Origin of the sequence: Streptomyces sp. NRRL S-495, assembly GCF_000966955.1 — a bacterium.
GTDB classification, from domain to species: domain Bacteria; phylum Actinomycetota; class Actinomycetes; order Streptomycetales; family Streptomycetaceae; genus Kitasatospora; species Kitasatospora purpeofusca.
On sequence record NZ_JZWY01000086.1, the window covers coordinates 1 to 47,778 of the forward strand.

The window sequence follows — 47,778 nt, forward strand, 5'->3', positions numbered from 1 at the left end:
ACCCGTCACCCCGACCCCACCGCCCCCACGCGCCCCACCACCCCTCCGACCTCCCGGAACACCCCACCGGAGGCAGCCCGTAACCGATCACCCCCACACTCGTTCGCACACACGGGGGACGGGCACACACGAGCCCGAAGGGGGAGCACCATGCCTGCCGAGTACACCCGTGACCTGCTCGCGGAGAAGGCCTCGGCCGCCGCATCGCTCGACGAGATGCTCGTCGCGCTGGGCAGGGAGCCGAACAAGGACCGCCGCAAGTACCTGCGGCGGAAGCTGACCGAGTTCGCCGTCGACACCTCGCACTTCCACCCCGGGGGAAGCGTCTACACCCGGGAGCTCCTCCAGGAGGCGGTCGACGCCTCGCACAGCATCGCCGGGACCGTACGCCACCTCCAGCTGCGACAGGCCGGTGGCACCCAGGCGCACATCGGGCGCCGGATCAAGGCCCTCGGCATAGACACCTCGCACTTCACCGGGCAGGCCCACAACCGCGGCAAGCACTCGACCAGACGGCTCCCGCCCAACGAGATACTGGTCCAGCGTCCCCCGGAGGCGAAGCGCCTGCCCGGCCACCGCATCCGCGCCGCACTGGCCGAACTCGGCCGACCGGAACTCTGCGAGGGATGCGGCACCGGCCCCGAGTGGCGGGGACGCCCGTTGACCTTGGAAGTGGACCACATCAACGGGGACTGGTCCGACAACCGGCCGGACAACCTCCGGCTGCTCTGCCCGAACTGCCACGCCATCACCGCCACGTACTGCCGACGGAAGAGCCCCCGGCCGTAACCGGCCGATCGGAAGGTGCCGACGGTTCCGCGAGCCCAGTACCATGATGGCCAGCAGGACAGGCGGCCGTGGCGCAGAGGCGACGCAGACGGTTTAGGTCCGTTGGCCCGTGAGGGCTTGAGGGTTCGAATCCCTTCGGCCGCACCAGGTATCGGCATCAAATCGAAGGCCCGCCCCGAATCGATCTTCGGGGCGGGCCTTCGTCGTTCACGGGGTTCCGGATCAGCCGATCAGGTCCTTCACGACCGGGGCGAGGGCGCGGAAGGCCTGGCCGCGGTGACTGATGGCGTTCTTCTCGGCGGGGGTCAGTTCGGCGCAGGTGCGGGTCTCGCCGAGGGGCTGGAGGATCGGGTCGTAGCCGAAGCCGCCGTCGCCCGCCGGGGCGGTGCGCAGGGTGCCGAGCAGGCGGCCCTCGACGACGCGCTCGGTGCCGTCCGGCAGGGCGAGGGCGGCGGCGCAGAAGAAGTGGGCGCCGCGGTGCTCGGGGGCGATGTCGGAGAGCTGGGCGAGCAGCAGGTCGAGGTTGGCGCGGTCGTCGCCGTGCTTGCCGGACCAGCGGGCGGAGAGGATGCCGGGGGCGCCGCCCAGGACGTCGACGCAGAGGCCGGAGTCGTCGGCGACGGCGGGCAGTCCGGTGGCGCGGGCCAGGGCGTGTGCCTTGAGCAGGGCGTTCTCGGCGAAGGTGATGCCGGTCTCGGGGACGTCGGGGATCTCCGGGTAGGCGTCGGCGCCGACCAGTTCGACGTCCAGGCCGGCGTCGCCGAGGATGTCGCGGAGTTCGGCGACCTTGTGCTGGTTGCGGGTGGCGAGGATGAGTCGGGTGGTCATGGATCCACCCTAAACGGACAGGGGCCGTGAGCCCTCGTCAGCCGGTGCAGACCTTGGTGAGGTTGGAGGCGGCGTTGCCGAGCGGCTTGAAGTCCGGGACCTGCTTGTTGTTGACGGCCTGCTGGACCTTGTCGACCTGGGTGTTGAGGTCGTTGATGGCCTGGACGACGTCGGTGTCCTTGGAGTTCTTGCCGAGCTGGTCGAGGTCGTTCTTGAGCTTCTGCAGCGCCTGCCCGGCGGCGGCCGAGTCGTTGCTCGCGTTGCTGTAGGCGTTGCTGACCTCGTTGATGTCCCCGGTGATCTTGACGGCGGTGTTGCCGCAGTCGAGTGCCTTCTGGGCTGCGGAGCAACTGACCGCGCTGAGGGGGAGGATGGCGATCAGGCCGGCCACGGCGAGCATGGTGGGGCGGGCAATGCTCTGGGGCATCCGGTCCTCCTGGGTGCGCGGGTATCCGGAAGGGAAGGACGCGCGCTGAGGGGTGCGCGGTTCCCGGAACGGGGTGCTGCGGGAACCGTACGGGCTCCGGACCCGGCGTGTACAGCGGCCTGGTCCGGAGCCCGGGGGATTTCGCGGAACCGAAATGGAACCGGTATGCGGGGCGTGCCGGCGTCAGCTCTCCAGCTCGCCGAGGACCTTGCGCTGGACCTCGTCGAGCTCGGCGCAGCCGATGGTGCCGAGGTCCAGCAGCTGGTCGAGCAGGGCGCGGTCGAAGGGGGCGCCTTCGGCGGTGCCCTGGACCTCGACGAAGCGGCCGTCGGAGGTGCAGACGATGTTCATGTCGGTCTCGGCGCGGACGTCCTCCTCGTAGCGGAGGTCGAGCATGGGGGTGCCGTCGATGATGCCGACGCTGACGGCGCTGACCCCGCCGGTGATCGGCTTGCCCTTGGCGCGGAGGAGCTTGCGCTCGCGGGCCCAGCCGACGGCGTCGACGAGGGCGACGTAGGCGCCGGTGATGGCGGCGGTGCGGGTGCCGCCGTCGGCCTGGAGGACGTCGCAGTCGAGGACGATGGTGTTCTCGGCGAGGGCGCGGTGGTCGACGACGGCGCGCAGCGAGCGGCCGATGAGGCGGCTGATCTCGTGGGTGCGGCCGCCGAGGCGGCCCTTGACGGATTCGCGGTCGCCGCGGGTGTTGGTGGCGCGCGGGAGCATGGAGTACTCGGCGGTGACCCAGCCTTCGCCGCTGCCCTTGCGCCAGCGGGGGACGCCCTCGGTGACGCTGGCGGTGCACAGCACCTTGGTGTCGCCGTAGGAGATGAGGACGGAGCCTTCGGCGTGCTTGCTCCAGCCCCGTTCGATGGTGACGGGGCGGAGCTGGTCGGGGGTGCGGCCGTCGATGCGTGACATAGGCACCGAGCGTAGTCGGTTGTGGGGGGCGTCCCGGCGTGCCTCGGCCCGCCGACCGGAGGGGTCGGCGGGCCGGGTGGCGCGGGGGCCGAGGTGGCGCGGGGCCGGGGTGGCGCGGGCGCGGAGGCCGGGGCCGGGTGGCGCGGGACGCCGGGTGGAGCGAGCCGGTGGGCTCAGCTCACATCATGTCCTCGATCTCGCCGGCGATCGGGTCGGCGTCGGTGCCGATGACGACCTGGATCGCGGTGCCCATCTTGACGACGCCGTGGGCGCCGGCGGCCTTCAGCGCGGCCTCGTCGACGAGGGAGGCGTCCTTGACCTCGGTGCGAAGGCGGGTGATGCAGCCCTCGACCTCTTCGATGTTGTCGATGCCGCCGAGACCGGCGACGATCTTCTCAGCCTTGCTGGCCATTGCTTTCTCCCTCTGTCTCGGCTCGTCGGCTGCTCTGCCGGGTGCCGTCCTGCGCGGTGACCTCGGTCGCGGGTGACGCGTGGTCAGTGGTCGGTCGTGCCGTGGCGTGCTGTCGGAGCAGCGCGACCAGCATGACGTGATCCGGACCGATATGTCACGTTAGTCCACTTTTGGCCCACTTCGACGCGCATACCCCTGGTCGGCACCCGAGGATGACGAGCAGCGGGGCCGGTCTCCCGGTGCGCGGACTGCGTCCCAAAGTGGTCTACACCAATATATGTGTACCCCGATGAACGCAGGAAGGGCCCCGGGTGTTCCCGGTCCCCGCCCGAGGTCCCGCCGGGGACCACCGGACGGCAACCGCACTCGGAGGGCGAAGGATGAGTTCGGCAGGCGCCGCGGCGTCGCAGAGCACGTGGTGGCACACCTTCTACGGCGGACTCCAGAAGATGGGCCGCTCGCTCCAGCTGCCGGTGGCGGTGCTCCCGGCCGCCGGCATCCTCAACCGGCTCGGGCAGCCCGACGTCTTCGGCAAGGACGGCCTGGGCTGGGACGACGTCGCCAAGGTCTTCGCCGCGGCGGGCGGTGCGCTGCTGGACTCCTCGCTCGGTCTGCCGATGCTGTTCTGCGTCGGTGTCGCGATCGGCATGGCCAAGAAGGCCGACGGCTCGACCGCGCTCGCCGCGGTGGTCGGCTTCCTCGTCTTCTACCGGGTGCTGCACGCCTTCCCCGAGCACTGCCAGCCGCCGACGGTGCTGGTCAGCGACCAGTGCGTGGACTACACCTCGGCGAAGGCGGCCGCCGCGACGTACCAGAACCCCGGGGTGCTGGGCGGCATCCTGATCGGCCTGATGACGGCCTGGCTCTGGGTGCGCTTCCACCGCACCCGGCTGGTCGACTGGCTGGGCTTCTTCAACGGCCGCCGCCTGGTGCCGATGATCACCGCCCTGGTCGGGATGGTCCTGGCCTGCCTGGCGCTGTGGGTCTGGCCGCCGATCGGGCGGGCCCTGAACGACTTCAGCCAGACCCTGGCCGACCTGGGGTCGGTCGGCGCGGGCATCTTCGGCGTGGCCAACCGGGCCCTGCTGCTGATCGGCATGCACCAGCTGCTGAACACCTTCGTCTGGTTCCAGTTCGGCGAGTTCACCAAGCCGGACGGCACGATCGTGCACGGCGACATCCCGCGCTTCCTGGGCGGGGACCCGACGGCCGGCCAGTTCCAGTCCGGCTTCTTCCCGATCATGATGTTCGCGCTGCCGGCGTGCGCGCTGGCCATCGCGCACGCGGCCAAGCCGCACCGGCGCAAGGAGATCTACGGCCTGATGGTCTCGCTGGGCCTGACCTCCTTCGTGACCGGCGTCACCGAGCCGATCGAGTACTCCTTCGCCTACATCGCCCCGGTGCTGTACGCGGTGCACGCCCTGCTGACCGGTGTCTCGATGGCGGTCACCTGGGGGCTGGGGGTGCACGACGGCTTCAGCTTCTCGGCCGGTCTGATCGACTACGCGATCAACTGGAGCCTCGCCACCAAGCCCTGGCTGATCATCGTCATCGGCCTCTGCTTCGCCGCCGTGTACTACGCGCTCTTCCGCTTCATCATCGTGAAATTCGACCTGAAAACTCCGGGGCGGGAGGACGAGAGCGAGGTCGAGGACGTGACCAAGGCATAAACCGAGCGTCACCGCCGCCAATCCGAAAAGGCCCCCGGACCCTTGGTCCGGGGGCCTTCGGCATATCCGGCCCGGGCCGATGGTCCCGGTGCGGAACGCCGGACCGTCACCGGTGACGAGCCATCGGTGACCTGCCGGGGAGTCCCGGGGGCCGTCGGCTTTTTGTTGCGCAATTAGCCAAAATACCAATCACGGCGGGTAATCAAGATCGTTGATCCGCAAGTAGGTTTCGATTTCATAGCGCTTCCCATCAGCACCGCTTTCGAGGGTTCCCCGCCCCCTCCACCCGTGCTACAAAACTGGTCTACACCACGTGTGGTGTAGACCAGTTCGCGGTTCGGCCCCCTGTGCCCTCCCCCCGACCGACCCGCCCTTGCCGTAAGGAATCCACCCCCATGAGTCAGTCTGCGCAGGCACCGGCGCCCGCCACGGCTCCGGCCACGCCCAGTCCCGCCAAGAAGTTCGGCCAGAACCTGCTCCAGGGCCTGCAGAAGATCGGCCGCAGCCTCCAGCTGCCCATCGCCGTCCTCCCCGCCGCCGGTCTGCTGATGCGACTGGGCCAGGACGACGTCTTCGGCAAGGACGGCCTCGGCTGGGACAAGGTCGCCGCGGTGTTCGCCGCCGCGGGCAACGGCGTCTTCGACAACCTGCCGCTGCTCTTCGCGGTCGGCATCGCCATCGGCTTCGCCAAGAAGGCCGACGGCTCGACCGCCCTGGCCGCCCTGGTCGGCTTCCTGGTCTACAAGAACGTGCTCACCGCGTTCCCGATCGCCGAGGGCCACATCGCCGACGGCAAGTGGGTCCCCGCCACCTACCAGAACCCCGGTGTGCTCGGCGGCATCGTGATCGGCCTGCTCAGCGCCGTGCTGTGGCAGAAGTACCACCGCACCAAGCTGGTCGACTGGCTCGGCTTCTTCAACGGCCGCCGCCTGGTCCCGATCATGATGGCCTTCGTCGGCACCGCCGTCGGTGTGTTCTTCGCCCTGACCTGGGGCCCCATCGGTGACGCGATCAAGAGCCTGAACGACACCCTCATCGGTGCGGGCGCCGTCGGCGCCGGCGCGTTCGGCCTGGTCAACCGCGGTCTGCTGCCGGTCGGCATGCACCAGTTCGTCAACTCCTACGCCTGGTTCCAGACCGGTGACTTCACCAAGCCCGACGGCACCGTCGTGCACGGCGACCTGACCCGCTTCTTCGCCGGCGACCCGACCGCCGGACAGTTCATGTCGGGCTTCTTCCCGATCATGATGTTCGCCCTCCCGGCCGCCGCCTTCGCGATCGCCCACACCGCCAAGCCGCACCGCCGCAAGGCCGTCACCGGCATGATGCTGTCGCTGGCCCTGACCTCCTTCGTGACCGGTGTCACCGAGCCGATCGAGTTCTCCTTCGTCTTCATCGCCCCGGTGCTGTACGTCATCCACGCGCTGCTGACCGCCGTCTCGATGGCCGTCACCTGGGCGCTCGGCGTGCACGACGGCTTCACCTTCTCCGGCGGTCTGATCGACTACGCGCTTGCCTGGAGCAAGGCCACCGACCCGTGGATGATCATCCCGCTCGGCCTGGCGTTCGCCGCGCTGTACTACTTCCTCTTCCGCTTCGCGATCGTGAAGTTCGACCTCAAGACCCCCGGCCGCGAGGACGAGGACGAGATCGAGGACGTCACCAAGGCCTGACCGCCCGACGCCCGGAACCACCCGCACGCCGCTCACGGCCCCGCCCCGCCACCCGCTCCCCCGGGTGGCGGGGCGGGGCCGTTCCGCATGCCCGGGGCGGGCTTCCCACGTACCTGGAAGCGGCTAACCGGGTGTCCACGGAGGTGGCCACCCGCTGGGACGACGGTTGACGAACCGGCGAGGGCGCTGGTCAACTGGGGCGGTGAACGCCTCCCACCCGCTGGTGACCCGCAGCCACATCGACTTCGGTCGCGTGTGGTCCGCGGCGTGTCGCGGCTGACCCGAGCGCTCCCCGCGCCGACGCCCGGCTGACCTCCCGCCGCGCCCGGCCGTTCCTCCCCTCCCCCGCGCCCGCCCGTGCCCCGGGCGCGCGGCCCCGTGCCCGTCCGCACCGCCCGTCCCCGTACCCGCCCCGGCCGCCCCACCGCGTCCGGGCCGCTGGGCACGGGTCGCGGGCCGGTCCGCGACCGCCGCACGCACCGCTTCCGTACGAGGAAAGTCAAGGCCACCCATGCCCCGCCAACTGCACCTTTCCGCCGCCCTCGACAGCCCCGGCCGGTTCGACGCCGCCCACTTCACCGACCTCGCCCGGCTCGCCGAACGGGCCGCCCTCGACTTCGTCACCCTCGACGACTCCTACACCCCCGAACCCGGCCGGCTCGACGCGCTGGCGACCTTCGCCCGGCTCGCCCCGGTCACCAGCGGCCTCGGACTGGTCCCGACCGTCACCACCACCCACACCGAGCCCTTCCACACCTCGATCGCGGTCAACACCCTGGACTGGGTCAGCGAGGGCCGGGCCGGCTGGCTGGTCGGGGTCTCCGACACCGAGGCCGAGGCCAGGGCCTTCGGCCGCCGGGGCACCGCCCCCGCCGAGGAGCTCTGGGCCGAGGCCGCCGACGCCGCCGACGCCGCCTCCCGGCTCTGGGACAGCTGGGAGGACGACGCGGAGATCCGCGACGCCGCCACCGGCCGCTTCGTCGACCGCGCCAAACTGCACCACATCGACTTCGAGGGCCCGTACTTCTCGGTCCGGGGGCCGTCCATCACCCCCCGCCCGCCGCAGGGCCGCCCGGTGATCGCGGTCACCGTCGCCGCCGCCGACCTCGCACCGGACGCCGGCCCCGGCGGCCGCGCCCGGGTCGCCACCGCCGCCCGCCACGCGGACGTCGTCCTGCTCGACGCCCCCGACCGGGCCACCCGGCTGACCGCCGCCACCGAGCTGCGGCTGCGCGGCGGCGAGGCGCTGCGGATCCTGGCCCGGATCCCGGTCGCGCTCACCACCGCCGCCGCGACCGCCGCCCTGCTCACCGAGGCCACCGAGGGCGGCGGCGGGGTCGACGGCTTCCACCTGGTGCCCGCCGATCCCGCCCGCGACCTCGCGGTGCTCGCCGACCACGTGGTGCCGGCCCTGCGCGAGCGCGGCCTGTTCCGCACCGGCTACACCGGCCGCACCCTGCGCGACCGGCTCGGGCTGGCCCGGCCCGCCAGCCGCTACGCGTCCGCCGCCACCAGCAGCGCCGCCAGCACCACCACCACCGACATATCCGCCGCCGGAACGCCCGCCACCGCCGGTACGCCCACCCGCCCCGCCGCGACCGCCGAGGTGACCCGATGACGGACCGTCCGCTCAAGCAGATCCACCTCGCCGCGCACTTCCCCGGCGTCAACAACACCACGGTGTGGACCGATCCGGCCGCCGGCAGCCAGATCGCCTTCGAGTCCTTCCGCCACCTCGCCGCCACCGCCGAGCGCGGCCGGTTCGACTTCCTCTTCCTCGCCGAGGGCCTGCGGCTGCGCGAGGTCAAGGGCCGGATCCACGACCTGGACGTGCTGGGCCGCCCCGAGTCGATCACCGTGCTGGCCGCGCTCGCCGCCGTCACCACCCGTCTGGGGCTGGCCGCGACCGTCAACGCCACCTTCAACGAGCCGTACGAACTGGCCCGCCGCTTCGCCTCGCTGGACCACCTCTCCGGCGGCCGCGCCGCCTGGAACGTGGTCACCTCCTCGGACGCCTTCACCGGTGAGAACTTCCGCCGCGGCGGCTACCTCGACCGCGCCGACCGCTACACCCGGGCCGCCGAATTCGTGCAGCTGGCCCGGGAGTTCTGGGACGCGGCGGGCGCCGGCACGGTCCGCCACCAGGGTCCGCAGTTCGACGTCGAGGGCACCCTCTCGGTGCCCCGGCCGCCGCAGGGCCACCCGGTGGTGATCCAGGCCGGGGACTCCGACGAGGGCCGCGAGTTCGCCGCCGCCACCGCCGACGTGGTCTTCAGCCGGCACTCCACCCTGGCCGCCGGACAGGCCTTCCACGCCGACGTCAAGCGGCGGCTGGCCGCGTACGGGCGCAAGCCCGACGAGCTGAAGATCATGCCCGGGGTGACCTGGGTGCTGGGCGACACCGAGGAGGAGGCGGTCGAACGGGCCGCCGCGATCCGCCGCGCCCAAGTGAGTCCGGCCACCGCCATCGCCTACCTGGAACAGGTCTGGGGCGTCGACCTCTCCGGCCACGACGTGGACGGCCCGCTGCCGGACGTCGACCCGGTGCGCGGCTCCGGGCTGGTCCAGGGGCGGACCTCGCTCGGCGATCCGCTGGAGATCGCCGCCGAGTGGCGGGCGGTGGCCGCCGCGAAGGGGCTCAGCAGCCGCGAGCTGGTGATCGAGGTGACCGGCCGGCAGTCCTTCATCGGTACCCCGCGGAGCGTGGCCGAGCAGATCGACCGCCATGTGCAGAGCGACGCCGCGGACGGCTTCATCCTCGTCCCCCACCTCACCCCGGGCGGGCTGGACGAGTTCGTGGACCGGGTGGTGCCGCTGCTCCAGGAGCGCGGGGTGTTCCGCACCGAGTACACCGGGACGACCCTGCGCGACCACCTCGGCCTGCCGGTCCCCGGCCGCCGCTGAGCCCGTCGGGGCCGCCGTCGGGCCACCGTCGGGGGTCGCTGCCGGGGCAGGTCCCCGGCGGCGGCCCGGCCGGGGGGCTCAGATCTCGTAGACCGCCCCGGCCCGGGCGATCTCGACCGGCCCGGGATAGGCGGCGGCCGCGTCCCGCCGGTTGAGCTCGGCGTCCGTCCACGGCGGGATGTGGGTGAGCACGAGCCGGCGGGCGCCGGCCGCGGTGGCGTGCTCGCCCGCCTCGCGGCCGTTGAGGTGCACGGCCCGGTAGGTGTCCCGGCCGTCCAGGTAGGCGGCCTCGCAGAGGAAGAGGTCGGCGTCCCGGGCGAGCTCGACGAGTTCGGCGCTCTCCCCGGTGTCGCCGGAGTAGACCAGGCTGCGGCCGCCGTGCTCGAGCCGGAAGGCGAAGGCGTCGACGGGGTGGTTGACCTGGGCGACGTCGATCCGGAAGGGACCGAGGTCGAAGCGGCCCGGGGTGAGGGTGCGGAACTCGAACACCTCCTTCATCCCCGGGTTCTCCGGCATGTCGTAGGCGCGGGCCATCCGTTCGGCGGTGCCGGCCGGGCCGTAGACGGGCATCGGCTCGGGGCAGCCCTCGGCCCGGTAGTTGCGGGCGACCCAGTAGGCGCAGAGGTCGATGCAGTGGTCCGCGTGCAGATGGCTGAGCAGGATCGCGTCGACCTCGTAGATCGAGGCGTACTTCTGGAGGGCGCCGAGCGCGCCGTTGCCGAGGTCGAGCACGACCCGGTAGCCGTCGGCCTCCACGAGGTAGCTGGAGCACGGCGAGTCGGCCGACGGGAAGCTCCCCGAGCACCCCACCACGGTCAGTTTCATCCGAGCCCCTCCGCCCCGACACGTCCTGGCTGCCGCTGGTCATGACAGCGGGCCGGGAGTACCGGCCGGAGGCGCTGCCCTGCGCGTGTTGTCGAGAGTAAGGGCGGAGCGGCACTTTGCCCCCGTCTCCGTGCCGTGCTGTGGCTGGAATCACCAGAACGCCGGGGGGACGGGGGACGGACGGTGCGCCGGTGGTGCTCCGGCACCGGCCGGGGCGGCCCGGCGGTGGACCCTCAGCGGTGGCCGGGGCGGCGGCGGGCCCAGGCGCGGACGGTCTCGGGGTACCAGCGCGGGTGGCCGCCGCCGTCGACCAGGTCGGGTTCGGGGAGCAGGCCGTGCCGCCGGTAGTTGCGGACGGTCTCCGGCTGGACGTTGATGTGACGGGCGATCTCGACGTACGACCACAGGTCGGTACTGCGACTCACGGGCCACCTCCGCTGGTGCGTGGGGAGACGTTCGTGAGCAGCCTTTCCACGCCGGGCGGCGGCCCCGCACCGGAACGGCCACCGTGGTCGTACCGTGACGAACCGGGAGCACGGTACGGACAAATCCCCGATCGTCACGACCGGGGCGGTGGAGGTTTCAGGCCCAGAGCTGGCCCTGCAGCGCCTCGACGGCGGCCTCGGTGGACTCGGCGGTGTAGATGCCGGTGGAGAGGTACTTCCAGCCACCGTCCGCGACCACGAACACGATGTCGGCGCGCTCGCCGGCCTGGGCGGCCTTGCGGCCGACGCCGATCGCCGCGTGCAGGATCGCGCCGGTGGACACCCCGGCGAAGATGCCCTCCTCCTGGAGGAGTTCGCGGGTGCGGCGGACGGCGTCGGCGGAGCCGACCGAGAAGCGGGTGGTCAGCACCTCGGCGTCGTACAGCTCGGGGACGAAGCCCTCGTCGAGGTTGCGCAGCCCGTAGACCAGGTCGTCGTAGCGCGGTTCGGCGGCGACGATCCGCACGCCGGGGACCTTCTCGCGCAGGAAGCGGCCGACGCCCATGAGGGTGCCGGTGGTGCCGAGTCCGGCCACGAAGTGGGTGACGGTGGGCAGGTCGGCGAGGATCTCGGGGCCGGTGGTGGCGTAGTGGGCGCCGGCGTTGTCGGGGTTGCCGTACTGGTAGAGCATGACCCAGTCGGGGTGCTCGGCGGCGATCTCCTTGGCGATCCGGACGGCGGTGTTGGAGCCGCCGGCGGCGGGCGAGGGGATGATCTCGGCGCCCCACATGCGGAGCAGTTCGCGCCGTTCCTCGCTGGTGTTCTCGGGCATGACGCAGACCATCCGGTAGCCCTTGAGCTTGGCCGCCATGGCGAGCGAGATACCGGTGTTGCCGCTGGTGGGTTCGAGGATCGTGCAGCCGGGGGTGAGCCGGCCGTCGGCCTCGGCGCGCTCGATCATGTGCAGGGCCGGGCGGTCCTTGATGGAGCCGGTGGGGTTGCGGTCCTCCAGCTTCGCCCACAGGGTGACCGGGCCGTCGGTGTTGCCGGGGACCGCGGCGGACAGCCGGGGCAGGCGGACCAGCGGGGTGTTGCCGACGGCTTCGAGCGGGCTGTCGTAACGCAAGGGGTCCTCCGGCGGCGGCGGTGTGGTCGGGTCCGGTCGGGCGGAGCCCGCCCCGGCCCGGGCGGAGCGCCGGGCCGGGGCGGGCGGGGTGTCAGCGGGCGCCGCCGGCGACGGCGGGCAGGATGGTGACGCTGTCGCCGTCGGCGAGGGCGGTCGAGATGCCCTCCAGGAAGCGCACGTCCTCGTCGTTCAGGTAGACGTTGACGAAGCGGCGCAGCTCGCCGCCGTCCAGCAGGCGGCCGGCGATGCCCGGGTGGCGGGCGTCCAGGTCCTGGAAGAGTTCCCCGAGGTTGCTGCCGGTGCCCTCGACGGCCTTGGCGCCGTCGGTGTAGGTGCGGAGGATGGTCGGGATGCGGACCTCGATGGCCATGGGTGCGCTCCTGTGCGAGTCGTGAGGTGGGTGGGCCGCAGCGGGCGCGGCAGGGCGTGACGGCCCGGGGCGGTGGGATCCGCGGCGGGCCGGGACGGGCGGCTCAGCGCGAGCGCGCCGGCGTACCGGGACAGATCGCGCCGGCGTGCCGGCACAGGTCGATGTGCAGGCGCGCCACGAGGCGGGTGCCCGGGGCCTGGTTGCTCACATCGACGGAACGCATGGGCTCATCGTATAGATTCCCGGGCCCGCTCCTCCATGCCCGTCCCGACATCCGGATGGTTTCGTCCCTCATGTCGAGACGGCCCGGGAACAGCAGTGGCCCGCCGACCACTCGCGGAGGTCGGCGGGCCTCGCCCAGGTGGGTGCGGGTCAGGCCTGGTGGGCCTCGACGACCTGGACGTCTTCCTCCGTGATCACACCGTCCACGATGCGGAACGAGCGGAACTCGTACGGGTCTTCGGTGCCGTTGCCCTCGGCGGTGGAGACCAGGACGTAGTGGGCGTTCGGCTCGGAGGCGTAGCTCACGTCGGTGCGCGAGGGGTAGGCCTCGGTGGCGGTGTGGGAGTGGTAGACGATCACGGGCTCCTCGTCCCGGTCGTCCATCTCACGGTAGAGCTTCAGCAGGTCGCCCGAGTCGAACTCGTAGAACGTGGGCGAGCGGGCGGCGTTGAGCATCGGGACGAACCGCTCGGGGCGGCCGCTGCCTTCCGGACCGGCGACCACACCGCAGGCCTCGTCCGGGTGGTCGGCGCGGGCGTGGGCGACGATCGCGTCGCGCAGTTCTCGGGTGATGGTCAGCATGGCGTCAGGATGCCACGCCCCGGCGGATCACCGCCGGGGCGTCCACGACGGCCGGGGGTGCCGTCTCAGTGCGTGTCGGCGCCGTCGCCGGCCGCGTGCAGGTGGTCGTGCGCGACCGCGTGCACCGCCTCGGGGCGGCGGCGCTTGAGCACCTGGTAGCCGGCCACGAGCAGGACCGCCCAGACCGGGAAGACGTACAACGAGATCCGGTTGTCCTCGTCCAGGGCGATCAGGACGACCACGAGGACGAGGAAGGCGAGCGAGGCCCAGCTGCTCCAGAGGCCGCCGGGGGCCTTGAAGCTGGGCGGCGGCAGGTGGCCGCCCTGCCAGGCCTTCCGGTAGCGGATCTGGCAGATGAGGATCATCGCCCAGGTCCACAGGCCGCAGACGGTGGCGACCGAGGTGATGTACTCGAACGCGCGGGCCGGGACGAGGGCGTTGAGCACCACGCCGGCGCCCATCAGCAGGCAGGAGAGGGTGATCGCGACGGACGGCGTGCGGCGGGAGTTGAGCTTGGTCAGCCGTCCGGGGGCCTGGCCGCGCAGCGCGAGGTCGCGCAGCATCCGGCCGGTGGAGTACATGCCGGAGTTGCAGGAGGAGAGCGCGGCGGTGAGCACCACGAAGTTGATGATGCCGGCCGCGGCGGGGATGCCGATCTTGCCGAAGGCGGCGACGAACGGGCTGACGCCGGGCTGGAACTCGGTCCACGGCACCAGCGAGAGGATGATCACCAGGGCGCCGATGTAGAACAGCGCGATCCGCCAGGGCAGGGTGTTGATGGCGCGCGGGAGGGTCTTCTGCGGGTTCTCGCTCTCCCCGGCGGTGACGCCGACGAGTTCGACGCCCAGGTAGGCGAACATGACGATCTGCAGGGTCATCACGGTGGCGCCGATGCCCTTGGGGAAGAAGCCGCCGTTCTCCCACAGGTGGGTGATCGAGGCGGTGTCGCCGGCGTCGCTGAAGCCCAGGGTGAGGACGCCGATGCCGATCAGGATCATGCCGATGATGGCGGTGACCTTGACCATGGAGAACCAGAACTCGATCTCGCCGAAGAGCTTCACCGAGATCAGGTTGGCCCCGTAGAGGATCACCAGGAAGACCAGCGCGCTGAGCCACTGCGGGATGTCGGGTGCCCAGAAGCGGACGTAGACGGCCGCGGCGGTGGTCTCCGCCATGCCGGTGACCACCCAGAACAGCCAGTACGTCCAGCCGGTCACATAGCCGGCGAAGGGGCCGAGGAACTCCCGCGCGTACTCGGCGAAACTGCCGGAGACCGGGCGGTAGGTGAGGAGTTCGCCGAGTGCCCGCATGATCACGAAGATCACCACACCGGCGACGGCGTAGGAGAGGATCAGGCTGGGGCCGGACTTGGAGATCGCGGTGCCGGCGCCGAGGAAGAGTCCGGTGCCGATCGCGCCGCCGATCGCGATCATCTGGATCTGGCGGCTGCCGAGCCCCCGCTCGTAGCCCTCCTCGTCCGGTTTCGCGTCGACGACCTCGTCGTAGAGCCGTTCGGCCATGGTGCACCGTCCTGGATGGGTTCTCGTGGTGGGACTCGTGGGGATGGGGAGCAGTCGTACCACGCCCGATCCGGACAGCGGTGTCCATCTGAGCGATATTTGAGCATGTCCCGATAGGGTTTCGCCCGTTTTGACCGGAAAAGCCCCGACCGCCCGTCCAGCATGCGGACGGGCGGCCGGGGCCTGCTTCGAACCGGGGCGGCCGCTCCTGGGGTGCCCCGGCGGCTCAGCCGGCCATCGCCTCCAGCAGCGACTCCTGCAGCGCGCCGAGCCACAGGTAGGCCATCACCAGCGGCTTGCGGTCGTCGCTGTCCGGCAGCTCGTAGAGGCCCCGCTCGTCCTCGTCGGTGACGTCCAGGCGGACCCCGAGGGTCAGCCGCAGGTCGTTGAGCGCGCCCAGCCAGTGCCGGCACCCGACGACGTCGAGCTCGACCGTCCCGTCCTCGCCGCCCAGGCCGTCCAGGGTGCGCACGGTGTACAGCGCGTCCTCCCGCTTGCGGGTCCGCAGGTCCGGCTCGGTGAAGCGGCGGAACTCCCCGGCCGCCTCCCGGGCCTCCGGGTCGGCCGGTCCGGCGGGATCCCCGTAGGCATCGGGGAAGAGCCGCGCCAGCGCCGGGTCCGCGGGCGCCTCGGTCGGCCCCTCCGCGAACAGCGCCGCCAGCGGGTCACCGCCGTCCCCGCCCGGGCCCGGCCCGATCAGCTCCAGCATCTGCACTTCCAGCGAGCGCAGGATGGAGGCCTCCAGCTCGTCCAGCGCGAGCACCGCGCCCCCGTCACCGGCACTCTCGAACAACCCAGCCATCGGTATCGGTCAGCCCGTCTTCGTCTTCGTCGCCGTCATCGTCGCCGTCGTCACCACTGTCACCCCAGCGGGCGCCGCGGCCTCAGTCGTGCTGCAGGGTGGCCCAGAGACCGTAGCCGTGCATCGCCTGCACGTCGCGCTCCATCTCCTCGCGCGAGCCGCTGGAGACCACGGACCGGCCCTTGGTGTGCACCTCCATCATGAGCTTCCTGGCCTTGTCCTTCGGATAGCCGAAGTAGGCCTGGAAGACGTACTGGACGTAGCTCATCAGGTTGACCGGGTCGTTGTGCACGATGGTGACCCAGGGGGTGTCCGGTTCCGCCACCGGTACGCCCTCGACCTCCGGGCGCTCGATCTCCACGGGCGCGACACTCACCGCGGGGTCCCTCCTGTCGCCTGGCTCTCCAGGTGGCTCCCACCTGGCCGTCACGTGGTTTGCACGTGCCCCTTCAGCCCCATGCTGCCATCCGGGGGACCTCGGGGCGATTCCGCCCCCGGCCCCACGACCCGGTCCCGGCCCGCCCGCGGACCGTCCCCGGCCCGCCCGCGAGGGGCCCGCGAGAGGCCCGCCGACGCGCCCGCCGACGATCCGCCACGAGAAATCGTCACTCTGACGCTAAGGGGTAGTAGCATCATCCTCATGGACGCCACTTCCGTGACTGCGGCCGGCTCGACCGCGCTGCTCACCGACCGCTACGAGCTCACCATGCTCCAGGCCGCCCTGCGCAGCGGGGCGGCGCACCGCCGCTCCGTCTTCGAGGTGTTCACCCGCAGGCTGCCCGCGGGCCGGCGCTACGGCGTGGTCGCCGGCACCGGCCGGGTCCTGGACGCCGTGGAGAGCTTCCGCTTCACCTCCGCCCAGCTCGACTGGCTCGCCGGCGAGCGGATCGTCGACGAGGAGACCCTGCGCTACCTCGCCGACTACCGGTTCACCGGCGACATCCACGGCTACCCCGAGGGCGAGGTCTACTTCCCCGGCTCCCCGCTGCTCACCGTCGAGGGCAGCTTCGCCGAGGCGGTGATCCTGGAGACGGTGATCCTCTCGATCCTCAACCACGATTCGGCGATCGCCGCCGCCGCCTCCCGGATGACCTCCGCGGCCGGCGGGCGCCCGGTGATCGAGATGGGCGCCCGGCGCGCGCACGAGCGGGCCGCCGTCACCGCCGCCCGCGCCGCCTACGTGGCCGGCTTCACCGCCACCTCCGACCTGGAGGCCGGCTTCACCTACGGCATCCCGACCACCGGGACCGCGGCGCACGCCTTCACCCTCGTCCACGACAGCGAGCGGGACGCCTTCCGGGCGCAGATCGACTCGATGGGCCGGGGCACCACCCTGCTGGTCGACACCTACGACCTGCGGGAGGCCGTGCGCACCGCCGTCGAGGTGGCCGGCCCCGAGCTGGGCGCCGTGCGGATCGACTCCGGCGACCTCACGCTGCTCGCCCACCGGGTCCGCCGCCAGTTGGACGAGCTCGGCGCCACCGGCACCCGGATCATCGTCACCTCCGACCTCGACGAGTACGCGATCGCCGCGCTCGCCGCCGCCCCGGTGGACGGCTACGGCGTCGGCACCAGCCTGGTCACCGGCAGCGGGCACCCGACCTGCGCGATGGTCTACAAGCTGGTCGCCCGGGCGGCCGGTCCGGACGGGCCGCTGGTCCCGGTCGCCAAGCGCTCGGCCGGCGGCAAGACCAGTGTCGGCGGGCGCAAGTGGGCCGCCCGGCGGCCGGACGCGGACGGCGTCGCCGACGCCGAGGTGGTCGGCACCGGACCGGTCCCGGCCGAGCTGGCCCCGCACCTGGTGCAGGTGCCGCTGGTCAAGGCCGGCGAGGTGGTCGGCCGGGAGCCGCTGGAGGCCGCGCGCGAGCGGCACGTCCGGGCCCGGGCGGCGCTGCCGCTGTCGGCGACCCAGCTCTCCAAGGGCGATCCGGTGCTGGCGACCGAGCTGCAGGTGTGACTCCGGGGTCGGCGGGGCGGGGCGGGTCCGCGCGGCGCCGGTCGGCGCGACGGTTCGTCCACGGGCCGACGGGCCGGGCCCTCCCCGGGCCTTCCGCCCCCGGATGCCACTGCCTACAGTCGACCGTAGAGTTCCCCTCACACAGGGCCTGAGGTCCCCTCACGCCCCCTCCCCACGTCCTCCGCAGGACCCCACCGGACCGAGGAATACCAGCCATGCACCGGGCACTGATCGTCGTCGACGTGCAGAACGACTTCTGCGAGGGCGGCAGCCTGGCCGTCGCGGGCGGGGCCGAGGTGGCCGCCGCGATCACCGACCTCATCGCCGAGTCCGCCCCCGGCTACCGGCACATCCTCGCCACCCGGGACAACCACATCGACCCGGGCGACCACTTCTCCGACGAGCCCGACTTCGTGCACAGCTGGCCGGTGCACTGCGTCGCGGGTACCGAAGGGGTCGGCTTCCACCCGAACTTCGCGCCCTCCGTCACCTCCGGCGCGATCGAGGCGGTCTTCGACAAGGGCGCCTACGCCGCGGCCTACAGCGGCTTCGAGGGCGTGGACGAGAACGACCGGGGGCCCACGGAGTGGCTGCGCGAGCGGCAGGTCACCGAGGTGGACGTGGTCGGGATCGCCACCGACCACTGCGTCAAGGCCACCGCACTGGACGCGGCGCGGGCCGGGTTCCGCACCCGGGTACTGCTCGACCTCACCGCCGGGGTGGCCGCGCCGACCACCGCCGCCGCGCTGGACGAGCTGCGGGCGGCCGGGGTGGAGCTGGTCGGCACCCCGATGGTCGGGGGCTGAGCCGGGCCCCGTCCCGACTGTTCGGACCTTCCGGCGGCCGCGCCGGCCGCGCCGGGCTCCCGGGCGCTCACCGCTCGGTGACCAGCAGTTCCACCACGTCGGTGCCGCCCAGCCGGAAGGCCTCCCGCAGTTCGGCGCCGACCGCGTCCGCGTCCCCGGCCAGCCGCGCGCCGGAGACGTACACCACCCGGACCCCGAGGTACTCCATCCGGTGCTGCCCGCCGCGCACCCAGGCCGCCTCGCCCTCGCTGACGCAGCGCAGCTCCGAGTCGACCTCGACCGCGACACCCGCCTGCGGCCAGTAGAGGTCCGGCACGGCGACGTAGGTGCCGCCGCGCATCCGCAGCTCCGGGGAGGTCAGCGGCACCGGCAGCAGCCACTCGTCCACCAGCTCGCCGACGCGGTCCAGCACCCGGTCCCGGTCGGCGGCCAGCAGGCCGTCCAGCACGGCCCGCACCCGGGGGTCGGCGGTCAGCCCGGACTCGGCCAGCTCGGCGGCCAACTCCCCCACCGGACAGTGCAGCTCGGGCCGGCGGACGGCCTCGGAGAGCACCTCCCGGACCGGCGCGGGCGCGAACACCCCGGCGCCGGCGCCGGCCGCCCACTCGGCGGAGGTCCACTCGCGCAGCGCGTCGGCCACCGCCCTGGCGACCGGCGCACAGGCCAGGCCGTGCACCGAGCGTGCCACCAACTCCCGCTCGGTGCGCCGGATCCGCACCTCCCCGGCGTCCTTCAGCCGGCGCTGGCGCGGCACCAGCACGTCCACCCCGGTGACCGCCGGCAGCCGGGGCACCGCGGCGAAGCCGTACAGCGCGAGCGCGGCCGCGCCGGTGATCACCGCCCCCTCCCGGCTCCCCTCCTCCCGGCCGTTCTGCGCCGCGTACAGCAGCGCGGCCCACATCCGCTGCTCCGGCGAGGGCTCGCCGGACTGCATCAGATAGACCCGGGGGAGCAGCCGCTGCCAGGGCCCGCCGCGGCGGCAGTGCTCGCTGACGACCCGGGACGGCACGCCCCTGGCGCGCAGCTGACCGGCGGTGAGGACGTTCTGCTGACGGCGCGCCAGCTCCTCCAGGGAGGGCGGCGGCGTGGGAATCCGGTAGCTCATGCCGACACCATCCCCAACGCTCCGGGGCCTTTCCCGGCCGCCTGACGCACTGTTACCCAACCGTCGCGAAACCGGGACCAGCCCGCACTAAAGTCCTCATACCCTCACCCATTCGGAGGAATGGGTGATCATCGTCTTGTCATACTCGATCACTCTCGATCGACCACCTGGCCGTCTGACCGTGCGTGACCAAGCACATACGGCAAAGTCACCTCCGGGCGTCACTCCAGCCCGCCGGATTGCCTACCCTTAGTACATGTCACGTGACGAGACCGCCGGCCTCCGCGCGGCCCAGCTCCGCCTCGGACGCCTGCCCGGATACGTCCGCCGGCCGGACCCGGCCCGCCGCAGCGGCGCACAGGGCCATACTTACAAGAAGGGTTGGGAGGTCCGCTTCACCGCGCGCAGCGAAGCGGAGATAGCCGAGATCCGCGACCTCGTGGTCGCCGCCGGATTCGCGCCCGCCCGCCCCTTCTTCAAGGGCCACCAACTGATCCAGCCCGTCTACGGGATGGCAGCCGTCCAGGCCTACCTGGCGGCTAGACAGGCGGCCGAGGAACAAGCGGCGCGCACCGCCCCCGGACGGGTCCGAGGGGCTTCCGGGGCGGCCCGCCTGCGAACGGCCACCAGGGCCGCGCACGAGGCCGCCGAGGGCACCGCGCACGAGCTGCGCGAGCTCCGGGAGGACCCTGGCCGCGAAGCCGCGGAGCATCCCGCCCCGGGGCCCGCCGCCCGGGACGGTGCGGCCGCGGACCGTACAACGCCGGACCGTACGGCCGCGGGCCGCGGTGCCCCGGACGGCGACCCGGCGGGACGCGGGACCGCGGACCACGGCACGGCCGACCTCCGCCCCGAGGACCTCCGGGGCCGGGAGCACGAACGGGAACGGCTGGCCGTGGCCGAGGAAGTGGCCCGCACCGCAGGGGCCGCGGCTGCGGCGGCCGCGCGGCGCGCCCGCCGCCGGGCCACCGACACCTTCCCCGCCCAACTCGCCCGGGGCACCGCACCGGACGACCTGACCGCTCCGACGAAGACCCGCAATACAACCTGACAGTTCGTCAACTCTCTGCTCGTACACGGCGATCCGCCGACGAAGGGCCGGGCACGCGGGATGCGTGCGACGGGGCCGGCCCACCGCCCCACCCCATCCGGAACCGCTCCGCCAGGCCGCTGCCCGCGTCATCGCCGCAGCCCGGCCCGGCCCACCCAGCGCGCGAGCGGTGGTGCGCCCGGTGGTGCGGGCGCGGCTTCGCGCCGCAGGCGTGGACGGGAACCGCCGAACCGCTTACGGTGGCACATCACACCCCCCGCGGTGGCGCACCGACCGATCCGCCACCACCGCCGTGCCACCCCGCTGACCGGCCACGAAGCACCGCACCCCAGCCTCTGACACCACTGCGCAGCACTCCACGCCCCTCCGCCACCGCCGCACCGCACGCCGGACCCCACCCGGCCACCGCCGGAACCGGCCGCACGGCGACTCCTTCCGGGCATTCCATCCGATTGGTAACCCAGCGCACCGAGCGCCTACCGTAGAGTGAGCACAGATGATCGACCGTCAGATGCCCATCTCACTTGCCGAGAAGCCGAGATGACCCAACGCCACGACAGCACCGCCGAGCCACCCCCGGGGCCCGGCGAACCACCCGCCGTACCGCTGGAGTTCGCGGCCTTCTGCGAACTGCACCGGCCGCGGTACCTCAGCTACGCCCGGGTCTGGCTGCCCGACCCGGACCGGGCGACCGGCGCCGTCCAACAGGCCTTCGCCGAAATCGCCGTCGAGTGGCGCGAATTACTGGGGAGCTCGAATCCCACCGCGCACGCCTGGCAGATCCTGCGCGCCACCGTCGACGAGCACACCCGGCAGAGTGGCTTGCCCGCCGCCCGCCCCGCCGCCCAGGACCGTCCCGGCCACGCCGCCGACGACGATCTCGCGATCCTGCACTACGTCGTCGGTCTCGCTGCGCCCGAGATCGCCGACGTCATCGGCACCGACACCGCCAGCGTGGCCGGCCGGCTTCGCCGCACCATGCTGCGTGAGGCCTCCGGCTGGTGAGCCGCCGCCCGGGCCCGCCCCGGACCGACCCGGCCAGACCCGGACCGCTCGGGCCCGCCCACGGGCCCCGTGCTCAGACCTGCTCGCCCGTCACGTCGTACAGGTGGTGGACCGGGTCGTGGATCAGGTAGCGGGCGAACGACTCCACCGTGAAGCGCGCCCCGTCGGAGCGGTTGCCGGTCCGCGCCCACCGCGCGCCCGCCACCCCCTCGAACGCCGCCGCCAACGCCTCCGCAGCCTCCGCCAGCTCCACCGCCACCACGGTCGGCCGCTGCTCGCCGTAGCGCTCGGCGACCGCCGTCGCGTCCTGGTCCCAGTTGGCGAACAGCGGGTCGTCCTGGTCCAGCATCAGGTCCAGCCGGACGCGGAACAGCCGGAAGACATCGCGGACGTGACACGCGTATTCGAGGTCCGACCAGATCTCCGGACGCGGACGACGGCGCAGCGCCTCCGGGTCGCCGCCCAGCACCGCCGTCCAGCCGGCCGCGTTCGCCCGGACCATCCCGGCCACGTCCTCCCGCACCACGGCGCCGGCGTCCAGCCCGCAGTCGGCGCAGGGCTGCTCCAGCACCCAGGTCCAGTCCTTGGTGTCGGGGACGATCGCGTCGGCGGCGGCGTCCGCGGTGACGGCGGCTGCCGCGTCCGCGGTGACGGCGGGCTCGGGCGAGGTGTGCTCGGAATCGGTCATGCGCCCAGGATGGCCGCGCCCCGACCGCCCCCACCAGCGGCGTCAGCGCCAGCGGCCACCGAAATCCTGCCAGCCCTACCGCTCCGCGAGCTCGAAGGCCTGCCGCGCGGCGAGCAGCTCCGCCAGATTCGCCCGGCTCCACTCGCACACCGCGTCCATCGGCCCCAGCAGCGTCCGCCCGAGCGGCGTCAGCGCGTACTCGACCCGCGGCGGGTTCTCCGGGAACTCCGTCCGCTCCAGCACGCCGTCCTGCTCCATCGACCGCAGCGACTCGGTCAGCACCTTCGCCGTGATCCCCACCAGCGGCACCCGCAGCTCCGAGAAGCGGCGCGGGCCGCCCTCCAGACAGCGCAGGATCCGCCAGGCCCACTTCTTCCCGCCCAGCACCGGAACCGTCGGCACGGGGCAGTCCGGGTCGAAGAGGTCCGGTGGCAGCGGCGCGGGCACGGTCCGAGTCATCCCCCGACCGTAACCGAACAGAGGTCCCCGCCGGTACCGTTGAAGTAACCGGCACCCCCCGGTCTACCGTCACCGCGACGGCGGACGGCCCCCCTGGCCACCGCCCCTGACCCACCGACGGAGACCGCCATGAACCGCACCCCCGCCACCACCACCGACCTCGTCGTCTTCGGCGCCGGCGGCCAGGTCGGCCGCGCCGTCGTCGCCGAGGCCCGACGCCGCGGACTGACCGTCACCGCCGCCGTCCGCGCCCCCGAACGGCACCCCGACCTGGCCGGCCCCGGGATCACCCTGGCCCCCTGCGACGTCACCGACCCCGCCGCCGTCACCGCCACCGCCCGGGGCCACGCCGCCGCCGTCAGCACCGTCTACACGCCCGACGTCCCCGCCGGCGACTTCTACCCCGCCGCCACCCGCGCCCTGATCACCGGCCTAGCCACCGCGGGCGTCCACCGCCTCGTCCACGTCGGCATCGCCACCACCCTGGAAACCGCCCCCGGGGTCGCCGTCCACGACGACCCCGCCTTCCCCGAGGCCCACCGCGCCTTCTCCCTCGGCCACGCCGCCGCCCTCGACCTGCTCCGCGACTCCCCCGCCACCCTCGACTGGGTCGTCGTCACCCCGCCCCTCGACCTCGACCGCACCGCCCCCGGCACCGGCCACTACCGCGTGGGCGGCCCCCAGGTCCTCGGCGACCGGATCGCCCAGGCCGACCTCGCCACCGCCGTCACCGACCAGCTCACCGGCCCGGCCGCCCGCCACCGCGAGCAGATCGCCGTCGCCGAATAGCCCCTCACCCCTGCCGCGGCGGCGGATACCCCTGGTACGCCGCCGCGGCCGCCCGGTCCCGCCGACGCCGCCCCCGCACCACCAGCACCGCCACCACACCGCCCACCAGCACCGCACCGGCGACCCCCGCCGCCCCCACCAGCACCCACCGCACCCCGCGGTTCCCCCCGTCCGCCACCGGCGCCACGGCCTCCGGCGACTCCCACGCCTCCTCCGAGGGCGGCGGCACACTCCCCTGCGACTCCACCCGCCCCACCAGCGGATTCTCCCGCGACCCCCCGTCCACCGCCGGATTCACCTCCAACGCCTTCCCCGGCGCCAACACCCCGTACCCGTACCGGTTGCTGGGCACCGCCGACCCGTCGCCGGGCGCCGAGGCGGACTTGATCATCCGATTGATGACCTGCCCGGCGGAGAGCGACGGGTACTTCGCCCGGATCAGGGCGGCGGTGGCGGAGACGTAGGCGGTGGCGTCGGAAGTCCCGTTACCGATGCCCTGCGCACTCGTCGACTTGGCGCCGGCCTGGGGAATGTCCGCGCCGGGCGCCACCAGGGTGGTCTCGGGGCCGACGTTGGACTTGCTCCAGAGTTGGCCGTTCCGGTCGACGGCTCCGACCGCGACGACCCCGGGGAAGGCCGCCGGGTAGAGGACGGAACTCGTCTCGTTGCCTGTGCTTGCCACCAGGACTACGTCCTTGTCTACCGCGTACTTGACGGCCGCACGCGCCTCGGGATCGGTCCCGGAAACTCCACCGATGGACATACTGATGACGCTCGCACCGTGGTCGGCTGCATAGCGGATCGCCATGGCGAGCTCCGACCGCGGCGAGAGCGACTCCCCCTCCATCGGGATCCGAACCGGAAGGATCTTGGCCTTGGGAGCCAGACCCATGATGCCGGCCCCATCCCCGTGACCATGGCCAGCGATGAGGCTGGCCATACCGGTTCCGTGGCCGTCAGCGTCCACCGTGCCGTCGGTGTTCGCCCCGGTGAAGTCCTTACCTGCCAGTACCTGTCCCGTGAGGTCTCGATGGTCCTTCAGCACACCGCTGTCGATGACCGCGACCGTGACACCGTCCCCCTGCGAGACCGGCCAGACAGCGGACTCGGCCCGGTACGTGGCAAGCGGCCACTGAGAGTCCCTCACGCTGTCGGCGCGGGACGCCCCAGCACCGACCGCTGCCAGCAGCACCCCCGCCAACACGGCTGCCCCGCGACTCAGACGCCAGCCACTCAAGCCCTGCCACCCCACTCAGCGCAGAGGCTGCCCCAGGTCCGAACGACCCGCAGGGCAACCGATCGATTGGCCCGGGCCCGAAGGCCGACCGTCATTCCACCACGTTCGGATTTGCGGGCTCGTCGGACGCCCAGGTCTCCTCGTCCTCGACCAGGTAGTCGGGACGTCGCCGCTTGTTCTCCTCGTCCTTCCTTCCTCTGCCGGAGCTGCCGAGGGGCATCAAAGGCGCCTGCGTCGAAGGACTCCTGCCACCGGTCTCCGGCTGGATCCGCCCGCGCGCTCCCAACCCCGAGCCGCCTTCGGTGAAGGCTTGCTTGCCTCCGCCACCCTTACCGGGCCGGTCACCGACACCGACGACCGTGCCTCCGGCGCGCCCGGCTGCACCTCCGGCAGTGCCTCTCCCCCGGGCAGAACCAGCGCCGGCGGTCCCGCCTCCACTCATGCCAGGCACGCCCGCCGCACCGAAGGCTGCACCACTGCGACCAGCGGCGTTGCGGCCTGATACCCCTTCCTTGCCGGCCCGCACAGCCTCAGGTCCTGATGTGTCGCGCCGAGCCCCCGAGCCGGTCCCTTGGCTTCCGACGGGAGTGAAGGGCTGCACCGTCCCGCTCGGATGAGGAGATGTGCCGCCAGTTCCCTGCGACGCAACCGGCTGGGCCACAGGGCTGTTCGGCAGAACTTGATTGCCACCGCTCCCCGGCGTACCGAGCAGGGACGTACTGCTCGGGTCCGGCCTCCTACCGGGCGCCTGAGAGAAACCGGGCTCGGTGCCGTCCACTACCGTTCCGGAACCGAAGCTCACCGGCGCGGACTTGGGTGGCGGAATGGCAACCCCACCTTTGACACCGGGGTCGGAGGGAGCAGGCGGTGGCTTCGAGAACGACGGACTCACCGGCCGGGAGGCCGAGCTTCCAGTACTGCCCGTCTGAGGATCCACTACTCCCGTACCCCGCGAACGGGAGGCGGGCGCCGTACCCGGCCCGGGACTGCTTGCCCCGACGCCGCCGAGAAAGCCACCCACAGCCGCGTATCCACTCGCTCCGGCGTCGCCGTCCTCAGGCAGATCCGTGTAATCGGCCTTCTCTCCCGGCTTCGGCAGCCGCCCCGGGGGTGGGGGTGGCTTCAGCATGGGGGCTGCGGTGCGGTAGTGCATGGCGAGGGTTTGGAGGACGGTGGCGGCTTCGGCCTTCTTCTGGTTGGCGATGTCGGTGCGGGCGTCCTCGTCGTCGGCGCCGAAGAGGGAGGAGAAGGTGTCGCCGACGCCGTCCTTGAACTGGGCCCAGCCGCTGGGTTCCTCGGGCATGTTGCGTTTGGCCTCGGCGATGGCCTCGGAGACCGCCTTGAGGGTGATGGCCGCGTCGTTGGCGTAGGAGGCGGCGGTGTTGATGGTGGTGGCGAGGTGGAGCATGCGGGTGTGGAAGGCGTCGCTGGTGCTGCCTTCCCAGGTGGTGGCGGCCTCGGTGCTGGCGCGGGTAAGGGTCGTGCGGATGGCCTTGAGGGTGTCGGCGGCGCGGCGCCAGGGGTCGGCGGCGGCCATCACCTCGCCGGGGTTGAGGGCCTGGACCATGGCGCGGAGTTCGGCGTGGCTGAACTGCCGGAAGTCGGTGTACTTCATCGGACGCCCTTCCCGTCGTCGTGCCGGGCCGGGGCGGTGGTCCGGGCGTAGGCGGCGGTGCTGGTGGCGGAGGGGTTGGCGACGGACCAGCCGTCGTCGCCGAGTTTCAGCTTGGTCCTGGTGCGGTGTTCCTGTTCCTCGTAGTTGGTCGCGGTGAGTTCGGCCTTCTTCTGGGCCTCGTCGACGGCTTCCTGGAGCTGGTCGAGGACGTCGCGCAGGCCGTCGCGCATGGTCTGGTAGCGGCCGTGCAGGTCGGTGGCCTCGGCGAAGGTGCCGAGGGCCTTGGGGCCGATGCCGCTGCGGCCGTGGGTGGCGGTGCCGTCCGCGTGGTGCTGGAACTCGGCGAGGAGCAGCCGCACTTGGGCGGCGAAGGCGCGCAGTTGTTCGACCTCGACGCGGTAGCCGCGTCCGGCTCCGCCGGTCGATCCCGTTCCGTTTCCCGTTCCGCTCCCCGTTGCCACTGCGGCGCCTCCCCCGTGCGTCCGGCCGGTGTGTCGTTCACGGTTCTGGTGATCCGGTCATGTCTAACACACGATCCGGGCCCCTGGCGTGCCGTCAGTTCACGTCCGAGGTCGCGCCGGTGGCGCCGGTGGCGGTGAGGGCGGCGAGGGCGCGGCGGCAGAGCGAGTCGGCGTGCCGGGTGGTTTCGGGGAGGCGGTAGTGGGGGGTGAGGGCGAGGGTGGTCCCGACGGCTTCGGTGAGGCCGATGCGGTGTCCGACGGAGACGAAGACGGGTTTGACGCCGGCCCGGGTGCGGACGGCGCTGCCGACCTCCTCTCCGGTGGCCGGGTCGGTGAGCGGGGTCCGGTCGCCGCGGTCGGGGCCGGGGGGCTGGTGGTCGAAGGTGAACGGGGTCTTGGCGACGCCGAGGGTGCGCAGGCCGGTGAGGACGCCGAGGTGGCTGGCGAGGCCGAGGCGGCGCGGGTGGGCGAGGCCGTAGCCGTCGCAGACGACGGTGCCGGGGCGGTGAGTGAGGGCGTCGAGGGCGTCGAGGACGGCGGGGATCTCGCGGAAGGCGAGCAGGCCGGGGATGTAGGGGAAGGCGATGCGTCCGGTGGCGGTGGCTTCGTCGACGACGGCGAGGGTGGCGCGGTCGAGCACCACGGCGGCCGCGACGACGAGGTCCCGTTCGTCGTCGTAGGCGACGTCGACGCCGGCGATCAGCCGGTCGTCGCCGACCGGAACGGAGGAGGCCGGAACGGAGGAGGCCGGGGCGGCGGCGAGCGCCCCGGTCGGCCGGACGAGCGGGCGCAGGCGTTCCTGTTCGGCGAGCGCCTCGGCCTCGGTGGTGGGCCAGTCGGCGGGGATGGGCACGGCGGTTCCCCCTGGTGCGTGGTGCGGTGGTGCGGTCGGGCCCACGGTACCGAGCGGGGCGGACGGGCTCGGGGGCGGTTCCGTGAGCCCGTGCGCCCCCCGTGCCCCGGGCGCGCCGGGCTAGCCTGGACGGAATGCCGCGGACGACCGCCGGAACGCTCACCGGGGCGGCCGGCGTCCGCCCCGGCAACGGCCCGCTCGTTCCCCCCGACGCGCGAAGGACTCCGCCATGTCGCACCGCCCGACCACCGCGCAGTTCGCGCTCGGTGTCTTCACCGTGGTCGCCGCCACGGTCGCCCTGCTGGCCGCCACTGGTGTCTCGGGCGTCCTGGGGGTCGCCGTGGTGGTGCTCTTCGCGCTCGCGCTGGGCACCCTGGTGACGGTGCTCGCGGCGCCGACCCCGCACGCGGCCGACCGGCGCGCGGAGCACCGCACGCCGGTCGGCGGGCACGAGTAACAGGCCACTCGGGCCGGCTCAGGCACCTCGGGCCGGTCGGGCCGGTTCAGGTCGTGGAGACCACCACGGTCCGCGCGGCCTTGTCGTGGATGCACTGCCGGTACGGCTTGTCGAACACGCCGAACAGGCCGTCGATCAGCCACCAGAGGACGGCGCAGCAGAGCACGGCGGGCAGGATGAAGACCGCCGCCCTGGTCCAGGCGGCCGACTGGGTCGGGGTGTTGCCGTCGACCAGCATGGCGACCCGGACCTTCATGGCCTTCTTGCCGAGGGTCTGGCCGTCCCGGCCGAGCATCACTCCGTCGTAGACGAGGTAGAGCCCGCAGGCGAGCCAGAACGAGCCGGCCGAACCGGAGCGGTCGGTGAGGCTGGCGAAGGGCAGGATCAGGATCACGGCGACGGCCTGGACCAGCACGTAGTCGATCAGCCGGGCGACGATCCGGTTGGGCCAGGTGCCGAGCGGGGGCATCCCGGGGACGGGGCCGCCGCCGGGCGTGCCGTATCCGGCGGGGCCCTGCCCGGGCGGCGGCTGGTCGTAGGGCGACTGGCCGTAGGGGCCCTGGCCGCCGGGGGCTCCGCCGTAGGTGCCGCCGTACGCGCCGGGGCCGCCGGCTCCGGGGCCACCGGGGGGTGGCGGGGTGCCGTACGGGTCCGACGGCGCACCTTCCGGCGTGCCGCCGCCCTGCTGCGGGGGCTGCTTGCCGAAGGAGGGCTTGCCGCCCCCCTCCGGCTCGGGGCCTGAGGGGTCGTAGGTACTCATTCCCCGAGTAGAACATCACGCATTCTGTGGATTCGGGATATTCAGTCCGTTTTGTCAGCCGAGGCAGCCGCCAGGGCAGGACTCAGAGCCGGACGACCCGGGTGCGGGCCGCCCGGTCGTGCCAGCCGCGCCGGGCCGGGCGGTCGAACAGCGGCCAGAGCAGGCCGACCACCAGCAGCGCCGACACCTGCCCGACCAGCCAGCGGACCAGGGAACGGCCGAGCCCGGGACGGTCCGGGACGGCGGCCGAGCCCGCCCGGGCCGTGGCGACCACCCGGATCCGGGCGAGCCGCTTGCCGAAGGTCTGGCCGGTGCGGGCGGTCGGCAGGGCCTCGTAGAGCAGGCCGACGAAGAGCAGGATGCCGAGCAGAACGGCGACCTTGCCGAGCACCGTGCCGTCCACCAGCCAGACGTCCACCTGACGGCGGGTGAGACTGCTGGCCATCCGGGCCTGGTCGAGCTTGCGCTGGAGGTGGGCCTCGACGGAGCGGCCGAGCGGGACTCCGGCGGCGACGGCGACCACGGCCAGGACGGCGGTGTCGACCAGCCGGGCGACGAGCCGGCGGCCGAGGCCGGCGGGGCGGGGCGCCGGTGCCGCCCCGGTGCGGCGGCGGGGGGAGGCGGACGACGCCCGGGCGGGCGCCGTGGCAGCGGCGGTGACGGCGGGAGCGGCGGGAGCGGCGGGGACCGGACGGCGGGCGGGAACGGCGGCGGCCGGGGGCGGCTCGACGGCCTCCACCACATCCACCGCCCCCTCCTCATCCGGCTCCGGCCGCACCGGGGACTCCACGACGGCGGACGGCACCGGGGCCGCGACCCTCGCCGCCGGGACGGAACGCCGCTCGTCCGGGCCGGAGGTGACGGGCGACGCCGGCCCCGAGGGCGGCACGGAAGCCGGTTCGGAGGCCGGTACGGACATCTCGACCACGGCGGGCACCTCGGCAGCCACCGCGCCGGACGGCTCCTCCCCGCCGGGGAGGACACCCCAGGACACCCACCGCGGCGCGGTCCCCGTCTCCATCAGGCCTCGCTGCGCCCGGGGGTCCACCTGCCAGCCGGCCGGCTCCGGTGCCGGCTGGGCCGGCGCCTCCGGTACGGGGTCGGGCACCGGTCCCGCGGTCCCGTCGACCACCACCGGCTCCCCGCCGCGGCGGAACACCGGGCCGTTGCCCGGGGCCGCGAAGGTGAACGACGCCCCGCCCGCCGTCCGGTCCAGGTACACCGGCCCGGTGTCCCCGCCGGACGCCGGTTCCGGCACCGGCACGGACACCGGCATCGACACGGACACCGGCACCGGCTCGGCGGCCACCGGCGGCGGCACGTACCGGGCCCCGGCGCCGGCGCCCGCGGCGGCGGGGCGGCGGGTCGCGTACCGGGGCGGCTCCAGCACCTCGCCCTCGGCCGGGGCGGCCCTGCTGGTGCCGGGCACCCAGGCCGAGCCGCCCCAGTAGCGGACGAAACCGGGAACGGACGGGTCGGGGTAGTAGCCCGGCGCGGGGCCGACGGCCGTCTCCGTGCTGCCGCCGGCGTGGGGCCGGTCCGTCATGGGGGTCTCTTTCCTGGCAGGGCCGATGCGGCTCGCCCGGCGAGCGGGGTGCGCGACGGTGGCACGGGCGACCCGGATGGCTCCGCCGTCGGCGCGCGCGAGGGGGTGCCGCCGAGGAGGCGGACAGTCGCCGGGCAGTCACAAAGCGTAGTACCTCGGCGGGGGCGCGGTGCGAAGTTGCCCATTCGGGGGACAGCCCGGGGCCGCCCACGGTAAGGAAGACGGCGCACATGCCCGACCACGCGCCCGCCCTGCCCCATTCACCACTCCGTGCACCCCCGGCAACGGACCCGCCGCGGAGTCCCGCCCTAAGCGTCCGCCCCCGCACCCGCCCGCCCGGACGTCCGCCGGGAATCCCGGGCCGAAGAAATTCCGGAAACCCGTGTAAGAGCGCTCCCGGGCCGCGCTCTCCCAGGTGACAGGGCCCGACACCGGGCACGAACCGCAGGCAGAGAGGAACCCGATCATGGAGCGCCCGACGAGCGTGGTCGAGCACGAGCTGGAGCTCAACCTGGTGCTCTCCCCCGAGCACAGCGTCCCCGTCCCCGCCCGGCTGTCCTACGGCAGCCACGACCCGTACGCCGTGCACATCACCTTCCACCTGGACACCGGCTCGCCGGTGACCTGGGTGTTCGCCCGCGAGCTGCTGGTGGAGGGCACCTTCCGGCCCTGCGGCCAGGGCGATGTGCGGATCTGGCCGACCCGGTCGGGACGGCGCAGCGTGCTCTGCCTGGCGCTGAGCTCCCCGGCCGGGGACGCGCTGCTGGAGGCGCCGCTGCCGGTGGTGGCCGCCTGGCTGGAGCGGGCGCACCGGCTGGTGCCGCCGGGCAGCGAGATGGCCGCGCTGGACATGGACGGCTCGCTGGCCGAGCTGCTCGCGTGAGGCGTCGCGTCCCGGCCCGCCGCACGGATCGGCCGGACCGGCGGTGCCTCACCGGCGCCCGTCCGGCCCTCCCCGGCGCCCGGGCCGAGTCAGCGGGCCGCGGGGGCCTGCTGACGCTCGCGCGCGGACTCCGACGAACCGCCGTCGCGCTGACCGGGCAGCGCGGTCGGTGCCGCCCCGGCCGCCAGGCGCCGGGCCCGTACGCGTAGCGCGGCGGCCAGCAGGAAGCAGATCCCGACGAGCGGGTAGACCGAGGTCGGGATCTGGTGCAGCGGCGACAGCTCCAGCACCAGCGCGCCCTTGGGCTTGGCGAGCCACATCGCGAACGACAGGAAGGCGATCAGCGTGGCCCCGAAGGCGAGCCGCCAGCGCAGCTTGCGGACGGCGGCCGGGCGGGCCCGTTCGACCGCGGCCTCGCAGCCGAGCAGCACCAGCACGGGCACGCACCAGACCCAGTGGTGGGTCCAGCTGATCGGCGAGATCAGGACGGCGGTGACGGCGGCGCAGCAGACGCCCCACGCCTCGGAGCGCGCCAGCCAGCGCGAGCTGCGGGCGGCCCAGGTGGCGACGCCGAGGCCGGCCACCGCGACGGCGACGGCCACCAGGGTGCCGGTGAGGCCCGGTGCGGGGGTGTGCAGCAGCCGGGCGACGGCGCCGCTGAGCGCCTGGTTGTCGACGACCTCGGTCTTGCCGACCCGCGAGGAGTCGTAGAGGTACTTGGTCCAGAAGCCCCAGGTGGCGTCGGGCAGGACGAGCGCGCCGAGCAGGAAGGTGCCGAGGAAGGTCGCGCCGGCCACGAACGCGGCCCGGATCCGGCCGGTGAGCAGCAGGTAGACCGCGAACAGGCCGGGGGTGAGCTTGATGCCGGCGGCGATGCCGATCGCGACGCCCTTGCTGCGCTTCCCGTCGGGCCGGGTGAGGTCCCAGAGGATGAGGCAGGCCAGGGCGAGGTTGATCTGGCCGTAGCGCAGCGTGGTGTAGACGGGTTCCAGCCAGACGCCGGCGCCGGTGACCAGGATCACGCCGATCGCGCGGAGGTCCCGGCGCGGCCAGCCGACCAGCTTGAACGACAGGTGGGCGAACAGCGCGAGCAGCCCGAGGTTGCAGAGCGTGATCGCGACCCGCAGGAACGGCACCGGGAACCAGGTCGTCGGCACGAACAGCATCGCGGCGAACGGCGGGTAGGTGGCGGGCAGGTTCCACTGGGTGACGCGCAGACCGTAGAGGTCCCCGCCGTTGACGACGGCGGCGCCCTCGGCCCGGTAGACGATCATGTCGACCATCGAGGTGTGCGCGAAGTGCCGCACCACCGCGTAGCCGAGCAGGGAGACCAGCGCGAGCAAGGACACGATCAGCAGCGGGCGGCGCGGGGCCTCGCGCAGGGCGCGGACGGGCGCGCCGAGGGCCGAGCGCAGCCGGTCCGACAGGGGGGCGGGCGTCAGGTCGGGTGGGGTGTCCACCGCGCCGCGCTCGTCTTGCACCGCTGTCACTTCTCGCTCCGTCCGCCGATCGGCCAACCAGCGACGATACCGGATGCCCGACGAACGGGTCGGGTCGATCATCGTCACGGAGAGTGATGACTGGGGAATTGGAGCCGGCCGGCCGTGCCCCGTTGCGGTCGGGGCACGGACGGCCGGCGGACGGATCCGCAGGGTGCCGCGCGAGGTCGGCGGACGCGGCGGGCCGGTCGGCGGTGGCCCGTCACGGGCCCGGCGGGCCGGTCAGCCGGTGTAGGCGCCCAGGGCCCGGGTGAAGTCCAGCGGCTGCTGGACGATCGAGCTGCAGCTCGCGTCCGCGTACGCCTTGGCGCCGCCCTCGCAGGCCTTGTCGCGGGTGCCGGACCACATCGCCAGCCAGGCCAGGTGCTTGCTCCTGGCGAACTCGGCGAGCTGCTTGGCGTCGGCGACGGTGAAGACCTCACTGGCCACGTCGTTGACGCCGATCATCGGGGTGACCGCGACCCGGCGCCAGGCGGCCGCGTCGTCCAGGCCGAGCACGCTCTTCACCTGCGCCTGGGTGGCGGTGGCCGCGGCGATGGCGTAGCTGCCCATCCGGCCCTGCGGGTCGGGGGCGACCCCGTCGCCGTAGTCCATCGCCATGATGTTGACCGCCCCGATCGTCACACCGTTGTTCTTGGCGTCGGCGACCAGGTCGACGCCCTCCTGGGTCAGCCCGGAGGGGAGCGCGGGGAGGGTGAAGGAGACGTCCAGGGCCTTGCCCTTGGCGGCGGCGTTCTTCTGCAGCTGGGCGACGGCCTGGGCGCGCCGGGTGTTGGCCGCGGTGTTGGCGATCGCGCCGCCCTCGACGTCGAAGTCGAGCCGGGTGAGGCCGAAGGCGTCGACGGTCCGCTGGTAGACGGCGGTCAGGTCGGCGACGGAGGAGCAGGCGAGGGCGAGCTCGCTGCCGTTGGCGCCGCCGAAGGAGACCCGGACGTCGCCGCCGATCGCCCGCAGGGCGCCGATCCGGGCCGCCACCGCGTCGTCGGCGAGCTCGGTCACACCGCCCCACTTCGGGGTGCAGCCGCCGCCGGAGACGACGAAGGCCAGGGTGAAGTCCTTGACCCCGGTGGCCTTGGCGGTGGCGACCAGGTCGTACGGCGGGTAGAGCGAGGTGTCGACGTAGGGCGCGAAGCGGCCGCCGCCCGCCGGGGCGGGGGTGCCGGTCGCGGTGGCGGTGGGCGCCGGGGTCGTGGGCACCGGGGTGGTGGGCGCGACGGTGGTGGTAGTGCTGGCCGTCGGGGTCGGAGTGGTCGGCCGGGCGGTCGCGGTGCCGGTCGGGCTCGGCGCCCCGGTGGTGGGCCGGGCGGTCCCGGTCCCGGTGGCGGTGGCCGAGGCGGAGGCCGTCGCGGTCGCCGGGACGGAGGCGGACGGCGAGGTGGACGCCGAGGCCGACGCGCTGCCGGTCGGGCGGCCGGACGGGGTGGGCACGGTGCCGTCCCCGGCCTTGCAGGAGGTCTTGTTGATCAGGCAGTTGCCCGGCTCGGCCTGGGCCGGGCCGGTGCCCTGGGCGACGTAGCCGACCACGACGCTCCGCCCGGGCTCCAGCCGCTTGCTCCACGACTCGGGCCGCACGGTGATGTGCCCGCCCTCGGCGGTGAAGGTGGCGTTCCAGAGCGAGTCGATCTTCGCGCCGGCGGGCAGGTCGAAGGTGAGCGTCCAGTCCTCGATCGCGTGGTCCGCCGGGTTGGTGACCAGGTACTGGCCGGTGTAGCCGGAGTCCCAGCCGCTGGTGCGGGTGTAGACGGCGCCGAGCGGGGCGGCACTGGCCGAGGAGGCCAGGACGACGACACCGCCGGCGACCAGGGCGGCGGCGACCGCCGAGGCGCCGAGCACCGTGCCCCTGCGGCTGCGCCGACGGCGGCCGCCGGGGCGGCGAGGGGGCTGCTGGGTCGTCATGGGGCGTACCTCCGGGGCTGGCAGATGCGCGGTCGGGGGGTGACCGGCGCGGCCGACCCGGACGACGCTAGCGGGACGGAATGGCCGGAATCCGTCTGCTGAGCCAGGGGTAGAACTCCCTTACGGCGCGCTTAAGAAAGAGGTCCGCGTCCAGCCCCCGGCCCGGGCCGGCGCCGAAACCTTTCTTCAACCGCTCCACGGCGCCCCTGCTCAGCGCGCGAACAGCGATCCCCGGCCACGGCGCCGACCGGTCCGGGGCGGGAGGATGCCGTCCGGCCTGGACCGCAGCCGCAGCCGGATCTCGGCCCCGCCCAGCACCGCCGACCGGCCGAGCGCGAGATCCCCGCCGGTGGCCTCGGCGAACTTGCGGACGATGTCCAGCCCGAGCCCGGTCGAGCCCTCGCCGCCGTGGCCCTCGCCCCGCTTCAGGGCCGCCTCCGGATCGGTGAAGCCCGGGCCCGCGTCGCCGACCAGCACGATCACCGAACTCCCGGTGGCCAGCACGTCCACCGAGAAGGCGGTGCCGACGCCCGTGTGCCGGAAGACATTGCCGAGCAGCGCGTCCACGGCGGCGGCCAGGTCCCCGCGCTGGACCGGGACCGGTGTCTCCCGGTCCGCGCCGGCCAGCTGCCAGCGGCGGCCCTCGTCCTCGGCGAGCGCCGACCAGAAGCCGACCCGCTCACGGATCACCTCGGCCGCGTCGCAGCCGACCGTGACGGCGGGCGCGTCCTCGGGTGCCCGCCGGGCCGAGCGGATGATCTGGTCGACCTCGCGCTCCAGCTGCGCCACCGCGTGCCGAGTGGCGTCGGCCGCGTCGCCCTCGCCCAGCGAGGCCGCGTTCAGCCGCAGCACGGTCAGCGGGGTGCGCAGCCGGTGCGACAGGTCGGCGGCCAACTCCCGCTCGGCGGCCAGCAGCTGGACCACCCGGTCGGCCATGGCGTTGAACGCGTGGGCGGCCTCCCGCAGCTCCTCGGGGCTGCCGGCGGCCTGCTTGCCGTCCACCGGCACCCGGACCGCGAGGTCGCCCGCGCCGAGCGAACGGGCCGCGGCGGCGAGCCGGCGGGCCGAGCCGACGATCCGGGCGCCCATCCGGTCGGCGACCAGCACCGAGACGGCGACCAGGCCGAGCGCGACTCCGGAGAGCACCTGCCAGGCGGTGGCGACGCCCCGGGTGAGGTCCCCGTCGGCCACGAACACCTCGACCACGGCGGTCCGGACGGTGTCCACCGCGACCGGCTGGAGCAGCGCGTAGCCGCCCGGGACCTCGACGGTGAACGAGCGTCCCTGGCCCCCGGCGCTGGCCACATCGGCGGCCAGCGCCCGGACTTCACCGATGGTCGCGCCGGCGGCCGGCCCCGACCCCGCGCCGGCGGCCGCCGCCGTCCCGTCCGAGACCTTCCCCGCCGGGGCCGTCCCGCCGGAGGCCGTCCCGCCGGGTGCCGAGGCCACCCCGCCAGCGGCGCCGCCCGGTCCCGGCAGCGCCCCCGCACCGGCCCCGTCCGCCTCGGCCGGCGGCAGGTGCACCGCCATCCGCCCCTGCGCACCGGCGTCCGTCGAGGCCACCGCCCGGGCTATGGCGTCCTGGTCGGTGGTGATGGCCAGGGCCGGGCCGAGCGCCGCCGCCTGCCGCTCCGCGGCCGTGAACGCCCGGTCGCGGGCGGTCTGCTGGACCATCAGGCCGAGCGGGATGAGGAAGGCCAGCGCGACCATCGTGGTACCGGCCACGGCGGCCTTGATCAGGGCCCAGCGCAGCGAGTGCCGCAACCGCCTCATGTCCGGCGCTCCACCGGGACGGGCCCGGGCCCGGCGGGATGCCCGGACGCCTCCAGCCGGACCCCGACCCCGCGCACGGTGTGCAGATAGCGCGGGCTGGACGCCGTCTCCCCGAGCTTGCGGCGCAGCCAGGACAGGTGCACGTCGATCGTCTGGTCGCCGCCGTAGGTCTGCCGCCACACCTCGGCCAGGATCTCCTTGCGGGGCACCACCACGCCCGGGCGGGCGGCGAGGAAGGCCAGCAGGTCGAACTCACGCCGGGTCAGGTCCAGTGACCGCCCGTCCAGTGCGGCCTCCCGGCGCTGGAGGTCGATCGCCAGCCCGCCGACCCTGAGCACCTGGCTGACCGGCGCCGCCCCGCCGCCGAGCCGGCGCAGCACGGCGGCCATCCGGGCGCTGAGGTGCTCCCCGGAGAACGGTTTCACCAGGTAGTCGTCGGCGCCGTCGTTGAGCAGCCGGACGATCTCGGCCTCGTCGTCGCGGGCGGTGGAGATGATCACCGGGACGTTGGTCAGACCGCGGATCATCTTGAGCGCCTCGCTGCCGTCCAGATCCGGCAGTCCGAGGTCCAGGATCACCAGGTCGCAGCCGACCTGGGCGACCTCGCGCAGCGCCTCCAGGGCTGTGCCCACGCTGCGGACCGCGTGGCCGGTGTCGGACAGGTGGCGGATGAGGGCGGATCGCACGAAGGGGTCGTCCTCGACCACGAGCACTGTTGCCATGGGGCTGCACGGTACGGCATCGGCCCCGAATGGTCTGTACCTCGGGGTCGCCCCGGGCAGCGCTCCGTGAACCTTCGGGAAGGGTTCGCCCGGAACGTCACGGGTTTGTGCAAGTCCCCTGTGGAAGTGCGGGGGTGCCCACCTGCTGGGAGCGGTGATGGGGCAGGATGTGCGCACTATGCGGAACGGACTGGTACAGCTCGGCGCCTGGGCGGCGGCCACCGGGGCGGCGGTGGCGCTGTCCTGGTTCGGCGTGCACACGGTGCTGACCGGGGCCGCGTTCGAACAGCCCACCGCGCTGCCGCTGCCCTCACCGGCCTCGGCCGGTGGCGCGAGACCCACGCCGACTCCGTCGGCGGAACCCACGCAGTCGGCCGGCCGGCCGGATCCGGCCGCGCCGCCGTCCACCGCCCCGGCGTCGGCCGCCCCGTCCAGGTCCGGTTCCCCGGCCGCCGCCGCGCCACCCGCGGCCCCCTCGACCGCCGCCGCCGTGTCGCACCGCCCGGCGCCGGCCACGAGCACGACGTCCTCCGTCCGCAGTTACCTCGTCCCGGGCGGCAAGGTCGCCCTGGACCTCCGGTCCGACCGGGCCTCGCTGGTCACGGCCGCCCCGGACCCGGGCTGGCAGATGCAGGTCTGGGACGGCCCGCAGTGGATCCGGGTGGACTTCACCAAGGACAACCAGGCCAACTCGGTGTTCGTCTACTGGAACGGGCACCCGCCGGTGGTCGACACCGTCACCCGCTGAGCGGCCCCCGGCGCTCCGTCACCACCGCTCGAAGGGCACGTAGCCCGGCAGATAGGGCCCCCGGTAGCGGGACCGGTCGACCAGGGTGTGCCTGGTCCCGCCGGGCACCCCGATCGCGGCGAGCACCACCGTGCCGTACGCGTCCCGCACCTCGTACGGCTCGGCGAGCGAGGCCGCGCCCCGGTCGACGGCGTAGTCGTAGGCGTAACAGACGTCCGGCACGGCCACCGCGAGGTCGATCACGCCGTCACCGTGCCGGGCCAGCCGGCCGGCCAGTTCCCGGCCGCGCGGGCCGATCACCTGGACCAGCGAGGTCAGCACGAAGCGGGTGCCGGGCGCCTGCAGCACATAGGAGACGATCTCGGGTTCGCCGGTCTCGGGCCCGGCGTACGCGGTGCAGCGCAGGCCGAGCGCGACCGCGTACCGGTGGGCCGCCCGCTCGGCGTCGCCGACCGCGAACACCACCGCGTCGGCGCGGCCCATCGGGAGGAGGCCGGGCTCGTCCGGCCCGGCGGCGGTGAGCAGCACGGGTTCGGCGGCGGTGTCGGTCATGTCAGCCCTCCCGGTGGGGGTACGGGACCACGGTTCCGCTCGCGGACCGGTGGGGGCCGGCGCGCGGGGTCGTGGCTGGAGGGTGGCGCCGGGGCGACATCCGCGCAACTGTTCCGTTTCCTCCTGGTCAAGCTGTGCTCCGGGGCGGGAGAATCGGCCGCACCGCTGTACACAATGCCCACCCGAGGACGGAGCCCGCGATGCCCCCCGCCCACGCCCCCAGCCCGACGGGCGCGCCCGGATCGCCCAACTCGCCCACCGGACAAGGGCATTCCGGCACCGCCCCGGCCACTGCCGGGACCGGGGCCGGAACCGCGGCCGCGCCCGGAGCCGGGGTTGCCCCGGGGAGCACCAACGACGCCATCGACGCCCTGGACGGCCGGCTGATCCGGCTGCTCGCCGAGGAGCCCCGGATCGGCGTCCTGGAGTGCTCACGACGGCTCCAGGTGGCCCGCGGCACGGTGCAGGCCCGGCTGGACCGGCTGCAGGCGCGCGGGGTGATCGGCGGCTTCGGCCCGGAGGTGGACCCGGCGGCGCTCGGCTACCCGGTGACGGCCTTCGCGACCCTGGAGATCTCCCAGGGCCAGGGCGCGGACGTGCGCGCGCACCTGGCGGCGGTGCCGGAGGTGCTGGAGCTGCACACCATCACCGGGCACGGCGACATGATGGTGCGGATCGTGGCCCGGTCGAACGCCGATCTGCAGCGGGTGATCGACCGGGTGGTGGGCTTCGACGGGATCGTCCGCTCCTCCACCGCGATCGCGCTGGAGAACCCGGTGCCCTACCGGATCCTGCCGCTGGTCGACCAGGCCGCCGCCGAGTAGCCCTCCGTCCGGCCACCCCGCCGGTCAGCCACCCAGCCGGTCGGCAGGGTGCGGCCGGTCAGCGGCTCAGCACCCCGGAACGGCCCCGCCCGACTGCAGCGCCTCCAGCACCGAGACGGACTCCCCCAGCGTGCCGACCGGCACCAGCCGCAGCCCCGCCGGGAGGTTGACCTTGGCGTCCGAGCACTCGTCCTTGGGCACCAGGAAGACGGTCGCGCCGTCCCGCGCCGCCGCCTGGGTCTTGAGCGGCACACCGCCGACCGGGCCGATCACGCCCTGTTCGTCGATTGTCCCGGTGCCGGCGACGGTCAGCCCGCCGGTGAGGTCGCCGCCCTTGCCGTCCCCGCGGAGCTTGTCGACGATGCCGAGCGCGAGCATCTGCCCGGCGCTGGGGCCGCCGATGTCACCGAGGTCGACCTTGACCTTCACCTGCGCGGGCGACAGCTGGAGGTAGCCGAGCGCGGCCATGGTGGCGGCGTCCTGGGACTCGGCCATCTGCTGGGCGGTGACCTCGTTGGCCTTGGCCGGGTCGCCCTGCGGGTAGACGGTCTCGCTGGGCCGGACGGCCTCGTCCTCGTCGAACCAGGCCTGGAGCGAGCGCCACAGCGTGGTCCGCTCCCCCGGGTTGGTCGCCGAGATGGTCACCATCCGCAACTGCCCCTGGGTGGTGCGGACCGGCGCGCCGGTGACGGTGAGCACCGGGCGGCCCTGGTAGCTGCCGAGGGTGTCCGCGGTCACGCCGGGGAAGGTCAGCGTGTAGGGCAGCGGGACGAAGGCGGCCACCCCGAACAGCGCGGCGACCGTCGCGCCGCAGAGCGCGAGGGCCCGGGTCCGGGGGGAGGTCAGGGCCGTGGGCAGCTTGGTGTCGGACACAGAGGCATCCAAACACACCGGGGCCGTCCGGCGGGCACGCACACGGCCACCCGAACGGCCCACCCGGCGGACCGGGACGGTCAGCGCAGCGCGTCGGCGACCTCGGTGGCCGCCTCCACCACCCGGGGGCCGACCCGCTCCGGGACCAGCCCGTTCAGCATCACCACGCCGACGCTGCCCTCGATGCCGCTCAGTCCGAGCAGCGCCGCGGCGGCACCGGACGCGCCGGACTGCTCCTCCGCCCGGGTGATGACGAAGCCCTGCTCCGGCCGGCGCTGGCTGGGGAAGGTCCGGGCCTCCAGGATCGCCCGGCCCGCCGCGCTCTCCCCGAGCGGGTGGCGCAGCCCGGTCCGGTAGGCGACGTGGAAGTCGGTCCAGCTGGGTTCGACGACGGCCACCGCGAGCGCCTCGTTGCCGTCCACCAGGGTCAGGTGGGCGGTGGCCCCGAGGTCCTCGGCGAGGCTGCGCAGCGCGGGCAGTGCCGCCTCGCGCAGCAGCGGGTGGACCCGGTGGGCGAGCCGGAGCACGCCCAGGCCCACCCGGGCCCGGCCGCCGATGTCCCGGCGGACCAGCCCGTGCTGTTCCAGGGTGGCCAGCAGCCGGTAGACGACGGTCCGGTTGACGGCGAGGCGGGCCGCCAGTTCGGTCACGGTGAGCCCGCGCTCCGAGTCGGCCAGGAGTTTGAGGACCCGGACTCCCCGGTCCAGGGTCTGGGAGGTCTCTGCAGTCACGACGCGCAATTCCTTTCCGCGGCGGTCGCGGATCGGCTGGCCGGTCCGGGACTCGGTGGTCGCGCGCAGGGGGGTGGCCGCGCCAGGGCCGCGGTGTGTCGTCCTTGACGTCCTGGGGCCCTGCGGCGCCCGTCCGGCGGGGGTTGCCCGGCGGGAGAGCGTGGGGGAAAGGTAGTGAAGGAAATGCGGCGGCGGAAGTGTTTGTCCAAAATTCGGTCAAGATCAATTCTGTCCGGCCGGACAGAAGCGGACGAACTGCCGCATTCCACCCGGCCTGACCGGGCGCAAGTTCGAGCACAGTCCGAAGTCCGGACAGACACCCGGGACCGGAGGGGCCGGGCGACCGGCCCGGAACGGCCGCGGAGCGACCGGGAACGACCGGGAGCACCCCCGCAGCACCCCAGGAACGTCGCCCCGGCCACCCCTCCGGCGGATCCGACGGATCGTTACTTCGCCCACTCCCGAATCTTGTCGATCCGCGCCTTCAGCTGGTTGGCGGTGGCCTGCGCGGTGAGCGGACCGCCGCACTGCCGGCGCAGCTCGTTGTGGACCGTGCCGTGCGGCTGGTTGGTGCGGTGGTGCCAGGCGGCCACCAGCGCGTTCAACTCCTTGCGCAGCTCCCGCAGCTCCTGGTGGGTCACGACCGGCCGCTGCTCGGCCGGCAGCTCCAGCAGGTCGGCCTCCTCGGCCGGCTTGCCCTTGCTCCGCTGGATCTGCCGGTGCTGACGCTTCTGCAGCAGCATCTGCACCTGGTCCGGCTCCAGCAGGCCCGGGATGCCGAGGTAGTCCTCCTCCTCCTCGCTGCCCGGGTGCGCCTGCATCCCGAACTCCATGGCGTTGTACAGCACCCGGTCGAAGACCGCCTCGGAGCCCAGCGCCTCGTAGGAGAACTCGTCGCCGCCCGCGCCGTCCGGGCCGTCGTTGGCCCGCTCGGCCTCGGCGAGCAGCCGGTCCTCCTCGTCGAAGAGGCCCTCGCCCTCCTTCTTCGGCCGGTCCAGCACATGGTCGCGCTGGAGCTCCATCTCGTTGGCGAAGCCCAGCAGCATCGGGACGGTCGGCAGGAAGACGGAGGCGGTCTCGCCGCGCTTGCGGGCGCGCACGAAGCGGCCGACGGCCTGGGCGAAGAACAGCGGGGTGGAGATCGAGGTGGCGTAGACGCCGACGCACAGCCGGGGCACGTCGACGCCCTCGGACACCATGCGGACCGCGACCATCCAGCGCGAGGTCCCGGCCGCGTAGTCGGAGATCCGCTGCGAGGCCTCGGTCTCGTCGGAGAGCACCAGGGTGACCTTCTCGCCGCTGATCTCGCGCAGCATCTTGGCGTAGGCGCGGGCCACGTTCTGGTCGGTGGCGATCACCAGGCCGCCGGCGTCCGGGATCGCCTTGCGGACCTCGGTGAGCCGGCGGTCGGCGGCCTGCAGCACGGAGGGGATCCACTCGCCCTGCGGGGAGAGCGCGGTGCGCCAGGCCTGGGCGATGAGGTCCTTGGTCATCGGCTCGCCGAGCCGGGCCTCCAGCTCGTCGCCGGACTTGGTGCGCCAGCGCATGTTGCCGCTGTAGGACAGGAAGATCACCGGACGGACGACGTGGTCGGCGAGCGCGTGCCCGTAGCCGTAGGTGTAGTCGGCGACCGACTTGCGGATGCCGTCGCCCCCGGCCTCGTACTGGACGAACGGGATCGGGTTGGTGTCCGAGCGGAACGGCGTACCGGTCAGTGCGAGGCGCCGGGAGGCCGGCTCGAAGGCCTCGAAGCAGGCCTCGCCCCAGGACTTCGAGTCACCGGCGTGGTGGATCTCGTCCATGATGACCAGCGTCTTGCGGGCCTCGGTGCGGTTGCGGTGCAGCATCGGGTTCACGCCGACGCCCGCGTAGGTGACCACGATGCCGTGGTAGTCCCGGGAGAGCGGCCCGGAGGAGTAGCCCGGGTCCAGCCTGATGCCTATCCGGGCGGCGGCCTCGGCCCACTGCTTCTTCAGGTGCTCGGTCGGCGCGACCACGGTGATCTGCTGCACCAGGTGGTTGTGGAGCAGGTACGAGGCGAGGGTCAGCGCGAAGGTGGTCTTACCGGCGCCCGGGGTCGCGACGGCGAGGAAGTCGCGCGGCTGCTTCTCGATGTACTTGTCCAGCGCCCCCTGCTGCCAGGCCCGGAGCTTGCCCGCGGTGCCCCAGGGGGCACGGCCGGGGAAGGCCGGGGACAGCTGGTGCGAGGAGGTCGGCGCGGCATGGCCGACGGCCCGGACGGGCGCGTGCGACTCGTTCGCGTCGGAGAAGAGCGGCATCGGGGCGGCGGCAGTACTCACGGTCTCCGAGGGGGGATCATCGCAGGTCAGAGGCGGTTTCGCAGCCTCGGTCCGCGGTCGGACGGCGTTCGGACAACCCACCCAGCGTACCGGTCCCGGCGCCGTTCGCGCGGCCACGGCGGGGCCGGACCGGGCGGGCGTCCGCCCTGCCCGGGGCGGGTGCGGCCGGAAATCGATGTGAGGTGGATCACGGCGGAATTCCGGGAAACCCGCGTAAGCGGAACCCCTCCCACCGCCTCTCTTCGGGATGAGGCCGCTCCACCCTCCACCGCCCGCCGCGGCCTCACCAGCGAAGGGAAGCGCCGTGCACGCCACCGCCGAAGAGACCGTCCAGGCCCGCCTGATCCTGTCCGCGCACCGGTCCGCCCGGCTGCGGGTCGCCCTGACCTATCGGACCGACGACCCGCTCGCGGTCCGGATGGCCTTCCCCGGCGAGTTCTCGCTGGACGAACCCACCGGTGCGGCGGGCCCGGAGGCCGGCGACATCGTCTGGGTCTTCGCCCGCCGGCTGCTCGCGGGCGGCCTGGAGCTGCCCTCCGGCGTCGGCGACGTGCAGGTGCGGCCCGGCCCCGGCCGGAGCACCCTGGTCGAGCTGCGCGCGCCCGAGGGCACCGCGCTGGTCCGGTTCGACGCCGCCGACCTGCGGCGCTTCCTGTGGCGCAGCCACCTGCTGGTGCCCGAGGGCGAGGAGCACCTGTTCCTGGACGCCGACCGCGCCCTCGCCCAGCTGCTCGGCTGAGCGGGGCGGCCCGGCCACGCGCACGAGAACGCAGGCCCGCATGAGAACGCCGGCCGCCCGGGACCGAAGTCCCGGGCGGCCGGCGTTCCGGACCGCACGCCCGTGTCCCAGAGGCACGGGCGGTCCGGCTAGGACGACAGCTTGCGCATCAGCCGCACACCCTGCGTCGGCGTGAGGTGCGGCAGGTAGGCCTTGCCGATCGCCCGGGTGATGCTGGGCAGCGCCGCCGGGTCCGGGTACGCCATGTACATCGGCCGGTACTCCGGCTGGAACTTCGCCTTGAAGGCGAGCAGGGAGCGGAAGCCGTACACCGGCTCCAGCACCCGGCCCAGCCAGTCCAGGGTCTTCTGCAGCCCGGTGGGCGGCTCCTTCTCCGAGCGGGCCAGCGGCGCGCCGGAGAGCGAGAGGAACCGCGCGCCCTCCTGCTTGAAGCCGAGCGCGGCCGAGGCGATCAGGAACTCGGTGACCCCGCGGAAGCCGTCCGAGCGCCGCCGCATGAAGTCCAGCGTCCAGCCGACCGGCTCGCCGTTCTCGTAGACCGGCATCCAGCTGGTCAGACCGTGCACACTGCGGTCCTCGTCGATCGCGATCAGCAGCCGCACCGCCGGGTCGTCCAGCTCCTCCAGGCCACCGAGGGTGAACCCCATCTCGGGCAGGCCCTTCTCGGAGACCCACTCCTCGGAGATGGCCCGGATCTGCTCCTTCAGCGCCAGCGGCGCCTCGTGGTACGACCACCACTCGGCGGTGATGCCCTGCTTGCCGGCCTTGTTGAGCGCGGTCCTGATGTCCTGCCACTTGCGGCCGGTGAAGGCGAGGTCGGGCAGGGCGACGACGGTGTCCTCGGCGACCTGGAGCGAGCGCCAGCCGAGCTCCCCGGCCGCGGCCCGGGTCTGCGGGGTGACGCTGTAGAAGCACGGCGTCCAGCCCCGGGCGTCGCAGTACCGGGCGAAGCCGGCCACCGCGCGGTCCCGGGCCGCCGGGTCGCCGAAGGGGTCGCCGGTGGTCAGCGCCACGGTGTTCAGCACCCGGTAGGCGACGGCGGCCCGGCCCTCCTCGTCGAACCAGTAGTGGTTGCCGTCCCAGGTGGTGAGGAAGGACAGCGTGCCGCCGCCGTGCTCGGTGAGCAGCGCCCGGGCCCGGGCGGCGTCCTCGGCGGCGACCTGGACCACCGGCCGACGGAAGGTCAGCAGCAGCGCGGCCAGCGCGACCGCCCAGAAGCCGAGCCCGCAGTACGTCTCCAGGGCGCGGGCGAACCGCCCGACCGCGATCGGGTAGTCCGGCAGCAGGTCGTTGTAGGCGGGCGGCAGGAACTGGGCCGGCAGCCCGTGGACCAGGCCGCGGAAGGTCGCGCCCGGCTCGAACTGCCCGGCGGCCAGGACACCCAGCCCGGTGTAGGCGGCGGAGGCGACGGCCAGCGCCCCGCCGACCACCGCGAACAGCCGGCCGAGCACCGCGCGCGGCAGCCGCAGCGTGAAGCGCTTGCGGGTGGCCAGCAGCAGGCCGACGGTGACCATCGGCAGCAGCAGCGCCTCGACGAAGTACTGGAGGACGTCGCTCGAACCGGTGCTGGTCTCCGCGAACAGGACGACCAGCATCGCGGTCCAGAGCAGCTCGGTGGCGATGGTGATCCGCCAGGCGAACCGCAGGCCGCGGCGCAGGCCCTCGGCGAGCACCAGCAGCAGGGCCGGGAAGAGCGTGGCCATCAGCCGGGCCGGGGTGTCGAAGATCCGCTGCACGGCGTGCGCGCGAGCGCAGTCGTGGGCCGAGACCGAGCAGAAGTCGGCGACCTCGTCCGGGGTGAGCCGGTGCGAGAGGTAGATCTCCGAGAAGGTGTTGAACGGGCCGGCCGCGTTGTCGTACAGCGAGGCGATCATCGGGCCGAGCGCGGCGGCGACCAGGCAGAGCGCGACCAGCACCCGGGTCTCGGTGTGGGAGGAGCGGTGCGAGCGCAGGTGCGGGCGGCGGCGGAACAGCAGCGCGCCGGCGGCCAGGCCGACCAGCGCCCCGCTGAACCGCTGGACGCTCTGCAGGTGCCCCACGTACAGCGCCATCACCAGCGGCATCAGCAGCACCAGCAGGTGCAGCCGCCGGCGCCAGAGCACGGTGAGCCGATAACCGAGCACGCCGGCCAGCGCGAACAGGCCGACGCCGGGGCCGACGGCGGTCTGACCGGCTATCGAGAGGGTCCACTGCTCGCCGAGCTTCGCGCCGACCGCGACCACGACGGTGCCGGCCATGACGCCGGCCAGCTGACCGGCGACCAGCACCCCGACGGTGCGCAGCCGGCCGAGGCGGCGCTCGGCGGCCGGGCCGACCAGGAGCAGCAGCAGGCTGGTGAAGACATAGGAGCCGATGCCGGAGCACCAGAACAGCGAGGTGAGGGGCGTCCACCAGCGGCCCGCGTGGAGGGTCGGCCGTCCGATGCCGACCTGCTCCAGCAGGGCGTCGGACGGCCCCCGGGCGAGGCTGCCGGTGGCGGCGCCGACGGCCCACAGGCCGACCAGCAGCACCAGGGTCAGCGGGGCCTCGCCGAGCCGGGCGGCCAGCCGGGCGACGAGCCCCGCGGCCGCGGCCGCGCGGACGACCCGCTGCGGGGGCCGCGGCGCGGGCGCGCCGGGGCCCGGAGCGCCGTTGTCGGACCCGCCGGAGCCCGCGCCCGCGGTGTCGGAGCGGTTGGAGCCGGACCCGGTGCGGAAGGGCCTGGGCACGAGCAGGCGCGACTGTCCCCCGCCGCGGCTCTGCTCCTGCTCGGCGGCGACTCCCGGGGAGGCGCCGAGCAGGGTCACCGGATCATCCCGGTCTGCTGTGCCAGCCAGGGCAGCTGGTCGGCGATGCCGGGCCGGAAGATGATCCAGCCGTGCCCGCCGGGCATGAGGTCGAACTTGGCCTGCATTCCCGCCTCCACGACCGCGCGGTACACCTTCTCCTGCTGCGGCCGGAACTCGTCGTCGTCGCGGCCGACCACGATGGCCCCCGCGGTGTCCGGGAACTTCTTCCGCGCCATCACCTGGAGCGGGTCGACGGCGGCGAACTTCGCCGCGTCGCCGTCGTAGGCCGCCTGGACGGTCTCCTCACGGGTGCCGAGGGTGGGCTCGTCCTGACCGGACATGTCGAGGAACGAGCCGTAGACCTCGGGCGCGTTGACGGCGAGCTGGAGTGCGCAGGTGCCGCCCATCGAGGCACCGGCGATCACCCAGTTCTTGCGGCCCTCGGCCGTCTGGAGGTTGGCGTGCACCCAGGCCGGCACGTCCTCGGCCAGGAAGGTCTGGACATTGGCGATCTTGGAATCGAGGCAGAGCGTGTTGTTCCAGGTCGAGCCCAGCTGGTCGACCATCACCACGATCGGGGCCAGCCCGTGGTGCTCGGCGGCGAAGGCGTCGAGGGAGTCGGCGATCTGGCCGCCGAACACCCAGTCGCCCGGAGTGCCCGGCTGGCCGGCCAGGAGCACGACCACCGGCAGCAGCGGCCGGGGGGTGGCCTGGTAGGCCGGCGGCAGGTACACGTACCCGTCGCGGGACTCGAAGCCGGACTTGGTGCCCGGAACGGCGACCGACGAGACGGTGCCCTTCGCCGGAAGGTCCGCCGGCGCCTGCCAGACCTCCTCCAGCACCTTGCCGGGCGGCCGGCCGATGGTGGCGGCGGCCTTCCCCGTGGTCAGCTCCTGGGTCTTCTCCAGCCACGGCGCCAGCATCACCCGGCCGGTCGGGTACTGGTCGAAGCCCCGGTTCACCTGGGAGGAGGCCATCAGCAGCACCAGGGCCCCGGCGCCGATCGCCAGCAGCCTGCGGCGCAGCGTGCTGCCGCGCATCCGGAAGGCGACCAGCGAGAGCCCGAGCAGGCCGACGGCGATCCACCAGGTGACGTAGTGCGGGGTCCCCTCGGGGAAGGGGTGCCACCAGTCGTCGACGGCGGTGTCGAGCAGCAGGCTGAGCGCCGCCGCCGTGACCAGGGCGGCG

At 73.6% G+C, this 47,778-nt stretch carries 46 protein-coding genes, 1 tRNA gene and 1 pseudogene; 16 read left to right on the forward strand and 32 right to left on the reverse strand.

The window, feature by feature from the left end:
- Positions 1–150 precede the first annotated feature (150 nt).
- A complete protein-coding gene (locus VR45_RS06130; RefSeq protein WP_045938650.1) occupies positions 151–789 on the forward strand; it encodes an HNH endonuclease signature motif containing protein in 639 nt (212 codons plus the stop codon).
- Positions 790–851: 62 nt separating this feature from the next.
- Positions 852–936, forward strand: a tRNA-Leu gene (locus VR45_RS06135).
- A gap of 75 nt (positions 937–1,011) precedes the next feature.
- Here VR45_RS06135 and rdgB read toward each other — a convergent pair.
- The 4 genes from rdgB to VR45_RS06155 form a co-directional block, all read right to left on the reverse strand.
- Positions 1,012–1,617: an RdgB/HAM1 family non-canonical purine NTP pyrophosphatase gene (gene rdgB / locus VR45_RS06140; RefSeq protein WP_045938651.1), complete on the reverse strand. Its 606-nt coding sequence runs from the start codon at positions 1,615–1,617 to the stop codon at positions 1,012–1,014.
- Positions 1,618–1,654: 37 nt separating this feature from the next.
- A complete protein-coding gene (locus VR45_RS06145) occupies positions 1,655–2,044 on the reverse strand; it encodes a hypothetical protein (RefSeq protein WP_149030570.1) in 390 nt (129 codons plus the stop codon).
- 183 nt (positions 2,045–2,227) lie between these two features.
- The gene (gene rph, locus VR45_RS06150) at positions 2,228–2,962 is read right to left on the reverse strand and encodes a ribonuclease PH (RefSeq protein WP_045938652.1); all 735 of its coding nucleotides are present in this window, start codon (positions 2,960–2,962) and stop codon (positions 2,228–2,230) included.
- A gap of 178 nt (positions 2,963–3,140) precedes the next feature.
- Positions 3,141–3,374 carry a PTS glucose/sucrose transporter subunit IIB gene (locus VR45_RS06155; protein ID WP_045938653.1) on the reverse strand — a complete coding sequence of 78 codons (234 nt, stop codon included), beginning with the start codon at positions 3,372–3,374 and terminating at the stop codon, positions 3,141–3,143.
- Between the two features lie 380 nt (positions 3,375–3,754).
- Between VR45_RS06155 and VR45_RS06160 the strand changes: the two genes are divergently transcribed.
- The 4 genes from VR45_RS06160 to VR45_RS06175 all read left to right on the forward strand — a co-directional run bounded on the left by VR45_RS06160 (position 3,755) and on the right by VR45_RS06175 (position 9,621).
- Positions 3,755–5,044 carry a PTS transporter subunit EIIC gene (locus VR45_RS06160; protein WP_045938654.1) on the forward strand — a complete coding sequence of 430 codons (1,290 nt, stop codon included), beginning with the start codon at positions 3,755–3,757 and terminating at the stop codon, positions 5,042–5,044.
- Positions 5,045–5,439: 395 nt separating this feature from the next.
- On the forward strand, positions 5,440–6,717 hold the full coding sequence (locus tag VR45_RS06165; protein WP_045938655.1) for a PTS transporter subunit EIIC: 1,278 nt from the start codon (positions 5,440–5,442) through the stop codon (positions 6,715–6,717).
- Positions 6,718–7,228: 511 nt separating this feature from the next.
- Entirely contained in the window at positions 7,229–8,335 is a 1,107-nt protein-coding gene (locus VR45_RS06170; protein WP_063772417.1) for an LLM class flavin-dependent oxidoreductase, read from the forward strand.
- Complete coding sequence (locus VR45_RS06175; RefSeq protein ID WP_045938656.1) at positions 8,332–9,621, forward strand: NtaA/DmoA family FMN-dependent monooxygenase; 1,290 nt, start codon at positions 8,332–8,334, stop codon at positions 9,619–9,621. The genes VR45_RS06170 and VR45_RS06175 overlap by 4 nt, the downstream gene beginning before the upstream one ends.
- Before the next feature lie 78 nt (positions 9,622–9,699).
- Here VR45_RS06175 and VR45_RS06180 read toward each other — a convergent pair whose 3' ends face one another.
- The 9 genes from VR45_RS06180 to clpS all read right to left on the reverse strand — a co-directional run bounded on the left by VR45_RS06180 (position 9,700) and on the right by clpS (position 15,869).
- On the reverse strand, positions 9,700–10,446 hold the full coding sequence (locus VR45_RS06180) for an MBL fold metallo-hydrolase (protein ID WP_045938657.1): 747 nt from the start codon (positions 10,444–10,446) through the stop codon (positions 9,700–9,702).
- A 233-nt stretch (positions 10,447–10,679) separates the two neighbouring features.
- Positions 10,680–10,871, reverse strand: a complete 192-nt coding sequence (locus tag VR45_RS06185; RefSeq protein ID WP_045938658.1) for a MerR family transcriptional regulator — start codon at positions 10,869–10,871, stop codon at positions 10,680–10,682.
- Positions 10,872–11,028: 157 nt separating this feature from the next.
- Positions 11,029–11,997 carry a cysteine synthase gene (locus VR45_RS06190; protein WP_045938659.1) on the reverse strand — a complete coding sequence of 323 codons (969 nt, stop codon included), beginning with the start codon at positions 11,995–11,997 and terminating at the stop codon, positions 11,029–11,031.
- A 91-nt stretch (positions 11,998–12,088) separates the two neighbouring features.
- The gene (locus VR45_RS06195) at positions 12,089–12,367 is read right to left on the reverse strand and encodes a MoaD/ThiS family protein (protein WP_045938660.1); all 279 of its coding nucleotides are present in this window, start codon (positions 12,365–12,367) and stop codon (positions 12,089–12,091) included.
- Positions 12,368–12,470: 103 nt separating this feature from the next.
- The gene (locus tag VR45_RS50465; protein WP_317621128.1) at positions 12,471–12,590 is read right to left on the reverse strand and encodes a putative leader peptide; all 120 of its coding nucleotides are present in this window, start codon (positions 12,588–12,590) and stop codon (positions 12,471–12,473) included.
- Positions 12,591–12,739: 149 nt separating this feature from the next.
- Positions 12,740–13,171, reverse strand: a complete 432-nt coding sequence (locus tag VR45_RS06205) for a M67 family metallopeptidase (protein WP_045938662.1) — start codon at positions 13,169–13,171, stop codon at positions 12,740–12,742.
- Between the two features lie 65 nt (positions 13,172–13,236).
- Positions 13,237–14,691 carry an amino acid permease gene (locus VR45_RS06210; protein WP_045938663.1) on the reverse strand — a complete coding sequence of 485 codons (1,455 nt, stop codon included), beginning with the start codon at positions 14,689–14,691 and terminating at the stop codon, positions 13,237–13,239.
- Positions 14,692–14,917: 226 nt separating this feature from the next.
- Positions 14,918–15,493 (reverse strand): DUF2017 domain-containing protein, encoded by a 576-nt coding sequence (locus tag VR45_RS06215; protein WP_045938664.1) that lies wholly within the window; start codon positions 15,491–15,493, stop codon positions 14,918–14,920.
- A gap of 82 nt (positions 15,494–15,575) precedes the next feature.
- Positions 15,576–15,869, reverse strand: a complete 294-nt coding sequence (clpS, locus tag VR45_RS06220) for an ATP-dependent Clp protease adapter ClpS (RefSeq protein ID WP_030394235.1) — start codon at positions 15,867–15,869, stop codon at positions 15,576–15,578.
- Between the two features lie 264 nt (positions 15,870–16,133).
- Between clpS and VR45_RS06225 the strand changes: the two genes are divergently transcribed.
- Both VR45_RS06225 and VR45_RS06230 read left to right on the forward strand, forming a co-directional pair.
- The gene (locus tag VR45_RS06225; RefSeq protein ID WP_045938665.1) at positions 16,134–17,450 is read left to right on the forward strand and encodes a nicotinate phosphoribosyltransferase; all 1,317 of its coding nucleotides are present in this window, start codon (positions 16,134–16,136) and stop codon (positions 17,448–17,450) included.
- A 215-nt stretch (positions 17,451–17,665) separates the two neighbouring features.
- The gene (locus tag VR45_RS06230) at positions 17,666–18,256 is read left to right on the forward strand and encodes an isochorismatase family protein (protein WP_045938666.1); all 591 of its coding nucleotides are present in this window, start codon (positions 17,666–17,668) and stop codon (positions 18,254–18,256) included.
- 67 nt (positions 18,257–18,323) lie between these two features.
- Here the strand turns inward: VR45_RS06230 and VR45_RS06235 are convergent, their stop codons facing one another.
- On the reverse strand, positions 18,324–19,361 hold the full coding sequence (locus VR45_RS06235) for a hypothetical protein (RefSeq protein ID WP_052708871.1): 1,038 nt from the start codon (positions 19,359–19,361) through the stop codon (positions 18,324–18,326).
- 256 nt (positions 19,362–19,617) lie between these two features.
- On the opposite strand from VR45_RS06235, the gene VR45_RS06240 reads away from it, so the two are divergent.
- Both VR45_RS06240 and VR45_RS42085 read left to right on the forward strand, forming a co-directional pair.
- Positions 19,618–20,412: a hypothetical protein gene (locus VR45_RS06240; RefSeq protein ID WP_045938667.1), complete on the forward strand. Its 795-nt coding sequence runs from the start codon at positions 19,618–19,620 to the stop codon at positions 20,410–20,412.
- Positions 20,413–20,952: 540 nt separating this feature from the next.
- Positions 20,953–21,417 carry a sigma-70 family RNA polymerase sigma factor gene (locus VR45_RS42085; RefSeq protein ID WP_052708872.1) on the forward strand — a complete coding sequence of 155 codons (465 nt, stop codon included), beginning with the start codon at positions 20,953–20,955 and terminating at the stop codon, positions 21,415–21,417.
- 73 nt (positions 21,418–21,490) lie between these two features.
- Here the strand turns inward: VR45_RS42085 and VR45_RS06250 are convergent, their stop codons facing one another.
- Together VR45_RS06250 and VR45_RS06255 are read right to left on the reverse strand one after the other, a co-directional pair.
- Complete coding sequence (locus VR45_RS06250; RefSeq protein ID WP_234325852.1) at positions 21,491–22,105, reverse strand: DinB family protein; 615 nt, start codon at positions 22,103–22,105, stop codon at positions 21,491–21,493.
- A gap of 75 nt (positions 22,106–22,180) precedes the next feature.
- Positions 22,181–22,564, reverse strand: a complete 384-nt coding sequence (locus VR45_RS06255) for a helix-turn-helix domain-containing protein (RefSeq protein ID WP_045938668.1) — start codon at positions 22,562–22,564, stop codon at positions 22,181–22,183.
- Positions 22,565–22,693: 129 nt separating this feature from the next.
- Here VR45_RS06255 and VR45_RS06260 point away from each other — a divergent pair, with 129 nt between their 5' ends.
- Positions 22,694–23,353: an NAD(P)H-binding protein gene (locus tag VR45_RS06260; protein ID WP_045938669.1), complete on the forward strand. Its 660-nt coding sequence runs from the start codon at positions 22,694–22,696 to the stop codon at positions 23,351–23,353.
- Positions 23,354–23,357: 4 nt separating this feature from the next.
- Here VR45_RS06260 and mycP read toward each other — a convergent pair whose 3' ends face one another.
- From mycP to VR45_RS06280, 4 genes are all read right to left on the reverse strand, one after another.
- Positions 23,358–24,605: a type VII secretion-associated serine protease mycosin gene (gene mycP, locus VR45_RS06265; protein WP_078896271.1), complete on the reverse strand. Its 1,248-nt coding sequence runs from the start codon at positions 24,603–24,605 to the stop codon at positions 23,358–23,360.
- Between the two features lie 76 nt (positions 24,606–24,681).
- Positions 24,682–26,205, reverse strand: coding sequence for a hypothetical protein (locus tag VR45_RS49960; protein WP_159394126.1), 1,524 nt, complete (start codon positions 26,203–26,205; stop codon positions 24,682–24,684).
- The gene (locus VR45_RS06275) at positions 26,202–26,666 is read right to left on the reverse strand and encodes a hypothetical protein (protein ID WP_159394127.1); all 465 of its coding nucleotides are present in this window, start codon (positions 26,664–26,666) and stop codon (positions 26,202–26,204) included. The genes VR45_RS49960 and VR45_RS06275 overlap by 4 nt, the downstream gene beginning before the upstream one ends.
- Before the next feature lie 94 nt (positions 26,667–26,760).
- Positions 26,761–27,519, reverse strand: coding sequence for an endonuclease V (locus VR45_RS06280; RefSeq protein WP_078896272.1), 759 nt, complete (start codon positions 27,517–27,519; stop codon positions 26,761–26,763).
- 229 nt (positions 27,520–27,748) lie between these two features.
- Between VR45_RS06280 and VR45_RS06285 the strand changes: the two genes are divergently transcribed.
- Positions 27,749–27,976: a hypothetical protein gene (locus VR45_RS06285; protein ID WP_045938674.1), complete on the forward strand. Its 228-nt coding sequence runs from the start codon at positions 27,749–27,751 to the stop codon at positions 27,974–27,976.
- Positions 27,977–28,022: 46 nt separating this feature from the next.
- Here VR45_RS06285 and VR45_RS06290 read toward each other — a convergent pair whose 3' ends face one another.
- Both VR45_RS06290 and VR45_RS42090 read right to left on the reverse strand, forming a co-directional pair.
- Entirely contained in the window at positions 28,023–28,736 is a 714-nt protein-coding gene (locus tag VR45_RS06290; protein WP_045938675.1) for an RDD family protein, read from the reverse strand.
- Positions 28,737–28,818: 82 nt separating this feature from the next.
- Complete coding sequence (locus VR45_RS42090) at positions 28,819–30,282, reverse strand: RDD family protein (RefSeq protein ID WP_052708873.1); 1,464 nt, start codon at positions 30,280–30,282, stop codon at positions 28,819–28,821.
- A gap of 466 nt (positions 30,283–30,748) precedes the next feature.
- On the opposite strand from VR45_RS42090, the gene VR45_RS06300 reads away from it, so the two are divergent.
- Entirely contained in the window at positions 30,749–31,165 is a 417-nt protein-coding gene (locus tag VR45_RS06300; protein ID WP_045938677.1) for an SsgA family sporulation/cell division regulator, read from the forward strand.
- Positions 31,166–31,254: 89 nt separating this feature from the next.
- On the opposite strand, the gene VR45_RS06305 is transcribed toward VR45_RS06300, so the two are convergent.
- From VR45_RS06305 to VR45_RS06320, 4 genes are all read right to left on the reverse strand, one after another.
- A complete protein-coding gene (locus VR45_RS06305) occupies positions 31,255–32,655 on the reverse strand; it encodes a glycosyltransferase 87 family protein (protein WP_052708874.1) in 1,401 nt (466 codons plus the stop codon).
- 231 nt (positions 32,656–32,886) lie between these two features.
- The gene (locus VR45_RS06310; RefSeq protein WP_045938678.1) at positions 32,887–34,560 is read right to left on the reverse strand and encodes a cellulose binding domain-containing protein; all 1,674 of its coding nucleotides are present in this window, start codon (positions 34,558–34,560) and stop codon (positions 32,887–32,889) included.
- Positions 34,561–34,770: 210 nt separating this feature from the next.
- On the reverse strand, positions 34,771–36,333 hold the full coding sequence (locus VR45_RS06315) for a HAMP domain-containing sensor histidine kinase (protein ID WP_052708875.1): 1,563 nt from the start codon (positions 36,331–36,333) through the stop codon (positions 34,771–34,773).
- Entirely contained in the window at positions 36,330–37,055 is a 726-nt protein-coding gene (locus VR45_RS06320) for a response regulator transcription factor (protein ID WP_199925909.1), read from the reverse strand. The genes VR45_RS06315 and VR45_RS06320 overlap by 4 nt, the downstream gene beginning before the upstream one ends.
- A gap of 178 nt (positions 37,056–37,233) precedes the next feature.
- Between VR45_RS06320 and VR45_RS46715 the strand changes: the two genes are divergently transcribed.
- Positions 37,234–37,803, forward strand: a complete 570-nt coding sequence (locus VR45_RS46715; RefSeq protein WP_052708876.1) for a hypothetical protein — start codon at positions 37,234–37,236, stop codon at positions 37,801–37,803.
- Positions 37,804–37,839: 36 nt separating this feature from the next.
- Here VR45_RS46715 and VR45_RS42100 read toward each other — a convergent pair.
- A pseudogene (locus tag VR45_RS42100) lies at positions 37,840–38,286 on the reverse strand (VOC family protein); the annotation flags it as partial.
- Positions 38,287–38,717: 431 nt separating this feature from the next.
- On the opposite strand from VR45_RS42100, the gene VR45_RS06330 reads away from it, so the two are divergent.
- A complete protein-coding gene (locus tag VR45_RS06330; protein WP_030308163.1) occupies positions 38,718–39,179 on the forward strand; it encodes an Lrp/AsnC family transcriptional regulator in 462 nt (153 codons plus the stop codon).
- Positions 39,180–39,245: 66 nt separating this feature from the next.
- Here the strand turns inward: VR45_RS06330 and VR45_RS06335 are convergent, their stop codons facing one another.
- The 3 genes from VR45_RS06335 to VR45_RS06345 form a co-directional block, all read right to left on the reverse strand.
- On the reverse strand, positions 39,246–40,052 hold the full coding sequence (locus VR45_RS06335) for a S16 family serine protease (RefSeq protein ID WP_234325853.1): 807 nt from the start codon (positions 40,050–40,052) through the stop codon (positions 39,246–39,248).
- An 80-nt stretch (positions 40,053–40,132) separates the two neighbouring features.
- The gene (locus VR45_RS06340; RefSeq protein ID WP_030308168.1) at positions 40,133–40,783 is read right to left on the reverse strand and encodes a helix-turn-helix domain-containing protein; all 651 of its coding nucleotides are present in this window, start codon (positions 40,781–40,783) and stop codon (positions 40,133–40,135) included.
- Between the two features lie 446 nt (positions 40,784–41,229).
- The gene (locus VR45_RS06345) at positions 41,230–43,062 is read right to left on the reverse strand and encodes a DEAD/DEAH box helicase (protein WP_045938680.1); all 1,833 of its coding nucleotides are present in this window, start codon (positions 43,060–43,062) and stop codon (positions 41,230–41,232) included.
- Positions 43,063–43,387: 325 nt separating this feature from the next.
- Here VR45_RS06345 and VR45_RS06350 point away from each other — a divergent pair, with 325 nt between their 5' ends.
- Entirely contained in the window at positions 43,388–43,822 is a 435-nt protein-coding gene (locus VR45_RS06350) for an SsgA family sporulation/cell division regulator (protein WP_045938681.1), read from the forward strand.
- 128 nt (positions 43,823–43,950) lie between these two features.
- Here VR45_RS06350 and VR45_RS06355 read toward each other — a convergent pair whose 3' ends face one another.
- Together VR45_RS06355 and VR45_RS06360 are read right to left on the reverse strand one after the other, a co-directional pair.
- Complete coding sequence (locus VR45_RS06355; RefSeq protein ID WP_052708878.1) at positions 43,951–46,608, reverse strand: rhomboid family intramembrane serine protease; 2,658 nt, start codon at positions 46,606–46,608, stop codon at positions 43,951–43,953.
- A partial coding sequence (locus VR45_RS06360; protein WP_045938682.1) for an alpha/beta hydrolase-fold protein occupies positions 46,605–47,778 on the reverse strand: 1,174 nt, incomplete at its 5' end. The genes VR45_RS06360 and VR45_RS06355, both read right to left, overlap by 4 nt.

Coding starts and splice junctions, on each gene's coding strand:
- VR45_RS42090 (WP_052708873.1), bottom strand. CDS start 30,282: ATGACGGACCGGCCCCACGCCGGCGGCAGCACGGAGACGGCCGTCGGC.
- VR45_RS06160 (WP_045938654.1), top strand. CDS start 3,755: ATGAGTTCGGCAGGCGCCGCGGCGTCGCAGAGCACGTGGTGGCACACC.
- VR45_RS06315 (WP_052708875.1), bottom strand. CDS start 36,333: ATGAGGCGGTTGCGGCACTCGCTGCGCTGGGCCCTGATCAAGGCCGCC.
- VR45_RS06170 (WP_063772417.1), top strand. CDS start 7,229: ATGCCCCGCCAACTGCACCTTTCCGCCGCCCTCGACAGCCCCGGCCGG.
- VR45_RS06260 (WP_045938669.1), top strand. CDS start 22,694: ATGAACCGCACCCCCGCCACCACCACCGACCTCGTCGTCTTCGGCGCC.
- VR45_RS06155 (WP_045938653.1), bottom strand. CDS start 3,374: ATGGCCAGCAAGGCTGAGAAGATCGTCGCCGGTCTCGGCGGCATCGAC.
- VR45_RS06240 (WP_045938667.1), top strand. CDS start 19,618: ATGTCACGTGACGAGACCGCCGGCCTCCGCGCGGCCCAGCTCCGCCTC.
- VR45_RS06210 (WP_045938663.1), bottom strand. CDS start 14,691: ATGGCCGAACGGCTCTACGACGAGGTCGTCGACGCGAAACCGGACGAG.
- VR45_RS46715 (WP_052708876.1), top strand. CDS start 37,234: ATGCGGAACGGACTGGTACAGCTCGGCGCCTGGGCGGCGGCCACCGGG.
- VR45_RS50465 (WP_317621128.1), bottom strand. CDS start 12,590: ATGCGTTCCGTCGATGTGAGCAACCAGGCCCCGGGCACCCGCCTCGTG.
- VR45_RS06145 (WP_149030570.1), bottom strand. CDS start 2,044: ATGCCCCAGAGCATTGCCCGCCCCACCATGCTCGCCGTGGCCGGCCTG.
- VR45_RS06215 (WP_045938664.1), bottom strand. CDS start 15,493: ATGGCTGGGTTGTTCGAGAGTGCCGGTGACGGGGGCGCGGTGCTCGCG.
- VR45_RS06180 (WP_045938657.1), bottom strand. CDS start 10,446: ATGAAACTGACCGTGGTGGGGTGCTCGGGGAGCTTCCCGTCGGCCGAC.
- VR45_RS06195 (WP_045938660.1), bottom strand. CDS start 12,367: ATGGCCATCGAGGTCCGCATCCCGACCATCCTCCGCACCTACACCGAC.
- VR45_RS06205 (WP_045938662.1), bottom strand. CDS start 13,171: ATGCTGACCATCACCCGAGAACTGCGCGACGCGATCGTCGCCCACGCC.
- VR45_RS42085 (WP_052708872.1), top strand. CDS start 20,953: ATGACCCAACGCCACGACAGCACCGCCGAGCCACCCCCGGGGCCCGGC.
- VR45_RS49960 (WP_159394126.1), bottom strand. CDS start 26,205: ATGAAGTACACCGACTTCCGGCAGTTCAGCCACGCCGAACTCCGCGCC.
- VR45_RS06235 (WP_052708871.1), bottom strand. CDS start 19,361: ATGAGCTACCGGATTCCCACGCCGCCGCCCTCCCTGGAGGAGCTGGCG.
- VR45_RS06165 (WP_045938655.1), top strand. CDS start 5,440: ATGAGTCAGTCTGCGCAGGCACCGGCGCCCGCCACGGCTCCGGCCACG.
- VR45_RS06225 (WP_045938665.1), top strand. CDS start 16,134: ATGGACGCCACTTCCGTGACTGCGGCCGGCTCGACCGCGCTGCTCACC.
- VR45_RS06230 (WP_045938666.1), top strand. CDS start 17,666: ATGCACCGGGCACTGATCGTCGTCGACGTGCAGAACGACTTCTGCGAG.
- VR45_RS06255 (WP_045938668.1), bottom strand. CDS start 22,564: ATGACTCGGACCGTGCCCGCGCCGCTGCCACCGGACCTCTTCGACCCG.
- VR45_RS06130 (WP_045938650.1), top strand. CDS start 151: ATGCCTGCCGAGTACACCCGTGACCTGCTCGCGGAGAAGGCCTCGGCC.
- VR45_RS06320 (WP_199925909.1), bottom strand. CDS start 37,055: ATGGCAACAGTGCTCGTGGTCGAGGACGACCCCTTCGTGCGATCCGCC.
- VR45_RS06175 (WP_045938656.1), top strand. CDS start 8,332: ATGACGGACCGTCCGCTCAAGCAGATCCACCTCGCCGCGCACTTCCCC.
- VR45_RS06285 (WP_045938674.1), top strand. CDS start 27,749: ATGTCGCACCGCCCGACCACCGCGCAGTTCGCGCTCGGTGTCTTCACC.
- VR45_RS06290 (WP_045938675.1), bottom strand. CDS start 28,736: ATGAGTACCTACGACCCCTCAGGCCCCGAGCCGGAGGGGGGCGGCAAG.
- rph (WP_045938652.1), bottom strand. CDS start 2,962: ATGTCACGCATCGACGGCCGCACCCCCGACCAGCTCCGCCCCGTCACC.
- rdgB (WP_045938651.1), bottom strand. CDS start 1,617: ATGACCACCCGACTCATCCTCGCCACCCGCAACCAGCACAAGGTCGCC.
- VR45_RS06310 (WP_045938678.1), bottom strand. CDS start 34,560: ATGACGACCCAGCAGCCCCCTCGCCGCCCCGGCGGCCGCCGTCGGCGC.
- VR45_RS06300 (WP_045938677.1), top strand. CDS start 30,749: ATGGAGCGCCCGACGAGCGTGGTCGAGCACGAGCTGGAGCTCAACCTG.
- VR45_RS06250 (WP_234325852.1), bottom strand. CDS start 22,105: ATGACCGATTCCGAGCACACCTCGCCCGAGCCCGCCGTCACCGCGGAC.
- VR45_RS06345 (WP_045938680.1), bottom strand. CDS start 43,062: ATGCCGCTCTTCTCCGACGCGAACGAGTCGCACGCGCCCGTCCGGGCC.